General features: G+C 42.0%; 51 protein-coding genes and 1 other annotated feature (1 of these 52 running past the window's edge). Of the genes, 33 read left to right on the top strand and 18 right to left on the bottom strand.

What is annotated here, in order from left to right; translation table 11 throughout:
- The 6 genes in view from trpB to trpE are tightly spaced (at most 21 nt apart) and all read right to left on the bottom strand, a layout consistent with a single transcriptional unit that may run on beyond the window.
- A protein-coding gene (gene trpB, locus ACYQ0H_RS10415) for a tryptophan synthase subunit beta (RefSeq protein WP_459812774.1) crosses the window boundary here: on the bottom strand, window positions 1-658 show its 5' portion. Its footprint begins 533 nt before the window's first position; the window shows 658 of its 1,191 coding nt (coding positions 1-658); it begins with the start codon at window positions 656-658; its stop codon lies off the left edge, out of view.
- Entirely contained in the window at window positions 659-1,291 is a 633-nt protein-coding gene (locus ACYQ0H_RS10410; protein WP_459812773.1) for a phosphoribosylanthranilate isomerase, read from the bottom strand.
- The gene (gene trpC / locus ACYQ0H_RS10405; protein ID WP_459812772.1) at window positions 1,292-2,071 is read right to left on the bottom strand and encodes an indole-3-glycerol phosphate synthase TrpC; all 780 of its coding nucleotides are present in this window, start codon (window positions 2,069-2,071) and stop codon (window positions 1,292-1,294) included.
- Between the two features lie 16 nt (window positions 2,072-2,087).
- Window positions 2,088-3,725 (bottom strand): bifunctional anthranilate synthase component II/anthranilate phosphoribosyltransferase, encoded by a 1,638-nt coding sequence (locus ACYQ0H_RS10400; protein ID WP_459812771.1) that lies wholly within the window; start codon window positions 3,723-3,725, stop codon window positions 2,088-2,090.
- 21 nt (window positions 3,726-3,746) lie between these two features.
- A complete protein-coding gene (gene trpS / locus ACYQ0H_RS10395; protein WP_459812770.1) occupies window positions 3,747-4,823 on the bottom strand; it encodes a tryptophan--tRNA ligase in 1,077 nt (358 codons plus the stop codon).
- Between the two features lie 15 nt (window positions 4,824-4,838).
- Window positions 4,839-6,311: an anthranilate synthase component I gene (trpE, locus tag ACYQ0H_RS10390; protein ID WP_459812769.1), complete on the bottom strand. Its 1,473-nt coding sequence runs from the start codon at window positions 6,309-6,311 to the stop codon at window positions 4,839-4,841.
- Between the two features lie 111 nt (window positions 6,312-6,422).
- Window positions 6,423-6,686 (bottom strand) — a binding site (T-box leader).
- A gap of 198 nt (window positions 6,687-6,884) precedes the next feature.
- Here trpE and ACYQ0H_RS10385 point away from each other — a divergent pair.
- Window positions 6,885-8,186: an AI-2E family transporter gene (locus ACYQ0H_RS10385; protein ID WP_459812768.1), complete on the top strand. Its 1,302-nt coding sequence runs from the start codon at window positions 6,885-6,887 to the stop codon at window positions 8,184-8,186.
- Window positions 8,187-8,231: 45 nt separating this feature from the next.
- Here ACYQ0H_RS10385 and ACYQ0H_RS10380 read toward each other — a convergent pair whose 3' ends face one another.
- Window positions 8,232-9,635, bottom strand: coding sequence for a D-alanyl-D-alanine carboxypeptidase family protein (locus ACYQ0H_RS10380; protein WP_459812767.1), 1,404 nt, complete (start codon window positions 9,633-9,635; stop codon window positions 8,232-8,234).
- Window positions 9,636-9,690: 55 nt separating this feature from the next.
- Complete coding sequence (locus tag ACYQ0H_RS10375) at window positions 9,691-10,479, bottom strand: DUF8091 domain-containing protein (protein WP_459812766.1); 789 nt, start codon at window positions 10,477-10,479, stop codon at window positions 9,691-9,693.
- A 212-nt stretch (window positions 10,480-10,691) separates the two neighbouring features.
- On the opposite strand from ACYQ0H_RS10375, the gene ACYQ0H_RS10370 reads away from it, so the two are divergent.
- The 7 genes from ACYQ0H_RS10370 (at window position 10,692) to ACYQ0H_RS10340 (ending at window position 19,398) form a co-directional block, all read left to right on the top strand.
- Window positions 10,692-11,777, top strand: coding sequence for a metallophosphoesterase (locus ACYQ0H_RS10370; protein WP_459812765.1), 1,086 nt, complete (start codon window positions 10,692-10,694; stop codon window positions 11,775-11,777).
- Between the two features lie 349 nt (window positions 11,778-12,126).
- Window positions 12,127-12,426: a homing endonuclease associated repeat-containing protein gene (locus ACYQ0H_RS10365; protein WP_459812764.1), complete on the top strand. Its 300-nt coding sequence runs from the start codon at window positions 12,127-12,129 to the stop codon at window positions 12,424-12,426.
- Window positions 12,423-14,456, top strand: a complete 2,034-nt coding sequence (locus tag ACYQ0H_RS10360) for a DUF4430 domain-containing protein (protein WP_459812763.1) — start codon at window positions 12,423-12,425, stop codon at window positions 14,454-14,456. The genes ACYQ0H_RS10365 and ACYQ0H_RS10360 overlap by 4 nt, the downstream gene beginning before the upstream one ends.
- Before the next feature lie 15 nt (window positions 14,457-14,471).
- Window positions 14,472-15,299 carry a DUF4430 domain-containing protein gene (locus ACYQ0H_RS10355; RefSeq protein ID WP_459812762.1) on the top strand — a complete coding sequence of 276 codons (828 nt, stop codon included), beginning with the start codon at window positions 14,472-14,474 and terminating at the stop codon, window positions 15,297-15,299.
- Window positions 15,300-15,317: 18 nt separating this feature from the next.
- Window positions 15,318-16,205: an energy-coupling factor transporter transmembrane component T gene (locus tag ACYQ0H_RS10350; protein WP_459812761.1), complete on the top strand. Its 888-nt coding sequence runs from the start codon at window positions 15,318-15,320 to the stop codon at window positions 16,203-16,205.
- Complete coding sequence (locus ACYQ0H_RS10345) at window positions 16,178-18,832, top strand: ATP-binding cassette domain-containing protein (RefSeq protein WP_459812760.1); 2,655 nt, start codon at window positions 16,178-16,180, stop codon at window positions 18,830-18,832. The genes ACYQ0H_RS10350 and ACYQ0H_RS10345 overlap by 28 nt, the downstream gene beginning before the upstream one ends.
- 128 nt (window positions 18,833-18,960) lie before the next feature.
- The gene (locus tag ACYQ0H_RS10340) at window positions 18,961-19,398 is read left to right on the top strand and encodes a putative ABC transporter permease (RefSeq protein WP_459812759.1); all 438 of its coding nucleotides are present in this window, start codon (window positions 18,961-18,963) and stop codon (window positions 19,396-19,398) included.
- 16 nt (window positions 19,399-19,414) lie between these two features.
- Here ACYQ0H_RS10340 and ACYQ0H_RS10335 read toward each other — a convergent pair whose 3' ends face one another.
- Both ACYQ0H_RS10335 and ACYQ0H_RS10330 read right to left on the bottom strand, forming a co-directional pair.
- On the bottom strand, window positions 19,415-20,110 hold the full coding sequence (locus tag ACYQ0H_RS10335) for an IspD/TarI family cytidylyltransferase (protein ID WP_459812758.1): 696 nt from the start codon (window positions 20,108-20,110) through the stop codon (window positions 19,415-19,417).
- A 66-nt stretch (window positions 20,111-20,176) separates the two neighbouring features.
- Complete coding sequence (locus ACYQ0H_RS10330; protein WP_459812756.1) at window positions 20,177-21,325, bottom strand: ribose-phosphate pyrophosphokinase; 1,149 nt, start codon at window positions 21,323-21,325, stop codon at window positions 20,177-20,179.
- Window positions 21,326-21,660: 335 nt separating this feature from the next.
- Between ACYQ0H_RS10330 and murD the strand changes: the two genes are divergently transcribed.
- The 20 genes from murD (at window position 21,661) to ACYQ0H_RS10230 (ending at window position 44,800) form a co-directional block, all read left to right on the top strand.
- On the top strand, window positions 21,661-23,052 hold the full coding sequence (murD, locus tag ACYQ0H_RS10325; protein WP_459812755.1) for a UDP-N-acetylmuramoyl-L-alanine--D-glutamate ligase: 1,392 nt from the start codon (window positions 21,661-21,663) through the stop codon (window positions 23,050-23,052).
- Between the two features lie 19 nt (window positions 23,053-23,071).
- Complete coding sequence (locus ACYQ0H_RS10320; RefSeq protein WP_459812754.1) at window positions 23,072-24,091, top strand: M42 family metallopeptidase; 1,020 nt, start codon at window positions 23,072-23,074, stop codon at window positions 24,089-24,091.
- On the top strand, window positions 24,084-25,103 hold the full coding sequence (locus ACYQ0H_RS10315; RefSeq protein WP_459812753.1) for a M42 family metallopeptidase: 1,020 nt from the start codon (window positions 24,084-24,086) through the stop codon (window positions 25,101-25,103). Before ACYQ0H_RS10320 ends, ACYQ0H_RS10315 begins: the two co-directional genes overlap by 8 nt.
- Window positions 25,100-25,873, top strand: coding sequence for a hypothetical protein (locus ACYQ0H_RS10310; RefSeq protein WP_459812752.1), 774 nt, complete (start codon window positions 25,100-25,102; stop codon window positions 25,871-25,873). The genes ACYQ0H_RS10315 and ACYQ0H_RS10310 overlap by 4 nt, the downstream gene beginning before the upstream one ends.
- Window positions 25,873-27,144, top strand: a complete 1,272-nt coding sequence (locus tag ACYQ0H_RS10305) for a methionine gamma-lyase family protein (RefSeq protein WP_459812751.1) — start codon at window positions 25,873-25,875, stop codon at window positions 27,142-27,144. Before ACYQ0H_RS10310 ends, ACYQ0H_RS10305 begins: the two co-directional genes overlap by 1 nt.
- A 26-nt stretch (window positions 27,145-27,170) precedes the next feature.
- Window positions 27,171-28,130 (top strand): HPr(Ser) kinase/phosphatase, encoded by a 960-nt coding sequence (hprK, locus tag ACYQ0H_RS10300; RefSeq protein ID WP_459812750.1) that lies wholly within the window; start codon window positions 27,171-27,173, stop codon window positions 28,128-28,130.
- Between the two features lie 31 nt (window positions 28,131-28,161).
- The gene (locus ACYQ0H_RS10295; protein ID WP_459812749.1) at window positions 28,162-28,884 is read left to right on the top strand and encodes a phosphatase; all 723 of its coding nucleotides are present in this window, start codon (window positions 28,162-28,164) and stop codon (window positions 28,882-28,884) included.
- Window positions 28,885-28,990: 106 nt separating this feature from the next.
- Entirely contained in the window at window positions 28,991-29,914 is a 924-nt protein-coding gene (gene murB / locus ACYQ0H_RS10290) for a UDP-N-acetylmuramate dehydrogenase (RefSeq protein ID WP_459812748.1), read from the top strand.
- Between the two features lie 16 nt (window positions 29,915-29,930).
- Entirely contained in the window at window positions 29,931-30,791 is an 861-nt protein-coding gene (gene rapZ, locus ACYQ0H_RS10285; protein WP_459812747.1) for an RNase adapter RapZ, read from the top strand.
- A gap of 18 nt (window positions 30,792-30,809) precedes the next feature.
- Window positions 30,810-31,739 (top strand): DNA-binding protein WhiA, encoded by a 930-nt coding sequence (gene whiA, locus ACYQ0H_RS10280; RefSeq protein ID WP_459812746.1) that lies wholly within the window; start codon window positions 30,810-30,812, stop codon window positions 31,737-31,739.
- Between the two features lie 21 nt (window positions 31,740-31,760).
- Window positions 31,761-35,204, top strand: coding sequence for a DNA polymerase III subunit alpha (locus ACYQ0H_RS10275; RefSeq protein ID WP_459812745.1), 3,444 nt, complete (start codon window positions 31,761-31,763; stop codon window positions 35,202-35,204).
- Between the two features lie 23 nt (window positions 35,205-35,227).
- Window positions 35,228-35,395 carry a hypothetical protein gene (locus ACYQ0H_RS10270; protein WP_459812744.1) on the top strand — a complete coding sequence of 56 codons (168 nt, stop codon included), beginning with the start codon at window positions 35,228-35,230 and terminating at the stop codon, window positions 35,393-35,395.
- A gap of 121 nt (window positions 35,396-35,516) precedes the next feature.
- The gene (gene yfmF / locus ACYQ0H_RS10265) at window positions 35,517-36,803 is read left to right on the top strand and encodes an EF-P 5-aminopentanol modification-associated protein YfmF (RefSeq protein ID WP_459812743.1); all 1,287 of its coding nucleotides are present in this window, start codon (window positions 35,517-35,519) and stop codon (window positions 36,801-36,803) included.
- Window positions 36,800-38,086, top strand: coding sequence for an EF-P 5-aminopentanol modification-associated protein YfmH (gene yfmH / locus ACYQ0H_RS10260; protein WP_459812742.1), 1,287 nt, complete (start codon window positions 36,800-36,802; stop codon window positions 38,084-38,086). Before yfmF ends, yfmH begins: the two co-directional genes overlap by 4 nt.
- An 82-nt stretch (window positions 38,087-38,168) precedes the next feature.
- Window positions 38,169-39,437 (top strand): prolipoprotein diacylglyceryl transferase, encoded by a 1,269-nt coding sequence (lgt, locus tag ACYQ0H_RS10255; RefSeq protein WP_459812805.1) that lies wholly within the window; start codon window positions 38,169-38,171, stop codon window positions 39,435-39,437.
- On the top strand, window positions 39,430-40,287 hold the full coding sequence (gene folD / locus ACYQ0H_RS10250; protein ID WP_459812741.1) for a bifunctional methylenetetrahydrofolate dehydrogenase/methenyltetrahydrofolate cyclohydrolase FolD: 858 nt from the start codon (window positions 39,430-39,432) through the stop codon (window positions 40,285-40,287). Before lgt ends, folD begins: the two co-directional genes overlap by 8 nt.
- 171 nt (window positions 40,288-40,458) lie before the next feature.
- Complete coding sequence (rpsO, locus tag ACYQ0H_RS10245) at window positions 40,459-40,725, top strand: 30S ribosomal protein S15 (protein WP_459812740.1); 267 nt, start codon at window positions 40,459-40,461, stop codon at window positions 40,723-40,725.
- A 188-nt stretch (window positions 40,726-40,913) separates the two neighbouring features.
- The gene (locus ACYQ0H_RS10240) at window positions 40,914-43,028 is read left to right on the top strand and encodes a polyribonucleotide nucleotidyltransferase (RefSeq protein ID WP_459812739.1); all 2,115 of its coding nucleotides are present in this window, start codon (window positions 40,914-40,916) and stop codon (window positions 43,026-43,028) included.
- Window positions 43,029-43,076: 48 nt separating this feature from the next.
- The gene (locus tag ACYQ0H_RS10235; RefSeq protein WP_459812738.1) at window positions 43,077-43,784 is read left to right on the top strand and encodes a zinc-ribbon domain-containing protein; all 708 of its coding nucleotides are present in this window, start codon (window positions 43,077-43,079) and stop codon (window positions 43,782-43,784) included.
- 317 nt (window positions 43,785-44,101) lie between these two features.
- Complete coding sequence (locus tag ACYQ0H_RS10230) at window positions 44,102-44,800, top strand: hypothetical protein (RefSeq protein WP_459812737.1); 699 nt, start codon at window positions 44,102-44,104, stop codon at window positions 44,798-44,800.
- A 70-nt stretch (window positions 44,801-44,870) separates the two neighbouring features.
- On the opposite strand, the gene ACYQ0H_RS10225 is transcribed toward ACYQ0H_RS10230, so the two are convergent.
- Window positions 44,871-45,386 (bottom strand): spore maturation protein, encoded by a 516-nt coding sequence (locus ACYQ0H_RS10225; protein WP_459812736.1) that lies wholly within the window; start codon window positions 45,384-45,386, stop codon window positions 44,871-44,873.
- 15 nt (window positions 45,387-45,401) lie between these two features.
- Window positions 45,402-46,040, bottom strand: coding sequence for a nucleoside recognition domain-containing protein (locus tag ACYQ0H_RS10220; protein WP_459812735.1), 639 nt, complete (start codon window positions 46,038-46,040; stop codon window positions 45,402-45,404).
- 171 nt (window positions 46,041-46,211) lie between these two features.
- Between ACYQ0H_RS10220 and ACYQ0H_RS10215 the strand changes: the two genes are divergently transcribed.
- A complete protein-coding gene (locus tag ACYQ0H_RS10215; RefSeq protein ID WP_459812734.1) occupies window positions 46,212-46,457 on the top strand; it encodes an AbrB/MazE/SpoVT family DNA-binding domain-containing protein in 246 nt (81 codons plus the stop codon).
- A gap of 121 nt (window positions 46,458-46,578) precedes the next feature.
- Here the strand turns inward: ACYQ0H_RS10215 and ACYQ0H_RS10210 are convergent, their stop codons facing one another.
- The 6 genes from ACYQ0H_RS10210 to ACYQ0H_RS10185 form a co-directional block, all read right to left on the bottom strand.
- Window positions 46,579-47,196 carry a response regulator gene (locus ACYQ0H_RS10210; protein ID WP_459812733.1) on the bottom strand — a complete coding sequence of 206 codons (618 nt, stop codon included), beginning with the start codon at window positions 47,194-47,196 and terminating at the stop codon, window positions 46,579-46,581.
- On the bottom strand, window positions 47,193-48,317 hold the full coding sequence (locus tag ACYQ0H_RS10205; RefSeq protein WP_459812732.1) for a sensor histidine kinase: 1,125 nt from the start codon (window positions 48,315-48,317) through the stop codon (window positions 47,193-47,195). The genes ACYQ0H_RS10210 and ACYQ0H_RS10205 overlap by 4 nt, the downstream gene beginning before the upstream one ends.
- Window positions 48,318-48,348: 31 nt before the next feature.
- A complete protein-coding gene (locus ACYQ0H_RS10200; RefSeq protein ID WP_459812731.1) occupies window positions 48,349-49,500 on the bottom strand; it encodes an ABC transporter permease in 1,152 nt (383 codons plus the stop codon).
- A complete protein-coding gene (locus tag ACYQ0H_RS10195; protein ID WP_459812730.1) occupies window positions 49,500-50,597 on the bottom strand; it encodes an ABC transporter permease in 1,098 nt (365 codons plus the stop codon). Before ACYQ0H_RS10195 ends, ACYQ0H_RS10200 begins: the two co-directional genes overlap by 1 nt.
- Window positions 50,598-50,609: 12 nt before the next feature.
- A complete protein-coding gene (locus ACYQ0H_RS10190; protein ID WP_459812729.1) occupies window positions 50,610-51,557 on the bottom strand; it encodes an ABC transporter ATP-binding protein in 948 nt (315 codons plus the stop codon).
- Between the two features lie 213 nt (window positions 51,558-51,770).
- A complete protein-coding gene (locus tag ACYQ0H_RS10185; protein ID WP_459812728.1) occupies window positions 51,771-52,370 on the bottom strand; it encodes an HD domain-containing protein in 600 nt (199 codons plus the stop codon).
- A 470-nt stretch (window positions 52,371-52,840) separates the two neighbouring features.
- Here ACYQ0H_RS10185 and glmS point away from each other — a divergent pair, with 470 nt between their 5' ends.
- The 4 genes from glmS to ACYQ0H_RS10165 all read left to right on the top strand — a co-directional run.
- Window positions 52,841-54,664, top strand: a complete 1,824-nt coding sequence (glmS, locus tag ACYQ0H_RS10180; RefSeq protein WP_459812727.1) for a glutamine--fructose-6-phosphate transaminase (isomerizing) — start codon at window positions 52,841-52,843, stop codon at window positions 54,662-54,664.
- Window positions 54,665-54,754: 90 nt separating this feature from the next.
- Complete coding sequence (locus ACYQ0H_RS10175; RefSeq protein WP_459812726.1) at window positions 54,755-56,449, top strand: sensor domain-containing diguanylate cyclase; 1,695 nt, start codon at window positions 54,755-54,757, stop codon at window positions 56,447-56,449.
- Between the two features lie 55 nt (window positions 56,450-56,504).
- Window positions 56,505-57,164: an HAD family hydrolase gene (locus ACYQ0H_RS10170; protein WP_459812725.1), complete on the top strand. Its 660-nt coding sequence runs from the start codon at window positions 56,505-56,507 to the stop codon at window positions 57,162-57,164.
- A 113-nt stretch (window positions 57,165-57,277) separates the two neighbouring features.
- Window positions 57,278-57,671, top strand: a 394-nt coding sequence (locus ACYQ0H_RS10165) for a YicC/YloC family endoribonuclease (protein WP_459812724.1), incomplete at its 3' end; no start/stop codon positions are given.

Genomic DNA, 57,671 nt, shown 5'->3' with positions numbered 1-57,671 from the left:
CTTCCTTTTCGGTTATCTGAGCTTTGATCTCTTCAGAAATGATCTTCTGAAAATCCCTTACCATTTCAGGGTATGGATGAGGTCCCATTACCGAGCCTATACAGTAAAAGGTGGTTTCAACGTTTGTACACCAATCTCTGAAAGCTTCGTTTATGGCGTCCTTCAATGTTGCCGTACCGCTGTCTACAGCATGGACCTTTGCCCCCAGCAGATTCATTCTGTAAACATTGAGCGACTGACGCCTTGTATCCTCAGAGCCCATATAGATCTCACATTCTAGTCCGAATAAAGCGCAGACGGTTGCCGTTGCAACGCCGTGCTGTCCTGCTCCGGTTTCTGCAATAATACGCTTTTTACCCATCTTTTTGGCAAGCAGGATCTGTCCCAAAACATTGTTTATTTTATGAGAGCCGGTGTGGTTCAGATCCTCCCGCTTTATATAAATTTTTGCTCCTCCAAGATCCCTTGTCATCTTGTCGGCATAATACAGCATAGACGGCCTGCCGGCATAATCTCTGTAAAGCGTTTTAAGCTCCCTGATAAATTCCGGGTCGTTTTTGTATTTGCTGTAGGCGGCTTCCAGTTCGTGTACGGCGTTCATAACGGTTTCCGGTACATACTGTCCTCCGTATTCGCCGAATCTTCCGATCTTACTCATTTATATCCCTCTTTCATTTAATTTTTTAAGCTGTTCAAATATCTTTTTTATTTTTTCTTCGTCTTTATATCCGTCAGTTTCTACGGAGCTTGAAAAATCTACTCCGTAAGGCTGAATATCGTCAACAGCCTGAATAATATTTTTCGGGCTAAGACCTCCGGCTAGAAAGAACGGCTTTGTGATTTTCGCATTCTTGATAATTTCAGCATCCACACGTTGTCCTGTTCCTCCGTAAGCTGACTGTGAGTAGCTGTCTATTACCAGCTTGCATACGGGAAGCTCGCAGGCGGCTTCAATTTCAGCTGATGTCCGCACTCTTACCGCTTTCCATATCTCGCAGCTACAGCTTTCGGAAAGCTTTGAAATATATGAGCGGTCCTCGTCACCGTGAAGCTGTATAATATCAAGCATATCTGAGTAATATTTCAATATATTTTCAGGCGGTTCATTAACAAAAACGCCTACACGCTTTATATCCCGATCAAGACAGCTTTCAAGTTTACAGAATGCACCAAATTCTACTGTTCTTTTAAAGCCGTCTGAAAGAATGAAGCCTGCGTAATCGGGACGGTATCTGTTGATATAATGTATATCATCAGCCCTGCGCATACCGCAGACTTTGATTTTTACCATTTAAACGCCCTCCCTCAGAGAAGTCAGGGTCTTGCTTATATTACCGCTTCGCATAAGCGTTTCTCCTACAAGAACGGCGTCCGCACCAAGAGAGCGTACAAGCTTCATATCGGAATTGGTTTTTATTCCGCTTTCCGAAACAAGTATTTTTTCAGATGAGACCTTTTCTTTAAGTCTTTCTGTAGTATTTAAATCAACCTTAAAAGTTTTCAGATTTCTGTTGTTTATTCCAATAATATTGATATTCATGCAGGAAATTTTATCAAGCTCCTCCTCGTTATGAACCTCTGCTAGACATTCAAGGCCAAGTGATAAAGCAAGCTTATTAAGATAGTCGATCTCAGCTGATGAGAGGACTGCGGCAATAAGCAGTACAGCGTTCGCTCCTATATATTTCGCCTCGTATATCTGGTAGCTGTCGAATATGAAATCCTTACGCAGGATCGGCAGCTTTACTGTGCTGCGTATTTTACTCAGATATTCAGACGAGCCTTTGAAGTAGGATTCCTCTGTAAGACATGAGATAGCGTCAGCTCCCGCTTTTTCATATTCCGCAGCTGTATATACCGGATCAAAATCAGATTTTATGATACCTTTTGAGGGACTTGCTTTCTTCACTTCGCATATAACCGCCAGTCTGTCTTTTTTTAATGCTTTTGAAAACGAGATAACAGGCATTTCCGAGCGTTCGGCAAGTTTTTTCATCTCGTCGGGGGAAATTCTGCTTTTTTCTTGCTCAAGCTGTATTTTTCTTTTTATAATTATATCGTCGAGTATCATTATCGGCTCCTTCCGTTCAGGCTCGGTTTGTAAACGCTGCAAGCTCGTGCAGTTTATCAAGCGCCCTTCCGCTTTCAACAGATTCTCTGGATTTTTCGATTCCTTCTCCGATCGTTTCGGCAGCTCCGCAGACATAGAGCGCAGCTCCTGCGTTGAGGAGAACTATATCTCTTCTTGAATCCTTGATCGCTCCGCTTAGTATTCCAAGGGTGATTTTGGCGTTTTCCATTGCGTTTCCGCCTACTATCGAAGCTTTGCTGCCGATCCTTAGACCGAAGTCTGTAGGAGATATTTCATATTTTATGATTTTTCCTTCCTTTACTTCGCATACGGTAGTTGGGGCGGAAATTGAAAATTCATCAAGATTGTCATTTCCGTAAATAAGCAACGCACGTTTTATTCCCAAATTCATCAGAACCTTTGCCATTGTTTCAAGCAGTGAAGGGTCGTATACTCCCAGAACCATGTAATCTGCTTTTGCCGGATTTGCAAGAGGTCCAAGTATATTGAATACCGTTCTTACTCCTATCTGTCCTCTTACAGGCCCTACGAAACGCATTGCAGAATGGTAGCTCTGAGCGAAAAGAAACGACAAGCCTACTTCGTTCAGACAGGCTTCGGCTTTGGCTGGAGTAGACGTTATTTTTACTCCGAGCGCTTCGAGAACGTCTGCGGCTCCGCTTTTTGAGGAAACGCTTCTGTTGCCGTGTTTAGCTACCTTCTGTCCTGCTCCTGCTATTACAAAGGAAGCAGTTGTAGAAATATTGAAGCTGTTTGAAAGATCTCCTCCTGTTCCTACGATGTCCAATACAGGAGTATCGGGGCTGACTACCGCCATTTTCTGACGCATTACCTTTGCAAAGCCGGTGATTTCCTCTATAGTTTCCCCTCTCATACGCATTGCCGTAAGAAGAGTAGCTATCTGCGCTTCGGTTGCCCGGTCGCTCATAATTATATCCATAGCCTTGTAAGCCTCGTCTTCGGTAAGCGATTGTCCGTCAACGACCTTTTTCAGACAGTCTTTAAGCTCGGTTCTTTTAGCCGCAGGTATTGAGGGCGCTTTTGATAAATTTGTCTTTATTCCGGCAATATTATTTAGAAAGTTTGAGATAATGCTTTCACCGGCATCTGTTAAAATAGACTCAGGATGAAACTGAACTCCGTAGGTAGGATGATCCCTATGCCGCAGCGCCATTATCTGCGAATTATCATCGGCGGCTATGACCGAAAGACAGGAGGGAAGAGTTACGCTGTCTACGATAAGCGAATGGTATCTTGCGGCTGTGATCTCCTCCGGTAGCCCTGTAAACAGTGGGGCGGAGGTATTGATCTTTATATCAGTCTGCTTGCCGTGGAGAGGTTCTTTTGCATGAATGATTTTTCCTCCGAAGGCTTCAGCTATAGCCTGATGTCCAAGACAAACGCCTAAGATCGGGATCTTTCCGCTGAATTTCCTGATTGCTTTTACTGAGATACCTGCCTGAGCCGGATAGCATGGGCCGGGGGAAATAATTATAGCCTGCGGATCCATTTGCTCAATTTCACTTAATGTTATTTCATCGTTACGCACTACTTTTATATCATGATATAATACGCCGACTGCCTGATATAGATTGTAGGTAAAGCTGTCGTAGTTGTCAATTAATAAGATCATTGCTGCGTCCTCCTGTTTATTTTATTTTACAAATTTATCGGTAAAGGATTTGTCGGTGAAATAGTCAATACCGATTGCGGCTCTTATTTCCGAAACAGTCCGGCTCGAAATCTCAATTGCGTGATCTGTACCTTTTTTAAGAATTTCCAGCAGATATGTTTTATTCTTTTCATAATCCTGCCTTCGTTTTCTGATAGGAGCTAGAAATTCCTGCATTACATTATTAAGGAGTTTCTTGCATTTTATATCGCCGAGACCTCCGCGGCGGTAATGTTCCTTCATTTCAGAAAGATTCTGATATTCGGGCATATACTCTGCGAAAACCTCATCTGTGCAGAAAGCGTCCAGGTAGCTGAATACGGGATTATTTTCAGTGTGTCCCGGATCGTTTACGCCTATATGCAAAGGATCTGTATACATATCCATGATTTTTTGACTAACAGTGTTTTCATCATCTTTAAGAAAAATACAATTGCCAAGTGATTTACTCATTTTTGTATTTCCGTCAGTACCGGGCAGTCTGCTGCAGCTTTCGCTGTCCGGAAGAACCGCTTCAGGTTCTACCAGAACATCACATTTATAAATTCTGTTAAAGCTTGAAACAATTTCTCTTGTCTGCTCCAGCATAGGAAGCTGATCGTCTCCTACAGGAACGTATTTTGCCTTAAAAGCGGTAATGTCCGCAGCTTGGCTGATAGGATAGGTCATAAAGCCGACGGGAAGATCTCTTTCAAAATTTCTCAGCTTTATTTCATTCTTTATAGTAGGGTTTCTTTCAAGTCTGGCTAATGTAACAAGATTTGAATAGTACATGGGCAGCTCGTAGAGGGCAGGGACATGAGATTGAACAAAAATAGCTGTAACAGCCGGATCAAGACCGACTGCAAGATAATCAAGCGTTACCTCAAGAATGTTCTGTCTGATTTTTTCAGGATTATCAGCGTTGTCGGTAAGCGCCTGCAAGTCGGCTATCATTACAAAAGGCTGATAATTTCCGGTATTCTGCATTTGGATTCGTTTTTTTAGCGAGCCTACGTAATGCCCTAGGTGAAGCGCTCCTGTCGGTCTGTCGCCTGTTAAAATAATTTCTTTATTCATACTAGAAATATCTCATCATAATTTTGCTGCTTCTTCAATGGCGTTTATAACGGCTTTCGCTTTATTGACTGACTCTTCATATTCATTTTCCGATATGCTGTCTGCAACTACTCCTCCTCCTGCCTGAACATAAGCTTTTCCGTTTCTGAAAAGTACGGTTCTTATTGCAATACAGGTATCAATACTGCCGTCGAACGCAAGATATCCTACCGTTCCTCCGTAAAGTCCGCGCCTTACTGTTTCCAGCTCGTCGATAATTTCCATAGCTCTTACCTTAGGAGCACCTGAAAGCGTTCCTGCGGGAAGCAGAGCCATAAGAGCGTCCAGTGGTTTTTTGTCTTTCCTGAGCGTTCCCTTTACGTTTGAAACAAGATGCATTACTTTTGAATACCGCTCTACTATCATATAATCCGTTACATTTACTGAACCGAACTCTGAAACCTTACCAATGTCGTTTCGTCCGAGATCTACCAGCATCGTGTGTTCAGCGCGTTCCTTTGGATCGCTGATGAGTGCGGCTTCATTTCTGATGTCTTCTTCCATTGTTTCACCGCGTTTTATCGTTCCGGCAATGGGACGGGTTATTACTGTTCTGTCGTTGACAGAAACAAGCATTTCCGGTGACGCTCCTGCAATCGAGTACTCCTTGCTGCTGAAATAGTAAAGATACGGAGACGGATTGGTGGAACGAAGCATTCTGTATACGTCAAAGCTGTCGGGAGGGTTGTCAATTTCAAAACGCTGAGACGGAACTATCTGAAAAATGTCTCCGTTTCTGATATATTCTTTGGATCTTTCAACGTTTTTTAGATAAACTTCTTTTGAAATATTTGATCTGATATTGATATTTACATTATCCGAACTGATACTGACGGGCTTCGGCTGAAAGCTGTGCAGAACCCCGATAATTTCATCTTTGCGCCTTTCGCATGATGCATACTTTTCTTCAAGATCATCGGAAGCGTTTATATTCAGTATAATAACAGCTTTATTGCTTAGATGGTCATAAGCGACAAGCTCATCGAACAAATGCATATCGGCATCGGGCATATTCAGATCATCAGCAGGCGGTTCAGCCAGTGTTTTTTCAAAATATCTCACCATATCATAAGCGAAGTATCCTATAAGTCCTCCGGTCAGCTTAGGTCTGCCGTTGAATTTAGGAGCTTTATGCTGTTCTATAATATCTGAAAAGAAACTGATAGGGTCGTCAGTGCTTATGCTTACAGGTTCTTTTCCCTGCTCTTTGATAACAGCTGTATGGTCTTTAAGCGTATACCGCACTTTGGGATTGATTCCGATATATGAATATCTTCCCCATTGATCCTTGCTGTCAACCGATTCAAGAATAAAACAGTTTTCATAGCTTTCGTGCAGACAATTGAAAAGCTGAACGGGAGTAAAGGAATCTACGAGAAGCTCATAAAAAACCGGTACTGTTTTGTAGTCTTTTAATAAATCTTTTACCTGTTCAATTGACGGATACATAATAAAAACCTCCTGAAAATTTATTTGTGACGAATGATAGGGAAGATTATCAGTTTTATTCTGCCCGAAAAAATGCAATAAAAAAAGTCCTGCCGTCACAATAGCTTAACGCTATGGGACGATAGAACCGTGGTGCCACCCAATTTCCCGACGATTATAAACGCCGGCTCACAAGTACGCATTCTCGGCAATAAGCCTGGAAATCAATACCCAGTCACACTAACGCAGGAACACGCGGCGAGTGATACTTTCTGTAAAGATTTCACACTGCTCCTCACAAACCCATTCACCTGAATTTCATGTACTGATTCACACCATACATCAGCTCTCTGAAACATTCCATACAAGCTACTTACTTTTGCTCAACGGATTTAAGATATTAACTTTAAATTACTATATATTATATTCTTCCGGAAAAGATTTGTCAATAGCTGAATATTAAAAAAGTGTAAACAATAATTCCTAGGCAGTTTTTTAATTTTTAAGGTTAAAAAGCTGTTGCAATGTTAATGCTTATAGTGTATAATATTTTTATAGAAATTAATATGAAATTATTTATGAAAGGAAATATTTATGAAGCTTTATACCAATAAAAGGTATAACACAATCGCGCTGTACGCTATACTGGTCATAGCGGTGAATGTACTGATCGTTGTTGCAATTTTTAAGTTCGGCACTATTCTGAGAATTCTTTCGGCGCTTGTCGGAGTTCTTATGCCCTTGATATGGGGACTTGTTATAGCATTTCTTATGAATCCTATAATGGTAAGGCTTGAGAAGCTGTTTAATAAAAAGATAATCAAGAATCCTTCAAGAAAAAAACCGCTGCGCTGTTTGTCTATTACCGTTTCTTCGATCGTTTTTCTCGGGATCGTTGCAGGAATTATAGCGGTTATTGTACCGGAATTTATCAATAGCTTTAATGAGATCGTCAATAATTTTTCGGGATTTGTAACAAATACTCAGAAATGGATAAATAAGCTTCTGAAAAATTATCCCGAGGTTGAAAGCTTTATTTCCAATAAGCTTGTCGAATTCGGTACTGATCTAACTAAAATACAGCCTATGCTTGAAAATATTCTATCCGGAGCATGGGGCTTCGTAACGCTTGTGAAAAATTTTCTGCTTGGCTTTATTGTATCGGTTTATCTATTGTTTTCAAAGGAAACGCTTATTGCTCAGACCAAGAAGCTGTTGTTTGCGGTATTTAAAAAGCCATTCTGTGAAAAGACGCTCAGACTTGGTTCTCAGGCAAACGATGTTTTTTCCGGCTTTCTCAGCGGAAAGATAATAGATTCGCTTATCATCGGAATACTTTGCTTTATAGGACTTACTATTATAGATATGCCTTATAACGTTCTTATCAGCGTTATTGTCGGGGTAACAAATATAATACCGTTTTTCGGACCTTTTATAGGAGCGATACCGTCGGGCCTGCTTATTCTGCTTGTAGAACCGAGAAAAACCATATGGCTGCTGCTGTTTATCTTTATTCTTCAGCAATTTGACGGAAATATTCTAGGTCCAAAGATACTAGGCGATTCAACGGGACTTCCTGCGTTCTGGGTAATGATCTCGCTGTTTGTGGGAGGAGGCTTGTTCGGTTTTGTAGGAATGATAATGGCAGTACCTACCTTTGCTCTTATATACAGTCTTACAAGAGTAAGTGTTGAATCAAGGCTAAAGAAAAAGAAAATGCCTGTTTCTACTGATTATTATATTGAAAATCCCGATAAGCTGTACTCGCCTAAGCATGAAAAGAAAACTCCTCTGACTCCAGAACAGCTTGAAAAGATCATTATACCGTCAGCCGATGAGGTAAACGAGGCGGCTTCGGAAGCTGAGTATTTAGAGAGAAATGACAAGACTGAATAATAAAAACAGGCTGCTGCGTTTTTATGCGCAGAGCAGCCTGTTTTTTTATTTTTTCATGTATTTAAACTGTATGCAGATAAAATAGCCTATTGTGTAAACTACAAAAAGCATAATGACTGCATATACGGCATACTTGAACTCTGAGGACTTAGGAAAAGCTTTAGCTATTTCAAGCTTCTCTGCGGAGGCGGAACGTTCAACTTTAGATGTCGCTACAAGATCAATAGACGCTATTTCTTCACCGTTGTATATAAGCTTCATTTCGCCGAGAATATCGCCGGGCTCTACCGGAGCTACTATGTTGCTCTTAACGATAACCTTCCTTTCTACATCATCGGTAGAAATGCCTTTCGGCCATAGCTGAGTATATCCTGCGGCAGGCTTTAGGTTGACATAATCAGCATTGTCTCCGAACTCGACCGTGGCCTCGGTAACTTCGCTGTTAGGGTTTATAAAATCGGTTGAAGCGAGAGAGTTAAAAGCCCATTCGTACAGTGCAGAATGATCCAGCATATTGTAATAAATAACGTCGTCCGCATAAAAAGATTCAGGATCTTTATCGCCTTTTTTTATGTCGGCTTCAAGCTTTTCCATTGGAGCGCCCATAGTAACGGTTAGATAATTGTATCCGTCATAGCTTGCATATGAAGCAAGGCAGCGTCCTGCGGCGTCAAGAGATCCGGTTTTTATTCCTTTTACATACGGGTAGTAATAATCAGATGTAGATGAAAGCATATAGTTTGTATTAACGATAGTCGAGCCGACGGAATGATATTTTGTGGATTCCATCTGATAGCTTGGCATTGCAACAATATCCTTAAAAACATCATATTTGTCAAGAAGGTATTTGCATAGTGATGCAATATCCTTGCAGCTTGAGTAGTTCTGAGCTACGAAAAGTCCGTGTGCGTTTGAAAAGTGAGTATTTTTCAGTCCCAGCTTTTCAGCCTTCTGATTCATAAGATCGCAGAAGCCGCTTATGGAGCCTCCCAGGTTTATAGCTATAATATTTGCCGCCTCACAAGACGAAGGTATCATCAATGCAGCTAGAAGGTCGTAATAATTTACTTTTTCATTAGGCTGAATATCAGCGGTAGAGGCTCCCGTTCCGTAAAGCTCATCAAAGGCTTCGCTTCCGGCAGAAACGTAAGACGCTTTCATTTTTTTCTCACTGCCCTTGAATTCGTCAAGCAGAACAGCGGCGGTCATTATTTTTGTAAGTGAGGCGGGAGCACGTTCTTCTTCTCCGTTTATATCAACTATAACATCGCCTGTGTCCAGATTTATCATATATACCGATTCGGAATATAAAGACAAAGGTACCGGATCGCCTTTTTCGTCTACACCGGAGGTGGGAGTGAAATTAAATGCCGATACCGAATACGGAGAAAGAACGCTTATCATTAACATAAGCGCCGTTAAGAAACATATTTTATTTTTTTGCTTCATTTATATCAGAATCCTTTCGGAACAGTTTTCATAATACTTAATTATAACTCATATCTTAGGGAGTTGTAAAGCTTTCAAATGTAAATTTTGAATAATAGCTGTCATTTCTTTTGTATATAATATTATTGCCGGATTTTCCGCAGCGTTCTACTATATTCAGGTATGTAAAAATATTAAGAGCAGTCTGAGCAGCAGAACGGCTTATTCCGGCGTTATCCGCTAGGTCGTATGAAGTAAAATCCTGCGGCAGCGTTTCGGGAAGAAATATCCCGTAGTCATAAGGACTGCGTATATATATTTCATCGGTGATCCTCAGCGGGATCCTGTCGCAGCGTGACGAACCCTTTTTCCTGTCCTTTGACCAGCCGTTGAGGTATCTTATCTCTTCAACTTCAAGCAAACACAGGCAAAGGTTCATTCGCGGATTGTCGAGAGTATATTTTATCCTGTATAGCTCAGGAATTACATCGTATATCCCGCCTTTTTTGGGGGATTTTCTTCTGCCGCAGATCTCTCCGGTTTCAGTGTCGAGCCATGAAAGGTATTTAACGGCAGTGATAGGATAAACAACAGTTACATTGCAGAATTCCAGAAACCGCTCCAGCTTTTTTGTAAGCTTTGAAAAATTTCGGGTCTGTATTTCTATAACTCCGTTTTCACCTACAATATCCGCAACAAAGCCTCCTATTTTTATTTCATGGTTCTCGGTATGCGGTTCATAGTAGTTTTTAAGAACGGCGTGCAAAGTTTTTTCTCCGAGAGTACCTATACCGTTTCTGTTTCTTTCAGAATTTATGACCTTTCTGAGCGCCGTTTCAAATTTTTCACTGTCCGTAAAAGTCACCTCCGCTTATGCAGTAAATAAATTATAGCAGAGCAGAGGTTCAAAGTCAATCGGTTTAGTTTTCTGCAATGGTTATTATTCACAAAATATTTTGTATATCAGTTGATTTGTATTTCTTCTTATGATATAATATTGATACTTGATTTTTAAATTGAGGTGTTTGCTTGTTTTTGTTTATATTTGCAGCAGTACTTTTTCTTGTGCTGTACTCTATGTTTAAATATCGTGTTTTATGGGAAAAAACAAAGCTTCCATCGGCGTTTTACTGGCTGATACAGCTTGCCCTTACCGCTGTTCTTATGTATTGTATGCTGGGGAATTATGATAGGATAAGCTATCCCTTTCCTGCTGTACCTATGCTTTTTGCTTCAGCTGCTGTATTTATTATTCTAAGTTATTCGGCGGTTCTGTTTATTGTAAGAGATATATTTCTGATCTCTGCAAAGCTTCTTAAACGTTCGGAATGCAGGGCGGCAAGGATGTTAAAGAGCCGGAAATGTACAGCAGCAATACTCATATCAACATTTGTTCTCTCGATTATCGGATACGTTAATATGGGCATTGTAAGGGTTACTGAATATTCAGTTGATATAGCTAAGCCATCTGTTAACGATAAGCTTGAGATAGTAATGCTTTCAGACGCTCATATAGGAACTGCGGTCGATAAAAACGGAATTGATGAAATCGTGGCAAAAATAAACGATATGAAACCGGACGCAGTATTTCTGGCAGGAGATCTTTTTGATGAAAACACTTCTGAGGAAAACCGTCTGTATATGACTGAAAGATTTTCTGATATTAAATCAAAATACGGCGTGTATTTTTCATATGGAAATCATGAGGGCTACTTGGGTGAGGACATCAGCGGTTATTTTAAACAAGCCGGAATTACCGTTCTGGAAGATGAAGCGGTAACTATAGCCGGAGATATTTCCGTAATAGGAAGAAAGGATCTGTCCGCTGAACCGGAGGATTTGGAAAGTCTTATGAAAAGGTATTCAATTAATACAGAAAGCCCTGTCATAGTCTTAAATCATCAGCCCTCCGAACTTAAAGAAATTTCCGACTCAGGAGCAGATCTTACCCTCTGCGGACATACACACGGAGAGCAGTTTCCCTTAACCGAAGCTTTGGTTTCGTTAGCCAACGATATGGTATACGGCGTTGAGAAATTTGACTCAATGACCGCTGTAACTTCATCAGGCATAGGCGGCTGGGGAGTGCATTTTAAATTTCCCGCAAAGAGCGAGCTTGTTAAAATAACTTTAAACTTTAATAATCAGCTTGACAGAAAATAAAGAAATATGCTATAATAATTAAAATCAAATATTTTCAGGGACACGGTCTGAAAAGTTGTCAGCCTAGTAAGTAATTGGGAATCTGGTTAGAATCCGGAACAACCGTCATTACTGTGTTTGGCATTTATTTGCCATAAGTCAGAATACTCCCGTGTTCCCTAAGCGGTATCGCCGTCTTGGACGAAGAAGAAGCGCAGCCGGCTTTTACGGAGAGATTCCGTCAAAAGGACGTTTTTATTTTCGCTTATTACGGGATAGCTGCGTCTTGTTCTAAAAGTCAGTTGTGCTTTCTTTGCTTTCGGCATTGAAAGCATTTTTTATTTTGTATTTAATAGAAAGGGATCCCGAAATGAATAAGGATAATAAGACGGAATATGCATTGAATATGCTTAAAAGCAAATACTCGGAGCTTGGCAGGATTCCTATCAGGAGCGATTTTGAAAGCAGTGACGTGTGCTTTATAAAACAGAAGCTGGGACCCTGGCCCAGAGCGCTGGAGAGAGCAGGACTAAAAGAGAGCCTTAAACCTTCCGCCGCCGACAAGAGCCGGGAAAAGAGAAAACGCGCAAAGGAAAAAAGAAGAGTATTAAAATCAAACGTACAAGAATCTGATCGTTTGAAAATTGAAAAAACGGAGGAAAAACTATGAAAATAACTGCCAGAATAATATCAGCCGCAGCCGCAGCAGTAATGGCGGTATGTTCGGTATCGCTGAATGCTTTTGCTTCTGAAAAAGCCGGTAGGATCAGGATATCAGCTGTAAACAATAACTTTTCCGTATCAGACGGAGCGGCGTGGGACGGAACTCTATTTGATATATGGATAGATATAGACGGCGAAGAACCGCTGTCCGACGCAGTAATGCGGGGATTTAAAGCAAGCGGCTATTCCGTTTCGGGACTTGATGCAGGCTATGTTACGGATATAAACGGAGTCGGAACTGCAACTGCTTCAGATATGGGCGGCTGGATGTTTACTTTAAACGACTGGTTCACAAACGAAAGCCCCTCGGCTTATACGCTTTCCGACGGTGATGAGATATGTTATATGTATTCATGCAATTGGGGAGCGGATATAGGCAGCGACTGGTCAGGCAGCAGTACGTTGCTGAAGGATGTTGTTTTCAGCACAGGAACGCTCGATAAGGATTTCCTTCCAGAAACGGATAAATACACTCTTACAGTAACGGATTCAGACAGTATAAGGGTAACTCCGTCTGCCGAAAATAAAAATTTTCAGGTCAGGATATATAAAAACAACTATACTCCTGAAGTAGACGGAAGCGAGTATAAAAGAAGCGAATATATTCCCGTTGCCGACGGAGATGTACTTTATATAGGAGTAGGAGATCCGTCATGGCCCAGTATGAATGGCGGACAGACTGAAACGGTATATAAATTCAGCATTGTTTCAGCCGATACCAAGCCCTCTGACGACCAAAAGGCTGCCGACGCCGTAGATGCTCTCATTGCCCGGATAGGAGAGGTAACTTCTGAAAGCAGGGAAGCAATTAAAAAGGCGAGAGCGGCTTATGAAAGGCTTACAGCTCAACAGAAGGCGCTATGCAGTAATTACAGTATTCTGGCTGCGGCAGAGGAAGCTTATTCAAGGCTGTCAGAGCAGAAGCTGGCTTCATTCGACGAGCTGTACAGCAGCGTTGCAGATTATCTGCTAAAAAGCGGAATCCCGGGTATCGGTTCAGTGGGCGGCGAGTGGACTGTTATAGGTCTTGCAAGAAGCGGTAGGATAACTGAAGAATTTTCAAAGGGCTATTATGAGAACGCTGTTAAATATATTAGGTCAGCCGGCTCGGCAAAGCTGAGCAATACAAGGTCTACGGAAAACTCCAGAATGATACTTGCATTGACGTCGCTTGGCTATGATGCCGCCGACGTCGGCGGATATAATCTTTTTGAGCCTCTGGCTGATTTTGATTATGTTGTAAAGCAGGGCATAAACGGCGCAGCGTATGCATTGATCGCTCTTGATTCAAGAAATTACGATATACCTGAAACTGATTCTGAAAATACTGTTACAAGAAAAAAGCTTATAGATTATATTTTAGCTACGCAGCTTACTGACGGCGGATGGTCGCTGAACGGAGAAAATGCAGATATTGATATTTCTTCAATGGTTCTTACGGCGCTTGCTCCGTATTACGATGAGAAAAATGTAAGATCGGCGGTAAATAAGGCGCTGGATATGCTTTCGGCAGCTCAGAACCCGGACGGTACGTTTTCTTCAACGGGTGAGGGAGTCTGCGAAAGCACGTCGCAGGCAGTAATTGCTCTTGCAAGCCTTGGTATTGATCCTTCATCAGATGAGAGATTTGTAAAAAACGGAGTTTCCGCAGCAGACGCACTGAAGCTGTTTTACGCAGACGGAGGTTTCAGCCATATTGTCAAAAGCGGCTCGGCTGACCGAATGGCTTCTGAACAGGGATTCTGTGCGCTTGCGGCATATTACAGGCTTATGAACGGCGGTAATTCTCTTTTTGATATGATTGATGTTCCCGAGAGTGAAAATCCGGCGGTCAGCGATAAAAATAATGTTTCTTCAAAGTCAGATCCTTCTGCCGATAAGCTTCCCGCCACCGGCAACTGCTCAAAGGCAATAGTTCTTATGCTTGCGGCGGTATCCATAGGAGCGGCGGTTACTGTAAAAAGAAAATCAATTTAAGGAGAGCGTCTGCTTATGTCTGAATGGCTGAAAAAATACAGGTTCCGAATTGCCGTAATCACTGTTATTGCAGCTGTGCTTGCAGCGGCTTATTGGTACGGCGGAGCTTCTCCCGGATCTCATGGGTGGGCAGTTTCCGATTCAAAGGCGCTGCTTTCAGAAGCTGCGACGGCTTCTTCGTATACATGGAGTCCTGCGCTTATTGAGGGGAACAGTCTTGCAGAGTTGTCGGAAAAAGCTGAGGAAAGCTTGTCTGAAGCTGAAGCTTCTGAAAATACGCCGACATCGGAAAAGGAGTCAGAAGCGTCTGTTTATGAAGTCAGCTCGTCAGGAAATGATCATGTGGAAAGTACGGCTGACGATCCGTCTGCTCAGCCTAACAGTGAGAACTTGTCCGGGTCGGGATCTGAAGCAGCTGAGGAATATGAGCTGAAATGTACGATTTCAATCTCCTGCGGTACGGTTCTTGACAATATGGATAAGCTTGATAAAAATAAGCATGAGCTTGTTCCGTCGGACGGCTGGCTGTTTTCGGAAACCGAGGTGGTTTTCAGCGACGGAGAAAGCGCTTTTGATCTGCTTCTTAGAGTATGCAGGGATAACGGCATACACTTTGAAAGCGCACATACTCCGCTTTCTGATAACGCTTATATAGAGGGTATAGGAAATATTTATGAGTTTGACTGCGGAAGTCTTTCGGGCTGGATGTATAATGTAGACGGTGAATTTCCCAATTACAGCTGCTCGGATTATATTATTCAAAATAATGACAAAATCAATTTTGTCTATACCTGCGATCTCGGCAAGGATGTAGGAGGAGATTATTATGGTCAGAACAGATAGCTGTTTCGGAGGAAAGCTATGAAGGACGCTTTTTCACGTTTTCACCCTTTGGCAAGCTTCGGTTATTTTACTGCGGTGCTGCTGTTTTCAATGTTTGTGATGAATCCATTTTTCTCTGCTATATCACTGATAAATGCCGTTGTATATTCGGTATATCTGAACGGGCGCAGGAGCGTACGCTTTGGGTTACTGTATCTTATTCCCGCAATGCTTATGCTGATAATTATAAATCCTTTGTTCAATCATGAGGGGATGACTGCTGCCGCATATCTTCCCAGCGGTAATCCTATTACTGTGGAGTCAATTATTTACGGCTGTGCCGCAGCTTTGCTTATGGCAGGCGTTGTTATGTGGTTTTCCTGCTTTAATACAATAATTACTTCAGATAAGCTTATGTATCTTTTCGGCAGAATAGTTCCGCATTTAAGTCTTATGCTGTCTATGAGCCTGAGGTTTATTCCAAGATTCAGGGACCAGTTCACAAGGGTCAGAGAGGCACAGCGCTGTATTGGAAGGGATATATCCGGAGGAATTATAAAACGCCTTAAAAACGCTGTTAAGATATTTTCAATAATGGTCACATGGTCACTTGAAAATTCTGTTGAAACCGCTGATTCAATGAAAAGCCGAGGATACGGAACTTCAAAAAGAACATCTTATTCGGTTTATAAATTTGAAAAGCGCGACGCCTTAGTTCTTCTTATAACGGCGCTGCTCAGCGTGTTTATTATTTACGGCTGCGCGTCAGGATATGTTAATTTCAGGTATTTTCCTACAGTAAAAGGATCAGGGGCCACACCTTTGGCGCTGGGAGTATATACTGCATATTTTTTATTGTGCGCAATGCCTATGGCAATAAATTTAAAGGAGGAAACGGCATGGAGATGTTCAAGGTCAAGGATCTGAGCTTTACATATCCCAAGAGCATAAGCGGCGCTTTGGAGAACATCTCTTTTTCTGTATCCTCCGGTGAATTCATTACCATCTGCGGTCCGTCAGGCTGCGGAAAAAGCACTTTGCTTAGACATTTTAAAACTGTTCTTACTCCTCATGGATTGAAAAGCGGAGAAGTTCTTTTCTGCGGAAAGCCGCTGAATGATGTGGCGTCAGATATTCAAAGCAGGGAAATAGGTTTTGTAGGACAGTCGCCCGATAATCAGATAGTAACAGATAAGGTCTGGCATGAGCTTGCTTTCGGTCTTGAAAGCATAGGCGCAGACAACAATACGATAAGAAGAAAAACCGCTGAAACAGCGGCGTTTTTCGGTATGCAGAACTGGTTTGAAAAAAGCGTAAGTCAGCTTTCAGGAGGTCAGAAGCAGCTTCTGAATCTTGCGTCTGTACTTATAATGAATCCGTCGGTACTGATACTTGATGAACCGACTTCTCAGCTTGATCCCATTGCGGCGTCAGAATTCATAGGTATGCTTGCAAAAATTAACCGTGAGCTTGGTATTACAGTAATTATTACTGAGCACAGACCGGAAGAGTTAATTCCGTTAAGCGGCAGGTTAATAGCTATGGAAAAGGGCAGAATAATATGCGATGATACACCGAGAAGGACTGCTGATATTTTAAAGCGTAAGGGTATGTATGCAGCTATGCCTGCGCCGGTACGCATTTGGTCTGCTTTGTCTTATGTCGGCGAATGTCCGCTGAATGTTGCCGAGGGAAGAAGCTGGCTTGAAAATTATTCACTTACTCATGAGCAAAAGCCTGTCCGAAAAAAAGCTGTATCCGCAGGAGAAACGGTACTGGAGGCTGAGAAGATCTGGTTCAGGTATGAAAAGAACGGTGAAGATATTCTCAAAGGCATATCTTTTAAGGCAGGAAAGGGTGAATTGTTAGCGATCACAGGAGGAAACGGAGCAGGAAAGAGCACTTTGCTTTCGGTTCTTACAGGCGCGAGAAAACCGTACAGAGGAAAGGTTCTTATAAAAGGTAAAAACCTGGAGAGCATAAAAAACCTATTCAGCGGAACTGTTGGAGCTGTTCCTCAGGATCCTCAGTCTATTTTTGTTAAAAAAACGGTATATGAGGATCTATTCGAGGTGTTTGACGGCAAAAAAATGTCAGATCAGGAGAAAAGAAAAGCTGTAGAATCGATAATGAGGCTCTGCGGAATCTCACAGTTGTCTTGGCGTCACCCCTATGATCTGTCGGGCGGTGAACAGCAGAAAGCCGCGCTTGCAAAGGTTTTGCTGACTGAGCCTGAAATTCTTCTGCTGGACGAACCTACCAAGGGACTTGACGCAGATTTCAAAAAAACCTTTGCGGCAATTCTTAAAGCTGTATGCTTAAAAGGCACCTCGGTAATAATGGTCAGTCACGATATTGAATTCTGTGCTGATAATGCAGACAGATGTGTTATGCTTTTTAACGGAGCAGCAGCAGCTGAGGGAGAACCGAGGGAGTTTTTTTCGGGAAATATGTTTTATACGACCTCTGCCTGTCGTATGTCAAGCGGAATAGTTGACGGAGCAGTTACCGTAAACGACGTTATAGAAGCATTCGGCGGCAGCACGGAAAATACCGAGCCGATAAATACAGACTTTTCTGGCGGTTACATTATAGATAATACAGCTGAGCTTTATGAGAGATCCGATAGTGAAAAAATGCCGCTTTGCAAAAGAATTATCGGGTACGTTGGTTTAGCTATGCTTGCGGCAGGCTTACTGCTGAGTTTCGGTTTCCTGAATTTTCATTCATCAGTATTTGACTTAGTAAAGCCGGAATATATTATGCTTATTTTGTCACTTATTTGTTTTGCACTCGCCTTTTGGAAAAGATCTGACTGCAAAAAACAAGGTTTCTTTGAACCGCCTGAAAAAAGCAGACTGAAAAAAAGTACGGCTGCCGCTGCTGCTGCGGTTTTTGCGGCAGTACCTGCTACGGTTCTTTTCGGTGTATATTTTCTGGACAATAAAAAATATCTGTTTATCTCACTGCTGGTAATGCTGGAATGTATGCTGCCTTTTTTCATGGCTTTTGAGGGAAGAAAGCCTCAGGCTCGTGAGATCGTTATTATAGCGGTTCTCTGTGCTTTGGGAGTAGCCGGAAGAGCGGCTTTTTATATGCTGCCTCAGTTTAAGCCTGTTCTGGCTCTGGTTATTATTTCGGGCGCCGCGTTTGGAGGGGAAACAGGATTTCTGGTAGGATCAGTAACAATGCTGGTATCAAATATGCTCTTTCAGCAGGGACCATGGACTCCGTGGCAGATGTTTGCAATGGGAATCATAGGATTTATATCGGGTTTACTGTTTGGCAGCGGATTTCTCAGCCGCAGCAGGTTATCACTCTGTATCTTCGGTTTTTTTAGTGCGGTAGTTATATACGGAGGAATAATGAACCCGTCATCGGCGTTGATAGCCGGTATAGGTCTAAGCAGATCAGTTCTTATCTCTTATTATACGGTAGGGCTTCCTATGGATTTAGTGCATGGCATAGCTACTGCGTTGTTCCTTTATGCAGGAGCAGCGCCAATGCTTGAAAAGCTTGAAAGGGTAAAAATCAAGTATGGAATTTCAGTATAAAAATATATAATGATTTTCGGAAATTTCAAACAGTTGATTTTTCAAGAAATTTCTTTTTTATTTAAGTTTTAAAATCTCATTTTCGGTGCAAATTATAATTAAGGATTAAATGCACGGGAGGTGTGGAATTGCAGAGCAAAGCAATGAAGATATTTACATTATTTGCAGTCGGTGCGCTGATATACGGTATGATAGAAATATCAGTAAGAGGATTCACCCATATAACAATGGGACTTCTGGGCGGACTGGCAATGGTAATGATCCATCTGCTCAACGACGAGCGCCGAAGAGGAATGAATTATTTTTTACAGCTGTTGATCGCGGCATCGTTTATAACCGCTATAGAATTTTTTGCCGGAGAAATATTAAATAGGCGGCTGCAGATGAATATCTGGGATTATTCTGATATACCGTTGAATTTTGACGGACAGATTTGTCTGCCATTTGTTTTTCTGTGGATAATACTTGCAGCGATTGGAACGGCTCTGGATGATCTTATACGTTGGAAAATGTTTAAAGAACCGCGTAATTTCAGCTATATAAAAAACAAACGGACCGCATTTTGAAATGCAGTCCGTTTTATCATTTTATAAGAGCTTCGGCTATTTTCAGATCAAAGGGTGTAGTTATCTTTATATTTGTCATATCTCCCTTTACTATTGATACGGGTGTGCCTGCTCCTGTAAAAACTCCGCAGGTGTCCGTTAGTTCGATTTTTTGTTCATCTGTCAATTTACCGTATGCGTCTAGAAATGCTTTTATCCTGAAGCTTTGAGGAGTTTGCGCATGATAAAGCCTTTTTCTTTGAAGGGTTTGATCTATGACTGAGCCGTTTTCACTGCAAAGTATCGTATCCACTGCACTGACTGCTGTTGTACATGGCTTGCCTGATAGGGCGGAATCTATATTATTATTAATAATATCGCGGGTTACAAAAGGCCTTACTGCGTCGTGAGTAAGAATAATATCGTTATCGTTCAGCCTGTAACTATTGGTTATATTTTCAATTATCCTGAGTATTGTAGAATTTCTGTCTGAGCCGCCGCATATAACGCATATCCGCCCTTTTTCGGAAATATGCTTTTCGATCAGCTTTTCGGTATATTCAATCCAGTTTCGGTTTACTCCGATATATATTTTTTCTATTCGTTTTTCCTGTATAAACTTTTCTGCGGTCCTAATAATTATCGGCTTCTCTTTCAGCTCTATAAATTGCTTTGGGATATCCGCTCCCATTCTGCTGCCGTTTCCTCCTGCGGCAATACCTGCAAATATCATAATCTGTACCTCCGACGCCGTTATATTAAGATAAAATTTAAGGGCGGATCAACCGCCCCTGATTTGTTATCTGCTGTATTTATCCAGCAGCGCCTGTATTTTCTGATGTGGATCTATAATGTTTGAAATGGAAAGATCATGGTTGAGGGAAGCGATAAAATAAGAAATATATTTAGCGCAGTCCACCTCATGAAACCATGTTCTTTTGAGAAGCTGAGGCGTGCGGTAGGTAAGATTCGTTCCGAAAACTCCGTCTATTATACCGTCTGCGTAAGCCTTGTCAAATGTTTCAAGACCGTTAGTGAAGATAGCGTAGGTAGCGTATGCGAAAATTCTTTTTGCCTTGCGTTTTTTCAGTTCAACTGCTACCTCCAGCATTGATTCGCCTGAGGAAATAATATCATCGGCAATAAAAACGTCCTTGTCCTTAATATCGTTTCCTAAATATTCATGAGCAACTATCGGGTTCCTGCCGTTTACTACAACAGAATAGTCCCGGCGCTTGTAGAACATTCCAAGATCTACTCCGAGGACCGAGGCGTAGTACATATTCCTGTTTATAGCGCCCTCGTCCGGGGAAACTATCATAAAGTGATCCTTGTCGATAATAAAATTGTCAATGCTCTTGAACATTGCTTTAAGAACCTGATAAGACGGAATTATATTATCAAAGCCCATCAGAGGAACAGCGTTCTGAACTCTAGGATCGTGAGCGTCAAAGGTTAGGATATTTTCTACTCCCATAGCTTCCAGCTCCTGAAGTGCAACGGCGCAGTCAAGCGATTCGCGGTAGTTTCTTCTGTGCTGGCGTCCGCCGTAAAGCGACGGCATTATAACATTTATTCTGTGAGCTTTACCGCTGGCTGCCTGGATTATCCTTTTAAGATCCTGATAGTGATCGTCAGGCGACATGGCGTTTTCCATTCCGAAATAATTGTAGGTACAGCTGTAATTGCCGACATCACAGAGAATAAATAGATCATTGCCTCTTACGGTAGATTTTATAAGACCTTTTCCGTCACCGGAAGAAAATCTGGGACAGTCCGTTTCGATCAGATAGCTGTCGTTTTCCATTCCGTGGTCTTTTCCCCATTTTACAAGATAGTCGTTGATCTTATTGCCAAGCTCCTGCGTTCCGTTCATGGCAATTAAGCCGAGCGGCGCGACTCTTGTCTGTGTATCAAACAATATTTTCTTAGTATTCGAGCTTTCCATTCCCAGTCCTCCGATTAAAAATTAATTTATTTAAGAACACGAATATATTTATATTATACTGTATCCGTTACGTTTTTACAATACCTTTTGCGAATTTTTATAATTATTTATATTATTACACAAAATTACGCCCATATTTTGCAGGGCTTTTATACAACTGTGTTTAAGTAAACGTTTCCCATTATTACCTCGGCGTATTTCTTCGGCTTCGGGTAAATTCGCCGTAAAACCTCTTGCGTTTTCTGTGAAGATGATATATAATAAAATAGTATGATTATACGTTTAGTGTATTTATTATAGATCAAATTATTTACAGACGGTTAGGAGATAAGCTTATGACGAAGGCTCAGAGATTTTTTGCATCTGTTAAGGATAAAAGAATAGCTTTTATAGGCGTGGGAGTAAGCCATACCGAGCTTATAAAACTATTTCTTTCAAAGGGAATAAACGTTGTAGTATGCGATAAAAAAGATGAGGATAATTTTGATCCGGATCTGTATGAGGAATTATCTGCGAGAGGAGCAGAGTTTTCTTTGGGTGAAAACTATCTTGACGAGATATTTAACTGCGATATTGTTTTCAGAACACCGGGAATGTACTTTAACGACAATACTCTTACGGCAGCTAGAAAGGCCGGAGCTGTAATTACCTCGGAGATGGAGGTGTTCTTTGACCTCTGTCCATGTAAGATATACGGAGTTACCGGCTCCGACGGAAAGACTACTACAACAACCCTGATAAGCGAGTTTCTCAAAGCTGAGGGAAGACGGGTTCATCTAGGGGGCAATATCGGCAAGGCTCTGCTCCCTATAGTTGAAACTATTGCCGAATCGGATGCTGCGGTAGTTGAGCTTTCAAGCTTTCAGCTCATATCAATGAGAGAGTCCCCCGACGTTGCGGCAATAACAAATATTACACCGAATCATCTTAATGTTCACGGAACAATGGAAGAATATATTGACGCTAAATGCAATCTGATAAGACATCAGAACGCATTTTCAAAAACGGTTCTGAGCTTTGACAATAAAACCGCCAGAGATCTCAGCGGTCTTGTTAGAGGCGAGCTTTCGTATTTCAGCAGACGTGAAAAGGTAGAGAACGGCAGCTTTCTTGATGAAAATGGAATGCTTTGCTATAACGATCACGGAAATATAACCGAAATTGTCGATATGAGGGATATAAGAATTCCGGGAATGCATAACGTTGAAAACTATCTGACAGCAATAGCGGCTACTTGGGGAGAGGTAAGCGCTGAAAATATCAGAAAGGTCGCAAAGGAATTTAATGGCGTGGAGCACCGTATAGAGTTTGTGAGGGAGCTTGACGGAGTTAAGTATTACAACAATTCTATAGCTTCAAGTCCTACGAGAGTGCTTGCCTGTCTTGCTTCCTTTGATCAGAAGCAGATACTTATTCAGGGCGGCTCAGACAAGGGAATATCCTTTGAGCCTATGGCTGATGAAATATGCAGAAAGTGTAAAGTTCTTATACTGATGGGAGAAACCGCTCAGAAGATTCAGGACGCTGTTACATCTTCTCCGCTCTATAAGAACAGCGGACTCAGAATAGTAAGAGTAAGCAATATGCAGGAAGCTGTCAGCGCCGCAAGAGATTATTCGGAAAGCGGAGATATAGTTTCTCTTTCTCCTGCCTGTGCAAGCTTTGATATGTACCGTATGTTTGAGGAAAGAGGAAATCATTTTAAAAAGCTTGTAAACGAACTTTGATCAAAAGGATATGTTTAGAATGGATACGATTAGTATTTTAACGCAGCTGACATCGGTTTGCGGAGTTTCGGGAGCTGAGGAAAGCGCAGCAAAGACGGTTTCACAGCTGCTTTCGCCCTACGGAAAGACTCAGATCGATTCACTTGGTAACGTGCTTTTTACAGACGAAGGCGGTAACGGACCGCTGCTTCTGCTTGACGCTCATATTGACGAGATCGGAATGATAGTTACCTATATTACAGACGACGGATTTCTTAAAGTTTCGGCCTGCGGAGGAATTGACAGCAGAGTCCTGCTCGGACAGCGTGTTACGGTTTACGGCTTGAACAGACTTACAGGTATTATCGCTTCAACTCCACCTCATCTGGAAACGGACAGCAGCGCCGCTGTATCAGCGGAGGAAATTTATATTGATATAGGTCTGTCAAAGGACGAGGCTGAAAGGCTTGTAAGCCCCGGAGACAGGGTAATTATTGAAAACAGGCTTTGTCCTCTTGCCGGGGGAAGAGTTACCTCAAAGGCTCTGGACAACAGGGCAGGGGCGGCGGCGGTAATACTTGCTATAGCGATGCTTCATAGCAAAAAAACGGCTTGCCGTATTGCCGCATTGTTTTCGGTTCAGGAGGAAACAGGCTGTGCCGGCGCAAGGACCGGAGCGTACAGTATTGCTCCGGACATGGCTGTAGCCGTAGACGTTTCCTTTGCAAAAACTCACGGTGAAACTGAGGAAAGCTGCGGATTTCTGGGTAAGGGCCCTATGATAGGGATCGCTCCGTCTTTGAGCAGAAAGATGTCCGATACTCTTATAAAGCTTGCAGAGGAAAATAATATTCCCTATCAGCTTGAAGTTATGAGCGGGAAAACCGGGACAAATGCCGACGCTATAGGTATAGCACGGGGAGGAACTGCCGCTGTTACCTTGTCGATCCCCGAAAAGCATATGCATACTCCTGCGGAAATTGCCGATTTAAACGATATTGAAAATACAGCAAGACTTATAGCCTTGTATGCGGAAAGGGCGGCTGAAATATTTGATTAACGAATTAAAAGTCCTTTGCGGCATAAACGGAATTTCAGGTGATGAAGAAGCAGTCGCTCGATATATATGCAGCAGGCTTGACGGCTTTGCGGAATACAAGCTTGATAAGCTGGGAAATATAATCGCTTTTAAGAAGGGTAAAAGATCCTCCGGTAAAAGAGTTATGGTTTCCGCCCATATGGACGAAGTAGGAATGATAGTTAACTATATCAATTCGGACGGAACTATAAAAGTATCTCCCGTCGGAGGAGTAGATCCGAGAGTTGTTTTCGGCAGACGGGTAGAGATCGGCAGAAGCAGGATCTGCGGAGCGGCAGGAGGAAAAGCAGTTCACAATCTTACTGCGGAGGAACGCAGGAGATCCGTTCCATTTGATAAAATGACTATTGATATCGGAACAGAAAGCCGTGAGGAAACACAGAAGCTGGTTTCTCTCGGAGACAGCGTGTGCTTTCAATCAGAGTTTACTGAATTCGGTAACGGACTTATAACAGGAAAGGCTATTGACGACCGTGCAGGGTGCGCAATAATGCTGAGGCTGATACGTCAGGAGCTTGAATACGATACCTATTTTACCTTTACGGTTCAGGAGGAGATCGGTCTGAGAGGCTCGTCATGTGCGGCATATACTGTAGATCCGGATTTTGCCGTAGTGCTTGAAGCTACGACAGCCGCCGATGTTCCGACAGCTTCGGCGGAAAAAAGAGTCTGCACGCTTAAAGGCGGGCCGGTAGTTTCTTTTATGGACAGGCATACCATTTATGATAAGGAGCTTTATACTCTTGCTTTTAAAACGGCTGAGGAAATAGGCATACCCTGTCAGACGAAAACAATGGTCGCAGGAGGAAATGACGCTGGCGCTATCCATATATCGCGCTCCGGAGTAAGAACGGCGGCAATATCACTGCCATGCAGATATCTTCATTCGCCGTACTGCGTGATAGCAAGAGAAGATTTTGAAAACGCATATCTGCTTGCCGGAAATTTAATTGACAGGATTCATAACAAATGATAAATCAGACATACAGTATCGATTCGGCGCTTCTTGAAAAGCTGAAATCAAATCACTATACCAGAAGAATAAGATCACATTATCAGGCTTACGGAACAAAATACGGCTTTCTTCGTTTCTTTGAAATTCTTTCGGACGGAAATAAGACAGGACTTATATGTATTTTTAATTCCTCTATGCTTATATCTACCTTTGAAAACTCTGAGCCTGACGATACGGCGGCGGAGGAGATAGCTCGTTTTATAGAAATAAACAGACCTCTCTCAGTAGAGCTTGAGCCTTGCCTTTTTAATAAGGTTATCGGATTTATGACTGACGGGTATTACACCGATAAGCGTACGGAGTTTCAGTTCGTATCGAAACATACTCTGCCGGATATGCAGGTTAACGAGCTGCCTGCGCTTGACGATGTATTTGAAATTTTAAGTCAGAGCTTTCCGGAACTTGCGGATTCTTATGAGCTGTGGCTGACCGATACGTCTCATAGGGTAAGGCGCGGCCTGTCACAGTCGTTTCTGTTAGGAAATTATACTACGGCGACGATCCAGTATATAATTAACGGCATTGCTCTTATCGGCCATGTTGCAACGATCCCGTCGGAGAGAGGAAAGCTTCATGCAAGAAGTCTGCTTTACTGGATAGGCGAAAGGCTTGCTGCGGACGGCTTTTCGGTACGGCTTTTCGCCCGTCCTCACAGGGTAAGCTATTATGAGGAAATAGGCTTCAGAGAAGCCGGAACAGATTATGTTTTAGAGAGGAAAATCAGATAATGACAGAAAGCTTTTTTGATATAGACCGTAAGATAATCGAGATCGCAGAAACGGCGCAGAACGAATGCGGTGAAATGTTTGCTGAAATTGACAAAACTGCTGAATACAACGGTCAGAAGGTTTTATCAGCATTTATAAAGAACAGGGTAAGCGAGGGCTGTCTTAAAGGCACTACCGGCTACGGCTACGGAGATATGGGCAGGGATACGCTGGATAAGGTATTTGCCGATGCTTTCGGAGGAGAGGACGCAATAGTCAGGCACACCTTTGTAAACGGAACTCATGCTCTTTCAACTGCACTTTTCGGAGTTCTTCGGACAGGTGATACAATGCTCGCGGCAACTGGAAAGCCTTATGATACTCTTGAAGAGATAATAGGTATCAGGGGCGAAAAAGGCAGCGGTTCATTAAAGGATTTCGGTATCGGCTATATTCAGTCAGATCTGATAGACGAGAAATATCCTGATTATGATGAGATAGCCAGGCTTGCTCCTAAAGCAAAGGTGGCATATATTCAGCGTTCAAGGGGATATTCACTTCGCCCGTCATTGACTGTGGACATTATAGGTAAAATAGCCGAGACAGCAAAAAAGGCTAATCCTGAAATTATAGTTATGGTTGATAACTGCTACGGCGAATTTGTTGAAAAGCGAGAGCCGCTTTCTGCCGGAGCTGATCTTATTATCGGATCGCTTATAAAAAACCCCGGCGGCGGAATAGCTTCAACGGGCGGTTATATCTGCGGCAGGACCGATCTGGTCGAAAGGTGTGCAGACCGCCTTACCTGCGTTGGAATGGGCAAAGAGGTCGGCTGCTCTCTGGGACAGAACAGGGATATGTTCATGGGATTCTTCCTTGCTCCCCAGACCGTTGCTGCGGCTCTTAAAACTTCGGTTTTTGCCTGCCGCTTTTTTGAGAAGCTAGGATACAGAACTCTTCCGTCAAGCGGTGAGAAAAGAACGGATATAATTGCATCTGTTCTGCTTGAAAATGAGGAAAATCTCACGGCGTTCTGTCAGGGTATCCAGAAAGGCTCTCCTGTAGACAGCTATGTAACGCCTGAGGCATGGGATATGCCGGGCTACGACAGCAAGGTCATAATGGCGGCGGGAGCGTTTACAATGGGCGCTTCTATCGAGCTTTCCGCTGACGCTCCTATAAGAGAACCGTACGCAGCATGGCTTCAGGGGGGAATTACCTATCCTTCCGGGAAAACGGGAGTTATGCTTGCCGCTCAGGAAATGTTTAAAAAAGGACTTATAAACATATAATAAAAATACTGAAAGGAATGAAGAATATGGCAGAGATATTTACCGTTTCAATAGCAGAGATCGCAGACGAGCTGAAGCTTGAGATCGTGTATACTCCTAAAGAACTCTCAGAGCTTCTTATATCAGATAACGACTGCAACCGTCCCGGACTGCAGCTTATGGGATTTTATGAGTATTTTAATGCAGAGCGTATTCAAATATGCGGAAATATGGAGTTTGCGTATCTGGCCTCCCTTGATGAGAAAACCCGTTATCAGCGCATAGACGCACTGTTTGCAACTAAGATACCGATGTTTGTAGTAGCCAGGGGACATGAGCTTTATCCGGAAATGCTGGAGATAGCCGAAAAATATGAGGTGCCTGTAGCCAGAACGAACGACAGCACTACTGCTTTTATCGCTGCTCTTATCGGTTTTCTCAATGTTAAGCTTGCGCCTAGGATAACCCGTCACGGAGTGCTGATAGAGGTTTACGGTGAGGGAATACTTATAGTCGGTGAAAGCGGAGTGGGAAAATCCGAGACTGCTATAGAGCTTGTAAAACGAGGACACCGCCTTGTTGCCGACGACGCAGTTGAGATACGCAGGGTTTCAAGCTACAGCCTTGTCGGTTCTTCTCCTGACAATATCCGTCATTTTCTGGAGCTGCGAGGAATAGGAATTATTAATACAAGACGCTTATTCGGTATGGGCGCTGTTAAGGTAACTGAAAAAATTGACCTTATAGTCGAGCTTGAACCTTGGGACAGCGAGAAAATATACGATAGAATGGGCGTAGACAACGAATATACAACGATCCTTGGCGTAAAGGTTCCAAGCCTTACTATACCTATAAAGCCGGGACGTAACCTGGCTGTAATTCTAGAGGTTGCGGCAATGAATAACCGTCAGAAGAAAATGGGATACAATGCGGCTCAGGAACTGCTTAATAATCTCGGACTTCAGATGGACAATAAGGATACTGTTAAAAATTGGGATACTGTCTGACAGTAAATTTAATTATTGGAGCGAAAACCAAATGAAAATTCAAGCGGATCTTCATACTCATACTATTGCGTCGACCCACGCTTACTCTACTATCTCAGAAAACTGCATATGGGCGGAGAAATACGGTCTTAAAGCTGTCGCGATGACGGATCATGCTATGAAAATGCCCGATTCTCCTCATGTATGGCATTTTGAAAATCTAAAGGCTTTGCCGAGAAAAATAAGTAATGTAATTGTTTTGAAAGGGATAGAAGCGAATATAATTGACAGCTGCGGAAATCTTGACGTTGATGAAAATCTGCTTTCAAGACTTGAATGGGTCGTTGCTTCAATGCATAAATGGACGTTTGAACCCGTTTCCGCAGAAAATAATACAAAGGCGTATCTGGCTCTCTGCGAAAACCCTTACGTCGATGTTATAGGTCACTGTACAACTGATATGTTCCCGTTTGATATGGAGCGCTGCGTAAAGAAGTTCAGGGAGTACGGGAAGCTGGTTGAAATAAACGAAAGCTCTATAAACAATAAAAAAGGCTCGCGCCGCAATAGCTATGAACTTCTGAGACTCTGTAAAAAGTATGAAGTTCCCGTTACCGTAGACTCCGACTGTCATTTTTGTCAGTATGCAGGTCAGATACCGTCGGCTTCCTTGATCTTGGAAGAGATTGATTTTCCGAAGGATCTGATAATAAACGCCGACTGGGAAAGGGTAAGGGAGTATATAACGGCTAAGCGCGGAGATATAGGACTATAATGCGTGAAATACGCCTTCTTTTCAGTAACCTTGATACTTTTTTAATTTAGAAAATCATTTTGGGGATACGCTGTATCTGCAAAAACAGAAGGGTTTGGTCAATTAAATGAATACGGAACAGCTCTGTGAGCTTGCCGAAAAGCTGGGCTGCACAATATACCGCAATAAAAGACTGAAGGATCTTACTACTTTTAAGGTAGGCGGCGAATGTCCTGCTGTAATAGAGATTAATTCTGAAACGGCTCTGGCTCAGCTTATAAAATTCAGCAGTGATAATAAGCTCCGTACTATGGTTATAGGAAAAGGCTCAAATATGCTTTGCGACGACAAGGGCTTTGACGGAGCGGTTTTCTTAATGGGCGGCGGTTTTTCGGAAGTCAAGCTTGTTGACGAAAAAACCGTTGAAGCCGAGGCGGGCTGTCCGCTTATAAAGCTTTGTCTTTTTGCGCTTGAACATTCACTTAGCGGACTTGAGTTTGCTTACGGAATACCGGGAACTGTAGGAGGTGCGGTATTTATGAACGCCGGCGCTTACGGCGGAGAAATAAAGGACGTTATAATTTCGGCACAAGCTGTAGATACTAACGGAAGTATATCCGAATATCTGATAGATAAAATGGAGCTTGGATACAGAACCAGCATCTTTCAGCAAAGCGGCAGTGTAATAACAAAAGCTGTATTCAGGCTACATAAGGCTGAAAAGTCTGCAATTGAGGCAAGAATGAACGAGCTTATGTCACGCCGCAGGGAAAAGCAGCCGCTTGAATATCCTAACGCCGGCTCTACTTTCAAGCGTCCTGAGGGACAGTTTGCAGGGAAGCTTATACAGGACTGCGGACTAAAAGGGCTGCGCATAGGGGGAGCTGAGGTCTCTGAAAAACACAGCGGTTTTGTTATCAATACAGGCTGTGCTACTTCTGAGGATATAAAGCAGCTTATTGAAAAGGTTCAGAAAACGGTTTTGGAGAAAACGGGATATTTTCTGGAATGTGAAGTCAGGATTATCCCATACAGTGAAGATGATAAGTAGACGGGAGGAGTAATGTATGCAGTTTGTTATCATAACCGGTCTTTCAGGCTCCGGAAAATCAAGTGCGGTAAATATTCTTGAGGATATAGGCTACTATTGTATTGATAATATGCCTCCTGAGCTTATTACAAAGTTTGCAGATATATGTTCCCAGTCTGACGGCAAGATCGAAAAGGTAGCGTTTGTCGTGGATATAAGGGGCGGAGATCTGTTCCTGAAGCTGAGCGATACTATAACTCAGCTTAAAGCGGCTCATGTAAATCTTAAGATACTATTTCTTGATTCAGCCGACGATGTTATCGTAAGGAGATATAAGGAAACAAGAAGAAAGCACCCACTTGACGAGGTTTCATACGGCAATATAAGAAAGGCTATCGAAACTGAACGCGAGATCCTTGTACCTGTAAAAGCAAAGGCTGATTATTATATTGATACATCTTCTACTTCTCTTGCTGAATTCAAGGAAAGAATGTATTCAATGTTTCTTGAGTCCGGACAGGATTATATGAGAATAGATGTACGCTCCTTCGGCTTTAAGTTCGGAGCGTTCAGCGAGGGGGATCTGATATTTGACGTAAGATGTCTGCCGAACCCATATTACATACCCGAGCTGAGAGATAAGACCGGACTTTCGGCTGAGGTTTCGGGTTATGTTATGAAGTTTGATGAAGCAAAGCAGCTTTATTCCAAGCTGACGGAGCTTGTGGATTTTCTTATCCCCCTTTATGAGAGGGAGGGTAAATCACAGCTTGTTATAGCATTTGGCTGTACGGGAGGAAAGCACAGAAGCGTAACCTTTGCCGAGGCGCTTGCGGGTCATCTGAAGAACAGCGGACATAAGGTCAGGATTTCACACAGAGATATTGATAAACATTAAGGCGGTAAAATCTGAACAATGGAAAAGCAGTCCTTTTCGTATCATGCAAAGGAAGAAATACTTGAAAAAATAAATACAAAGGCAAAGGCTGACGTTTGTCTTATGGGGATACTCGTTTTCTGCAATATACTGAGCGACCGTGAGATCGTTTTTCTTACCGAGCATAGCTCTGTAGCGGATTTTTTTGCGTCCAACTGCAGAAGAATATGCGGAAATGAAAACGCCGTGGATATTTCTCAGATCGGAAAGAAAAACGAAGTAACTCTTTACCGGCTTGAGATATGCGGCGAAGAAAGCAGGCTTGAGCTGCTTGAGTATTTCAGAATGGATTCCTCAAGACGTCTGACACAGGACAATCTTCCGAAAAAGAAATATTATCCTCAGCTTATTGCGGGAATATTTCTTGCCTGCGGTTCGGTAAACAATCCTGAAAAAAAGTATCATATGGAGTTTGTTATGCCGGATATTCAGCTTTGCAACGATTTCGGACTGCTGCTTCTGGATAATTACGGTATACTTGCAAAGCAGACGGAGCGCAAAAATTCTCAGATCGTATACATAAAGGAATCGGAGAATATCATTGATCTGCTTACGCTTATGGGTGCGACAAACGCTTCGCTGGAGCTTATGAATGTAAAAATAATGAAGGATATGAGAAACCGGATCAACCGAGCCGTCAACTGCGATAACGCAAATATCGAAAAATCGCTGAGAGCCGCTGAAAAGCAGATAGCTGATATAGAACTTATAGATGAAACTCTGGGACTAGGTTCTCTGCCAGAAAGCCTTCAGGAGATCGCTCAGGTAAGATATGAAAATCCTGATTATAACCTGAACGAGCTGGGCCAGGCGCTGGATCCGCCTATATCACGTTCCGGAGCAAATCACAGACTTGCCAGAATAGCGCGTATCGCACAGGATATACGAGAGGGAAAGACAGTAAACTGATTGTTAAAGGAGGCAGCCGAAATGGAGGAGTTCGTTCATCTTCACGTTCACAGCGAATATTCGCTTCTTGACGGCGCCTGCCGTATAAAGGAACTTGTATCCAGAGTAAAAGAGCTTGGACAGACCGCCTGCGCCGTAACAGATCACGGAAATATGTTTGCGGCAGTGGAGTTTTACAATGAGTGTACCGCTCAGGGTATAAAGCCTATAATCGGCTGCGAGGTCTACGTTGCGCCCAGGACCCGTTTTGATAAGCTTCCCAAAATAGATACTTCTCCTTATCATCTTGTTTTGCTGTGCGAGAATAATACAGGATACCAGAATCTTATAAAGCTGGTTTCAAAAGGCTATACTGAAGGCTTTTACAGCCGTCCTAGAGTTGATCTGGAGCTGCTTGAGAAGTATCATGAGGGACTGATATGCCTGTCCGCCTGCCTTGCCGGAGAAATCCCAAGGAAGCTTTCTGACGGCAATTACAGCGGGGCTGTTGAAACAGCATTGAGATACAGGGATATTTTCGGAAAAGATAACTATTTTATAGAGATCCAGAATCATAAATTTCCGGAGCAGGAAAGGATAATACCGTATCTTATAAAGCTTTCGCAAGAAACGGGTATTCCGCTTGCAGCAACTAACGACGCACATTATATAAGAAAAGACGACGCGTATTCGCAGCGTATACTGATGTGCATATCAACGGCGACAACGATAAACGAGCCGTCAAAGCTTGAATTTCCGACCGAGGAATTCTATATTAAATCACAGGCCGAAATGGCGGAGCTTTTCCCATTTCAGCCTCAGGCAGTCGCAAATACGGCAAAAATTGCGGAGCGCTGTAATGTAAGCTTTGAGTTCGGCAAAACAAAGCTGCCTTATTTTCATATTGAGGGAGTAGAGGACAACGAAGGATTTCTTCGGGATATGTGCCGCAAAGGCTTGTACGAAAGATACGGTACCCCATCTGATGAGGCTGTTGAAAGACTTGAATACGAGCTGTCTGTTATTACCCAGATGGGCTATACGGATTATTACCTTATCGTATGGGATTTTATTCATTATGCCAGAACTCAGAAAATACCTGTAGGCTGCGGCAGAGGCTCGGGGGCGGGAAGCCTTTGCGCATACTGTATCGGTATAACCGGTATAGATCCATTGAAATATAACCTGTTGTTTGAGCGTTTTCTTAACCCTGAGAGAGTGTCAATGCCGGACTTTGATATTGACTTCTGCATGGAAGGCAGACAGCGGGTCATTGATTATGTAGTTGATAAATACGGCTCGGATCATGTAGCTCAGATAGTTACTTTCGGAACGCTGGCTTCAAAGGCGGCGGTGCGGGACGTTGCCCGAGCAATGGGGCTTTCTTATCAGACTGGTGATATTGTTGCAAAAGCCATTCCAAGAGGAATGTCGCTGACTGACGCTGTCAGAGATGTTCCCGAGGTTTCAAAAATGTACAAAGACGACGAGAAGATACGCTCATTGCTTGATACAGCCGTTAAGGTAGAGGGTATGCCGAGAAATGTTTCTACTCATGCTGCGGGAGTAGTTATAACAAAAGAGCCTGCAGACTGTTACGTTCCGCTTTATGCCCGTGACGGACAGATCTCCACTCAGTATACGATGACGGTACTTGAAAGTCTGGGACTTCTTAAAATAGATTTTCTTGGGCTCAGGAACCTTACGACAATAAATCACTGTCAGCTGGCGGTGAGAAATAAAATACCTGATTTTGACGCGGAAAAAATCCCTCTTGACGATAAGGGCGTTTATGATATGCTTTCCCAGGGCAGAACGGAGGGAGTATTTCAGTTTGAAAGCGCAGGAATGACATCTACAATAATGAAGCTTCGGCCTGACGGAATTGAGGATCTTATTGCTGTGATTTCGCTTTACCGCCCCGGCCCTATGGATTCAATACCGATTTATATCCGTAACCGTCATAACCCTTCTCTTGTAACATATAAGCACCCTCTTTTGAAAAAAATACTTGAAGTTACTTATGGCTGTATCGTGTATCAGGAGCAGGTAATGCAGATATTCAGGGAGCTTGCCGGTTATTCCTACGGCAGAGCCGATATTGTGCGCCGAGCGATGGCAAAGAAAAAGCACAGCGTTCTTGAAAACGAGCGAAAAGCGTTTATATGGGGCGAGGAGGGTCAGTGCGACGGCTGTGTCAAGCGCGGAGTTCCAGAAAAGACTGCAAATGAGATTTTTGACGAGATGACTTCGTTCGCTTCTTATGCCTTTAACAAATCTCATGCAGCCGCCTACGCTACTATTGCCTATCAGACAGCCTATTTGAAATATCATTTTTATAAGGAATATATGGCGGCGTTAATGACTGTTACCCTGCTTGAAAGTACAGAAAAGCTTAACAGCTATGTAAGCGATTGTATAAAAAACGGGGTAAAGATACTTCCTGTCGATATAAACAAAAGCTCAAGAGGCTTTACTGCGGAGCAGGATGGAATACGCTTTGCTTTGATAGCGGTAAAAAGTCTGGGTGAAGGAGCAATAGCTTCTATAATAAGAGAACGTGAAGAGAACGGCGTATTCAGAAGCCTGCAAAATTTCTGCACCCGTATGACCGGAAGGGAAGTAACCTCCAAAGGCGTTGAACAGCTGATAAAAAGCGGAGCAATGGACTGCTTTCCAAACAACCGCCGTGAAATGATCAATTCCTATGAAGCGCTTATACAGTCGGCTGCTCAGGAGAGCAAAGCAAATCTTGCGGGACAGCTGGACTTTTTCGGAATGGGGATAAGCGAGCCGCCGGAAAAGGTTATCGAGCCGGCAGAGGAATATTCACATGAAGCTCTGCTTGAATTTGAGCATGAAGCGCTTGGAATGTATATTTCAGGTCATCCGCTTGACGAATATATGCCTGCCGCATATGCTTCCTGCTGTACCGAAATTTCCCGTCTTTATCAGTGTGCGTCTGAAAACGTAAAAGGCTTCTGCGACGGGGACAGCGCTGATATTGTTGCAATGATAACCCATATAAAGACCCTTAAAACAAAAAAGGGCGATATAATGTGCTTTGTTCAGGCGGAGGACAGGACTGGCGCTGCTGAAATTATAGTGTTCCCAAATGTCTATCAGATATCTTCATCAGTTCTGAAAAACGGTGCTGTTGTTCATGTAAAAGGTAGAATTTCCGTCAAGGAGGACGAAAATCCTAAGCTTATATGCGAGCTTGCCGAAACAGTTCAGCGTTTTGAGGAGCAGGCTATGAAAAAAGGGGTTTGCGTGAGAGCGCTTTCAGGCGATAAAGCGCTGATTGAAAGAATCAGAAAAACAGCCGCTTCGGCAGGCGAGGGAAGAAATAGGCTTACCTTATATTTCGCCGACCTGAATAAAACCACCGCATTCAGGTCTTTGCCGTCTGTCGCCCTTACAAAGAAGCTTCTTATAGAGCTTCAGCAGGCGGCGGGAGAAAAAAATGTTCTGTTTATGCAGTAGCAGGAAAGCGAGGTAAATCATATATGGAGCCGAAGGATTATATAGTAGTCAGGATAGACGGAGATTACGCTCATCTGAAAAATATTTCAAACGGTGAAACAATGCTAATTGCCCGTGCGCTGATCCCGGAAGAGGCCGATGAGAACACAGTTCTGCATTGGGAAAACTTTGTCTATACGGTTGGGGAATAGAAGAGTACGGCGGATCTTTCTGAAATTCTTGTGAAAAGTGTGGTAATTTTTAAAATAATGTGCTATAATATAATTTGTTTATGACTGCGGCTTGCAGAATGAAAATTAAGGAGATTAACTTATGTCAGAATTATTTGAGCATAAGAGCTGCGGAAACGGAATAACGGTCTCAAAAATAAAGGATGAGAAATTTAAATCAAGCTGCATCGTTATCCGTTTTATATTCCCGCTGAGTGAAAAAACTGCGTCCTGCTGCTCTTTGCTGGTTGATTTGCTTGCGACCTCAAATAGTAAGTGTCCCTCTAGGGAGCAGCTTACGGAAAGGACCGCAGAGCTTTATGGTTCAGCGATAAACGCTTTTTCTTACAGGGTCGGTGATTATCAGACCGCGGGACTTTCAATTAATTATATAGGAGACGCATATACGATAGGCGGTGAAACTATTTCGGATACTGCGGCGGAGATCCTGCTTGACTGTATATTTTCTCCTCACCTTGAAAACGGAAGATTCAGTGAAAAATACTTTCAGCTCCGCAGACAGGAGCTTATAGACCTGATCGAAAACTCGGTCAACAACAAACGTCAGTATGCGGTATGGAGAGCCGGTCAAATAATATTTGAAAATGAACCATGTGCATATTCGGCAATGGGAACTGTTGAAACGGCAAAGAGTATAACTCATGACGATTTGTCAGCCGCATATGAAATGCTTCTAACTAAGGCGGCGGTAGATATAACGTTCTGCGGAGGACAGGATACCGAAAAGCAGGAAAGCTATGTTTTGAAAGCGTTTTCAAAGCTCAGAAGAGAATGTCCGGACAAGCCTGTATTCAATTCTCCATCTCCGTTAAAAAAGCAGCCTGTTTTTACGGAAGAAGCTTTGGATATTTCCCAGGCGAAAATGGTAATGGCTTTCAAGACCGGAAATACCGTCAGAAATATCTACGCTGATAAGGTAATGTGCGCTATGTTCGGAGGTTCGCCGACATCAAAGCTTTTTCTGAATGTTAGAGAAAAGCTGTCGCTCTGTTATTACTGTGCTGCGGGAATTATAGAGGGAAAAAATACTATGCTTGTGGACAGCGGAGTTGATACAGATAAAATACCCGTTGCCCGCGAGGAGATAATAAAACAGCTTGATGCGATCAAAAGCGGAGATTTCAGTGACGAAGAGCTTTACAATACAAAGCTTTATATCTCTGGGGCTTTTCGTTCAAATTACGATTCTGTCGGAGATATGAACGCCTGGTATTTCTATCAGTTTGTAAGAAATACAGGATATTCGCCCGATGACGCAGCAGAGATCATAATGTCTGTAACCAGAGAGGATATAATTAATTCTGCCAAAGCGTTCAGTCTTGATACGGTCTATGTATTGAAGCCGTCTGAAGGAGGTGCGGATAATTGAGCTTTACAAAAGAAGTAATTACCTGCGAAAGAACAGGAGATAAATATTCGCTGATCCGTCATTCATCGGGTCTTGATGTTCTTGTATGGAAAATGGAAGGCTTTACAACTACTGAAGCGCTTTTCGGAACAAAATACGGTTCGGTAAACAATAAGTTCAGGACTGTAGATACAGGTGATTATATCGAAGTTCCTGATGGTATCGCACATTATCTGGAGCATAAGCTGTTTGAGAACGAGGACTGCGACGTTTTTGAGCTTTATGCAAAAACCGGAGCGTCTGCAAATGCATTTACGTCTTTCTGCGAAACGGCGTATACCTTCAGCTGCTCGGAAAATTATGAGAAATCTCTGGAGATACTTCTGAGCTTTGTGCAGAAGCCTTATTTTACAGAGGAAAACGTTGAAAAAGAACGCGGAATAATAGCTCAGGAAATAAAAATGAGCAGCGATTCGCCTGACAGAGCCTGCTTTTTCAATCTTCTCGGTGCATTGTATCATTATCATCCAGTAAAAATAGATATTGCCGGAACAGTTGAGTCTATTCAGAAGATAACTCCGGAGCTGCTTTATAAATGCTATAATACTTTTTATAATCTTCATAATATGGTGCTTTGTATTGCCGGAAACGTAGATGAGGAAAAAGTCATCGGGATATGCGATAAATTTCTGCTGCCTGCTGAGGATAAAAGACTTGAGGTTGCTTTCCCGTATGAGCCTGCCGATATAGTCAAGAGAAAAGTAAGCGCTGAATATACCGTTGGAACGCCTTTGTTTTCTGTCGGCTTCAAATGTCCGGTATTCAAGGGTACTGAAATGGTAAAAATGGAGGTATGCGCAGGCATACTGCTTCAAATGCTTTTCGGCTCTATGTCAAGGTGGTATAAGGAGCTTTTTGAGGAAGGACTTATAAACTCGTCTTTCTCTTTTGAGGTATTCAATGCAGAGGAAGGTTTTTTCAGCTGTATATGCAGCGGAGAATCTCATGCACCCGATGAAGTTTTCAAACGCTGTCTGGCTGAGATCGAAAGGGCGAAAGCGGAAGGGCTTGACAGGCGTTTATTCGAGATAATCAGAAAGTCACGATACGGTTCAATGATAAGAGGCTTCAATAACGTTGAGAACTGCGCTGAAATGATGTTTGAAAATCATCTTCAGGGTACCGGCGCATTTACGGCGGCCGATATGCTTGCAAAGCTGGACTTTGAGGATATTCTTGCGGCGTTTGATACGCTTTTTGACGCTTCTAAGGCGGCGCTTTCAGTAATTGAAAACCATACCTGATAATAAACCGGAACAGTATAAAATAATAATATGAATGGAGGCAAGCCCATTAAGCTTTGACCGCAGGCGTCGGCTCTTGGCAATGGGCGTACTTATGACGCAGCTTTTTCAGCTTCTCGCTAAGGACGTAAGCGAGGAAATGCAGCAGAAGATACTTGAAAATCCTGACAAAGTATTCTTTCCCAATCTGGGAAACGGCGACAGTATTTTCAAGGAGGGATTTTCTATTGACAGGGTATTGTTCAAAATACCCGGAACGGATTTCTCGATTTATTGGTACGGATTTCTGATCGCGCTAGGTATCCTTCTTGCGATGATCTACGGATTCAGAAAAATGAAGTCGGTCGGAATAGATCCGGACAGAGCGACAGACGCAGTTATCGGCGGACTTATCGGAGCAATTTTCGGAGCAAGGCTTTATTATATTCTCTTTAATTCCGAAATGTCTATAAGTCAGTTCTTTAACTTCCGTGACGGCGGACTGGCAATTTACGGCGGAGTTATTGGCGCTGTCTTGGTGGGCGGAATAATCGCAAAACTCAGAAAGCTTAAGCTTTCCGCACTTCTAGATGTTGTCGCTCCCTGCTTTCTTATAGGTCAGGCAGTAGGCAGATGGGGAAATTTCTTCAATCAGGAGGCTTTTGGCGGCAATACCGATCTCCCGTGGGGAATGATGAGCAGCAGTACCATGCATTATATCGCCGATCATTACGACGATCTCGGAGGAACGGTATCTTCCTATGCACCCGTTCATCCCTGTTTTCTCTATGAATCTATCTGGTGCATAATAGGCTTTGTACTTCTTCATCTTTATATGAAGCACCGTAAATTTGACGGCGAAGTATTCCTGATGTATATCGGCTGGTACGGATTAGGCAGATTTTTTATAGAGGCAACAAGAACCGATTCGCTTTATCTTGCCAATATCAAGGTCTCTCAGCTGGTAGCCGGAACCTGTGTGCTTGCCTCGGTCGTACTTATAATAGTGCTTAGAAGTATTTTTAAAAGACGTGATGACTATAGGCTTTTCTGCGATACAGAGATTTCAAAGGCACAGTTGTCTCAGTATGAAAACTACGATGAGATACGCAAGGGCAAAAAAGAGCTTAAAGCAAAGATAAAAGAAGCAAAGGCTAAAGGTGAAAGCTTTGCAGAGCTTCAGAAGGAATATGATGAGAAATACGGCAAAAAGGCAGAACCGTCTATAAAGAAGCTCGGAGAAAATGAAAAGCCCGACAGCGGCTATAAATCTATTCTTGCCGATGACGATGAAGCTCAGAATGTAAGCGACGAATCAGAAAAAACTGACGATAATACAAATACCGAAGCGGAGGAAGACGAGAATGAGTAAAATAATTGACGGAAAAGCAGTATCGGCTCAGGTTAAGGAGCGTATCAAGGCTGAGACCGCCGAGCTTAAAAAGCAGGGAATAGAGGTAGGGCTTGCAGTTGTTATTGTAGGCGAAGACCCCGCTTCAAAGGTTTATGTAAGAAATAAGAAACGTGCCTGCGAGGAGGTAGGCTTTAATTCCTACGAGTTTGCGCTGCCTGAGGATACTACAGAAGAGCAGCTGCTTGAACTGGTTCAGAAGCTGAACGCCGACGATAAAGTAAACGGAATACTTGTACAGCTTCCGCTTCCTGCACATCTTGACGATAAAGTTATTATCAACAATATCCTTCCGGAAAAGGATGTAGACGCTTTTCATCCTGTAAATGTCGGAAAAATAATGATAGGCGACTATAGCTTTCTGCCTTGCACTCCTGCCGGAGTAATGGAGCTGATCGCGTCTTCAGGCACTGAAATTGCCGGAAAAGAGTGCGTTGTTATAGGACGCAGCAATATAGTAGGAAAACCTCAGGCAATGCTGCTTCTGCATAAGAGCGGAACAGTTACTGTTTGTCATTCCAAGACAAAAAACCTTAAAGAGGTCTGTCAGAGAGCCGATATTCTTGTAGCGGCGGTAGGAAAGGCAAAAATGATAACCGCCGATTATATCAAAGAGGGCGCAGTAGTTATTGACGTTGGAATGAACCGTGATGAAAACGGTAAGCTGTGCGGAGACGTTGATTTTGAGGATTGTAAGGAAAAGGCAGGCTTTATCACACCTGTTCCGGGAGGAGTAGGCCCGATGACTATAGCTATGCTTATGCAGAATACCCTGACGGCGGCTAAGGTTAAAAACGGGATTATAGATTAAATTGTAAAATATTTATTAATACTATTTACAATTCAGCTGAGCTGATGTATAATAACTATTGTTGTGTTTTGCACAGCGTTATCCATGCGACAGAATATGGGTTAAGCCCGTAAGGGAGCGTTACCCGCCATATTCTTTTACATCGGAAATATTTTGAAAGAGGTACGGAAAATGCTTAGAAAAGATGAAAAGACTGCGGTTATCGAAGCCAACAGAACACATGAGAGCGATACAGGTTCTCCCGAGGTTCAGATCGCTATTCTTACAAAAAGGATCAACGATCTGACTGAACATCTGAAAGTTCACAAGAAGGATCATCACTCAAGAAGAGGACTTCTGAAAATGGTTGGTAAGAGAAGAAATCTTCTCAACTATCTTAAAAAGAAGGATATCGAGAGATACAGAGCTACTATTGAAAAGCTTGGGATCCGTAAGTAATTTTAAGAACAGCACTAAGGCAGAGGCAATTTTTGTCACTGCCTTTTGGTGTTTATTTTAGTATTAAATGGATATTGGAAAGGTGAAAGTATTTTAGCATTAAACAGAATTCACGAGCTTTCGCGGGGTCTGTTTATTGCTAATGCTTCGCCTGTCAATATATATTATTGTTTGGAGGAAGTATTTAAATGTTTGAAAACTACAGAAAATTTGAAACCACATATGCTGGACGCACTTTTATAGTTGAAACGGGAAAGACCTGTCAGCTTTCCAACGGCTCCTGCTGGGTAAGATACGGAGAGACCGTTGTAATGGCTAACGTTACGGCTTCTGAAAAGCCAAGAGACGGGATCGACTTTTTCCCTCTTTCAGTTGATTACGAGGAAAGGCTTTATTCGGTAGGAAAGATACCTGGCTCTTTTATGAAGAGAGAGGGAAAGCCGACTGAAAAGGCGATCCTTACTTCAAGAATGGTTGATCGTCCTATCAGACCTCTTTTCCCTAAGGATATGAGAAACGACGTTTCGGTTGTCATGACTGTTCTTGCGGTAGATCCTGACTGTTCGCCTGAAATTGCGGGTATGGTTGCGGCTTCTATAGCAATTTCGATCTCAGACATTCCGTGGGCAGGCCCTATCGCAGGAATAAGCGTTGGACTTGTTGACGGAGAGATCGTGCTTAACCCTACTCTTGCTCAGAGAGAGGTTAATCATTTAAATCTTACGGTAGCCGGTTCTATGGATAAAATAGTAATGATCGAAGCGGGAGCTGATGAGGTTCCGGACGATCTTATGCTTGAAGCTATTCTCAAAGGACATGAGGAAATCAAGAAAATGGTTGCCTTTATCAATGAGATAACTGCGGAGATAGGCAAGCCTAAGTTTGAATTCGAGTCAATGGAGCTTGACCACGATATGCTGGACGAGATAATGGCTTCTGTCGGAGATAAGATAAAATTTGCGCTTGATACGGATGATAAGAACGTAAGAGATGCAAGAATGCAGCCTGTTACCGATGAGATCGTTGAAGTATTCAGTGAAAAGTATCCTCAGCTTCCTGAGATAATCGGAGAGGTAGTTTATAAGCTTCAGAAAACTATTGTAAGAGATTGGCTCTACGAGGGCAAGCGTGTAGACGGAAGAGGAATAGACGATATAAGACCGCTTGCAGCAGAAGTAGGAATGCTCCCAAGAGTACACGGCTCAGGTTTGTTTACAAGAGGTCAGACTCAGGTCATGACTATATGTACTCTCGGTCCTGTAAGCGACGCTCAAAGACTTGACGGTCTTGACGAGGAGGACAGCAAGAGATATATTCATCACTATAATTTCCCGTCCTATTCAGTAGGAGAAACAAGGCCTTCAAGAGGTCCGGGAAGACGTGAGATAGGTCACGGCGCACTTGCTGAAAAGGCTCTCGTTCCTGTTATTCCAAGCGTTGAAGAGTTCCCGTATGCTATTCGTATGGTTTCAGAGGTTCTTTCCTCCAACGGTTCGACCTCTCAGGGTTCGATATGCGGTTCAACGCTTGCACTTATGGACGCAGGAGTTCCTATCAAGGCTCCGGTTGCGGGTATTTCCTGCGGTCTTATCACCAAGGAGGACGGAAGCTGGATGACTATGGTAGACATTCAGGGCCTTGAGGACTTCTACGGAGATATGGACTTTAAGGTAGGCGGAACAAAGAACGGTATTACGGCTATTCAGGTCGACATCAAGGTTGACGGACTTACACCTGATATTATAAAGGAAGCGTTTGCAAAGACTCACAAGGCAAGGGATTATATACTTGACGAGGTTATGCTCAAGGCTATTCCAGAGCCGAGAGCAGAAGTAAATCAGTGGGCGCCTAAAATGCTTACAACAAAGGTTCCTGTTGATAAAATACGCGAAGTAATCGGTTCAGGCGGAAAGGTTATTCAGAAGATCTCCGCTGAGTGCGATGTTAAGATCGATATTGAAGAGGACGGAAACGTTTTTGTTTCAGGACTTGATAAGGCTAAGGCAGAGCAGGCTATCTCTATTATAAACACTATTGCAAACGATCCTGAGGTAGGTGCTATTTACAAGGGCAAGGTCGTACGCATTATGAATTTCGGTGCGTTTGTTGAGATCGCTCCCGGAAAAGACGGTCTTGTTCATATTTCCAAGCTTGATAAATCAAGGGTAGAAAAGGTTGAGGACATTGTTTCGATCGGCGACGAGATCGTTGTTAAGGTAATGGAGATAGATCAGCAGGGAAGAATAAATCTCTCCAGAAAAGACGCTTTGGCTGATATTGAAGCAAAGAAAAAGGCTGACTGAAAATAAGCTTACCTTTAAGCGCTGAATTTTATAGGGGGGTAATTTAATATGAAGTGTACTGTATGCGGAACTGAATTAGGTATAAATGAACAATTCTGTTCAAATTGCGGAACAAGAAAAGTAGAAATGCCCGGAATATCCAGCAGCGGATTGGTTTTTGGCTCAAATCCGAATGCTGTAAACGAAGCTGTTCCTGCAGTCAGAACTGTAAAAAAGAGTCATAAAACGCTTGTATCTGTAATTATCATCCTAGCAATTATTTTAGGTTCGGCAGGATATTTCTACGTCAGATATTTTGTTTCCAAGACATATAAGCTTGACGGTTTTACGGTAAAGCTGCCAATTTCTATGGAAGAAACCGATGAAGGTAATGCATTTTCAAAACTTATGAATACCAACAGTCTGTTTGATGCAAAAGCTGAAGGTTATGGCAACGGCTATGTAGGCTTTGCTTATGTAATTATTGACTATAAAGACGTAGACGGACTTTCGGCAGTTACTGAAGAAATTTTTATTTCTCTTATGGATTCTGTATTTGATCAGCAAGGTCAAGAATATAAGAAGGAAAGTCTGGACGGAAATGTTTTGAAGTATACAATAGTTAATTCAAAGGGGAAGAAAGTATATAATTATATGACCTGCGTAAAGAAAGATGCAAAATATTATTTACTTGATTTCCAGTGTCTTGAAAAGTACAAATCAATTTTTGCTTCCAAGATCGACGAATGGGTCGGTACTGTAAGCTTTGATGATTAAGCTCAGAAATATACCGTGAAAACTGCCGTAAATGCGGCTGAGGTAATATGAAAAACTGCCGCAGAGAAGTATTTTCTCTGCGGCAGTTTTGTATTTATATTCTGTTGTTTTCGGAAAATAAAAAATGTTCCACGTGGAACATAAGTTTAAATTGAATCAGAGCTGTTAATATTTTATTAAAAGGCCGATTTTGTCAGTTATCATATGTTATGAAACTCAAATAAATATATTAAAAATTATTTACTTAAACTATTGACTTTTTAACATATTCGATGTATAATTATTTTATTATTTAATAATTTATAGGGGGTTATCTCTTGAAATGCAAATATTGTGGAAATGATGTGCCTGAAGGCGAAATTTATTGTTCCTGCGGAAATCCTGTTACATACGAAAATTCTTCTGAGAGCGGTTTGAACGGAGGAATTTCGGAAAGTCTTAATGATTCTCCTGTAGTTTCGCCTGTCGCTGCTGTTTCAAAGAAAAAGGGACTGCCGAGGGCGCTTGTCAGCATAATTATAATCGTTGTTATCGCAGCAGTTGGTTTTGGGTATCAATATTATAAAAACGTTTTTAGCCTTACTCATTCCGGAACTTATAAGGAAGTATCTGGTTCTGGCTTTACAATGAATATACCTCGTACGCTTAAGAAGGAATCCAGCAGCGATAAGGACATTGTAGCGTTTTATACCAGTGAGAAGGCAGCCGTTAATATATCAAAGCTCAATTACAGTGATAATCCTGGTATTGAATCGGTTTCGATAGACGAATATGCGTCATTGGCTGAAGCCGGAGGCTTTGACGGCGAGTTCAAAAAGGACGGCGATCTTGTATACGCCTGCTACTATGATTCAGCTATCGGAACGCTGAAGGAAAAGCAGAAATGTTATGTTATCGAAGGTCTTATAAAGGGCGATGACGCTATTTGGAGCGTTAACGCATATTGCTTATCTTCGGATAAGGAAAAATACGAGGACGCTTTGCTTGAGTGGGTAAAATCGTTTGAATTAAAATAACCTATGAAATGAAAATAATTAAGCGGACGGTTGAAATTACCGTCCGCTTTGTTGTTTTCTAAAGTGTATTCTAATAAAATAGTCTGACAATAAGCGCTGAAAATACAAATCCCGCAAAATCTGCTGTAAGTGAAGAGATAAAAACCGGGATCTCTGCTTTAAGTCGTACCGCAGAATAGTATACAGCTATTGTGTAGAATGTAGTTTCAGTAGAGCCCATTAAAACTGCGGCAACTCTGCCTGCAAAGCTGTCTGCTCCCGAAAGCGACAGAATATTATCAAGTACGGCAAGTGAGCCGCTTCCGGATACAGGTCGGATCAGCGCCAGAGGAAGCACCTCGGAGGGGAAGCCGAGCTTGCCTAAGAACGGAGATAAAAGCTCCGCAAAAGCGTTGAGCGCCCCTGAAGCCGAAAGCATTCCGACCGCAGTCATCAGAAGGATAAGAGCCGGCAGAATATTTACGGCTACCTTTAAATTTTCCATTGCGCCTTCTGTAAAAACACTGAAAATATCGACTTTCTTTATTGCTCCGTAAAGAAGCACGGCAAGTATTAGAACGGGCGCTGCAAGATTTGATATAAGCATCTATTTTATATGCACCTAAGGAGCATATCCTCCTTTCTTAAAATAAGTCTGCTTAGGAATTTTAAGAGTTCTTCTTATTCTGCTTCTTTTTCCGAAGAGGATATATACTGCCGCAGCACCGAAGGCCAATGATATAAGGGAATTTAGCAGAATAGGGGCGATACAGTCCCACGGGGCGGAGGAATTATATTTCAGCCTTATCGTACTTATAGTTACGGGAAGCAGCTGAATAGAAGCAGTATTAAGCAGGATAAGCATTGCCGTGCTTCGTGTGGTATAGCCTGCTTTTTCTTCATGCAGAATTTCCTTCATTGCTTTTATCCCGAGAGGAGTAGCTGCGTTTCCTATTCCGAGCAGATTTGCAGTAACATTCATTGTTACCGCCTGCATAGCCTTTCCGTTTTTGTCAAGGCTCCTGAAAAACGGTCTTAATAATGTGCCTATAACTTTGTTTATTTTTAATGTAAGTCCGCTTTTTTCCGCTACCGCCATAATTCCACCCCACAGCGCCATCGAGCCGGCAAGCTGAATTACCAGTTCTACTGCGCCGACTGAGGAATTCAGTGCCGAGTTTGAAACCTCAGATATATTTCCGGAAAAGACAGAGAAAATTACAGCTATTATAATGAAAAGAATAATCGTACAGTTAAGCAAATATTTCACCTCTCAGGTATAAATAAACATATATATTTATTAAGCTTTTCTTAATTCTAGCATTTTTCAAGATATTTTTCCAAAATAGGTATTGACAATAATCGACATACATTGTATAATAAACTTACACTAGTTGGCATGGTGTAATTTATTAAAAAGGAGAATGTTACAATGAAATCTACCGGTATTGTAAGAAGAGTTGACGAACTCGGAAGAATTGTATTGCCAATTGAACTTAGAAGAACATTTGATTTGGCTGTTAAGGACGCTATCGAGATCTACACAGATAACGATATGATCATCCTTAAGAAGTTCCAGCGTACTTGTGTATTCTGCAACAGCGCTGAAGATGTTGTTGAGTATAAGGGTAAGACTGTATGCTCAGAGTGCATGGCTGAGCTTAAAGGGGAAAAGTAATTTTACATAATTACTTCACTCAATAAACAGAGCGGATCAGTGATCTGCTCTGTTTTATTTATACGGGAATTTGTCCGTAAATATTACAAAGAACCGGCAGAATTAAACTCTGCCGGTTCAATTATTTTGTAAGATATTTTACTGCTATCTGAGTTCGGTGATCAAGTCCGGTCTTTTCAAGAATAACACTTATATAATTTCGTACTGTTCCGTTTGAAATATAAAGCTTATCGGCTATTTCCTGATTAGATAAACCTTTTGCTATTAATTTCACTATATCGTTTTCCCGTTCCGTCAAAAGCGTAAATATGCTGGACGCTCCGCTTCTTCCTACGCGTTCACGGACATATTTCAAAATATCGTCCTGAAATACCGTTCCGCCGGTACTGACAGTACGAATTGAATTAAATATCATTTCGGCGGGGCTGTTTTTCAGAATATATCCGCTCACTCCTGATTTCAGCGCTTTTATTATAAAATCTTCCTCGTCAAAGGTAGTAAGTAGCAAAGGGGAGCAGAGCGACTCTTTTATCATAAAGCCGGCCGCTTCGATACCGTCCATTACAGGCATTCGGATATCCAGCAAGGCAACGTCTGTCTTATAGCTGCGGCTGAGAGCGACTGCTTCTTTACCGTTTGCGGCTATTCCGATAATATTAAAATCGCTCTGGGATTCTATAAGCATTTTAAGCCCGTCCCGTATCAATGCGTCATCGTCTGCGATCAATATATTAATCATAGTTCTGACTCCCGAATAAAAATTGTTAATACGGAAAATCCGTTCTGACCGTTTCTGAATATACATCTGCCGCCACAGACAGCAGTGCGTTCTTCTATTGATTCAAGACCCATTCCTTTATCGAAGCTGCTTGACGATTTGCCGTTGTCCTTTAATTCAACTCGGATTATTTTACTGTAGGACTGGATACTCACTGAAAAGCTGTCGGCATCCGAGTGTTTAAGGGTATTGGTAAGAGCTTCGGTAAGGTTTTCCCGTATGCAAAGCCATACCTGAGGGGGTATATTATCAAGACGTTCGGATACGCTTATTTCGGTTTTTATATTATAGCTTATAGAAAACTGTTTCAGTAAAGTTTTAATACCGCTAAGCCCCAGAGTTTCTCTGTCGGGACGTTCCTCTCTGAGTGAAGCGCGGATACGGTCTACACCCTTTCTGAGATTTTCAACAGCTTTATCCAATATCTCTTCAGCTTTATCAGGAGCTGACCTGAGATTTATTTTTGCCGCTTCAAGCATTATGATACTGCCAGAAATACCATGCCCCAGCTCGTCATGTATTCGGGCGGCGAACCTGTTTCTTTCCTCAAGTGCAGAAGATCGCTTCAACGACGAAGCGTAGCTTTTCATATCTGCGATTTTCTGTTTTTGTTCTGCCAGCCGTGTTCTATAATCAGTTAATTCGTCCTGATAATTTAAAAGCTTTTCAACGGCTGATCTGCCGATGAAAAAGAAAACGGTGCAGATCAAAGCCGTAACTGCGGAAACAAGATCAGGAGTGAAGATCATAGTCATAAGAAGCAGTGCAACTCCCGAGATCGACCAGAACGAGGAGTTTGTTATAAGCGAGTCTGCTGTACACAGAAAAATAACGGCAAGCAGAGGGAAAAAGAACGATTTATCGGTATAAAGGCATATTACTGCGCTTACTGTAGAAATGATCAGGGAAGCTATTCTGCTGAATTTATATCTGTATAAAAAAGCGTCTGCGAAAAGTAAGCAGCACAATGAGAGAGAGGATATTACCGCTATGGCAGCGTCGCTTTCTCCCATAATACAATATGCAGCACAGGCGGCAAGTGCCGTCAGCTTAACGGTAAGGTAAAGTACAGCTTTATTCATAAAACAGTTGCTCCGTAATATTTCTAATCGATCAGCGGTTTTTCTTTTTTGTATATATCATTGCGGAGATCAGATACATCAGAACCGCAAAAAGCGCAAGTATAATAAGATTTGAAATGCAGCTGCTGTCAGGGTCGGCAGTTTTCCTTTTAATAATATCCATAAACCAATATTGCGGCATAATATATGAAAAGTTTTTAAGCGCTCCTACACTGTCAGTTATCGGAAACCATGCTCCGCCGAGAATACAGCCGATAGTGCCGAAGCCTATGACTATAGTGGTTATAGCCATTCTTGAAGCTTCCAGCATTGAAAGCATTAAAGCAAAACCTATTACAAAAAGAATATACAGCAGATACATAAGTACTGCAAGTCCGTAGCTTATACCGATATAGTAACCGCGTATAAAAATAGTTATCAGAGGAACAGCGCCAAGAAGTATACAAAGGGCGGCTCCGAATACCGCAGTACCGATTATATATTCGTAAGGCTTTACATTTGAGATCTGCATACGCTCATAGGTTTTTGTGGACTTATCGTCAAGCACTGTAAATGAAACTATTATGCATACTGACATTACGATCATAATGAAAAATCCGGAAGATATTTCAAATGCCGCCGCAGTAGTTTCATCCTTGTCGTATTCAACAGCATTCTCGGTTGTGAGCGTAACGTTCTCCTGTGATATATCGGAAAGAATATTTTGAAGTTTATTTCCGTTGCCTTCCGACGCCTGAACGGCTATGGACAGGCTTTGCATATAAATATCAATATATGACCGGATAAAGGCTGTATTTTCATAATCATTTGCTGTTGTAACGGTAAGAGGCATGACAGTTCCGCCGACTGCTTCCGAATCAAATCCCTGCGGTATTTCTATTATAGCAGAAATATCAGTATTAATCAATAGCCTTGACTGCTCATCAAAGGATAACCCTGTTTGTACGTCCATATTAAGATTTTCGGAAAGATAGTCTTTAAAATTATCCGAAAGAGGACTTTTATCATTATCTACAACGCCTACTGAGATCCTGTCGTTTCCGCTTTTAGACCCTAACATATCTTGTGCCATTGCGAAAGTTTCAAAGCATACGCAGAGCATTAATGCTCCCAGCAGTGCAATGAGAACAAACATACGGTTTCTCTTTACGGCGTTTTTCATGATTTTAATAATACTGCTCATTATACGCCCTCCTTTCTGCTGAATTTTAAAACTCCCAGAATCATAAGAGCAATAAATATTGCGGCGCTTACGGCGGTTACCTTAACAGCCGCCTCCTTATTTCCGAAAAGAGTAAGCTCAAAAGCCGCCTGTTGGATTATATAAGGCGGACAGATATTTGTAAATCCCTCTATATATATTTCTTTTGAAAATGAGCCGGAGAAGAACAGCATTATCCACGCCAGCGGCTGAAAAACTGCACCGGGGGAAATCTTTTTAAAAAACAATCCTGCAAACACACCGACAGACAGCGCTGCTAATGAAGCTGTAAACAGCATGAGAAACAGCAGCAGATTATTGACTGTTCCGTCAGCGTAATGAGCTCCGAAGAACACAATACTGACTACCATTATAACCGCTATCTGTATTATCGTCATAGGGAATGCGCCTAATATTTTAGCAAAAAACAGTTTAGCGCGGCTTATAGGCGATATGTACAGTCTATACATAGTATTATCCCTATATTCGCTGACAAAGCATTCACCGCCTGCGATCATAGAACACATAAATACTGTCATAACGACCATTGCGACTGCGTAATAATCTATCATTGAGCGTTCTATTCCAAGTCCTTTGGTTATTGTATATTCCTGATCGGAGGGCTGAAGCTGAGTAAGCGCAAGAGGATCGTCCGTATTTGCCGCACAGGCAGTATAGGTTTGGTTCATATAAAGAAAGCCTTTGGTCATAGCTTCTAAAGAACGGTTCTTGATACCGTCATCTCCTGTTAAAAGCATTATATTATTTTCTTTTGTCACGGCGCAGGCGGAAAGCTTTCCGGCTTTTACCTCAGCTTCTGCCTTCTCCATGGAATCAAAATGCTTTAAGGTGAGTATATCCTGTTCTTCAAGGTCTTTAAAATATTCTTCAGCTAAATCTGAACCGTCCTCAGAATAGTATCCTAAGGTTATTTTTCCTATCTCATAATCGGATATATCCAGATTTTCAAGCAGGTTTCCCAGAAGAAATACCATTAGCGAGGGGAAAAAGATACAGAAAAAAAGCTGGCTGCCCGCTCTGAAAAACCCTTTGATCTCTTTTATTATAACTGCAAGCATTATTTCGCACCCCTATCTCATTTCGTGACCCGTAAGCGTCAGGAATACGCTGTCAAGGTCGGGAATCTCGGATACAACGCTTATGATCGGCAGCCTGAGCTGTCTTATATGTTCAAGTATTTCAGAAAAATCAGAACATTCCAGGGTTGTTTCGATCTGTATTATATCACCGCTGACAGCAGCCGCATGAACGGAGGGGAGATTGACTATGTTTTTGATAAACTGTTTTTCGTCAAAGTCAGATGGTATTCTGGTTTTTAGCTTAAAGCATTTATAATCTGTAACCAATGATACAAGCTCTTGTTCAGTTCCGCAGGCTACAAGCTGTCCCTTGTCAATAATGGCTATCCTGTCGCATATCTGTTCTACCTCGTTCATATAATGTGATGTATAAATTACCGTAGCTCCCCGCTCTCTCAGAACTTTAATTGAATTGAGAATATGTTCTCTTGACTGCGCGTCAACACCTACTGTCGGTTCGTCCATAATAATAAGCTGCGGAGAATGGGCAATTCCGCAGGCAATATTCAGACGGCGTTTCATTCCTCCCGACATATGCTTCGGCTTCATTTTAGACTTATCGGCAAGTCCGACAAATCCAAGAGCTTCATTTGCTGCGTCATCAAGCTCTTTTCCCTTTATTCCATAAAGTGAAGCAAAGAACTTAACGTTCTCAGCAGCCGAAAGAAAGGGATATACGGCTATATCCTGAGGCACTAAGCCTATAAGCCTTTTAATTTCGTTCCTGTGCTTTTCAATATTCATTCCGGCGATTTCGACTGTACCTTTTGTGTAACCGTCCAGTGTTGTCATAATGTTTATTGCAGTTGATTTTCCTGCGCCGTTAGGTCCGAGCAGTCCGAATATCTCGCCTTTTTCGACTGAAAAGCTGAGATTGTCCAATGCGCAGAAATCTCCGTAGTTTTTTATAAGATTTTTTACCGATACAAACTCATTCATGTTGACACGTCCTTTCTATGGTTTAAGTATATCACAATAATTTAAGATCGGTAAGTTACATTTGACAGAATATCGTATTACATTTGTCATATTGCTGTATGATATAACTGCGCCGGCAGTCTAAAAGCCTGCCGGCGCAGTTTGTTTTTGTTTTATAATAAATAATATAAGTTCTGAATTTACCGAGTAAGAAGCCGCAGGCAGATATTCCGTTCAGAGCTTTCCGCCCTCCATTAAAAACGTAGCTTCCATATCTGCAATATGAACGGCGAGAGCAAGCGGAAACATTTCAAGAGCCTTGCCGATAGTATTTTTATTTTCTTCTCCGGAAAAACCCATATGCCATCTGATCGCAAAGGCTTCCTCTCTGGTAAGCCTCATAAAACCGGTAATTATGTAGACCGATTTTTCGCCGTGACCGTAGGGAAGCTGATCGTAAAAATCAAAATAGGGAACCTTTTCCCATACTCCGTCATCGTTTTTAGCATTTCGGTAGCTTATTCTGTAAAGGTTGACCTTGCATATATCGTGAAGCAGTGCTACAATAGCTATGCTTTCATCGGAAAAGTCTAGGCCGTACAGTTCTTTTACACGCTCTCGTTCGCAGTAATCCTTCAGACATTCGTAGACGTTTATCGAATGCTCGCACAGGCCGCCTTCATAGGCTCCATGATATCTGGTGGAAGCCGGAGCGGCAAAAAAATCGCTGCTTTCCGATAACAGCCATTCAAGAAGCCGTTCTGAACCGGGCCGGGTAATATGCTCTTTGTAAATGCTTATAAATCTGTCCTTTAAAGCTTTGATATTTTCCATTTAAATTCCTCCTCGGCAAATTGTTTTTACGAATTGTATTTTCGAGTTTATATCTTTGTTAAACTATTTATTTTGACTTAAACACTTATCTTTGAAGTATATGCCGGTCATGTCTAGAAAAAACCATATCAAAAGAATTATTTGTGCTATTATACAATATATTTTTTCATAATACACCTCTATCATATCAGTTTATTCTGCTAAACCTGAGAACTTAAATTGATGATATTTACACAAGCAATGCGTATTATTAAACAGCAGTAAAAATATAATTTATATAATTATAACATATTTTTTATTAAAAGAAAAGTAGTTTATAAAATTTTAATTACACTTGATTTTATTTGCTGTTTGTGATATTATAAATAAAGATTATAAGCGGATATGAGGGGATTTTGTTTTCATTCTGACTGAAATCCCATACAATACAGTATTGACTGCGTTAATGAACGCTGAAAGGAGTTTTGACTATGTGCGGTATAGTCGGTTATGTTGGAAAAGAGGATTGTACAAAGGTTTTGCTCGACGCTCTGAGCAAGTTGGAATACAGAGGTTACGATTCTGCCGGAATTGCAGTTTTTCAGGACGGTGAAATAAAGGTAAGCAAGACTAAAGGAAGAATTGCTGACCTGAAAGAAAAGATTTATAAGGACGGAGTTATTCACGGAGGTTCATGCGGTATAGGTCATACAAGATGGGCTACTCACGGAGAACCGTCGGATATTAATTCACACCCTCACGGTAACGCAAAGATATCTATTGTTCATAATGGAATAATAGAAAATTATCAGAAGATAAAAAGCTTTCTGCAAAAAAAAGGCTATGTTTTTGAAAGCCAGACTGATACGGAAACGGTTGCAAAGCTTCTTGATTATTATTATAACGGTAATCCGCTGGAAACTATACAGAAGGTTCTCGGCGATATTGAGGGTTCGTATGCTCTCGGGATCGTATTCAAGGATTTTCCTGAGTCGGTTTATGCGGTAAGAAAGGATTCTCCGTTGATTGTGGGAGTAGGAGAAGACGAGGCGTTTATCGCTTCTGACGTTCCGGCTATATTAAAATTTACAAGGAATTATTATCTGCTTGAAGCAGATGAGATAGCTGTCCTCAGCGGAGGAAAGGCTCAGATCTTTGATAAATACGGAACTCCTGCAGAGAAGCAGCTGATGGTTGCAGACTGGGATATGGAAGCAGCTGAAAAGGGCGGCTATGAGCATTTTATGCTAAAGGAAATAAATGAGCAGCCGAACGCAATAAAGCAGACCATCTCTCCCCGTATCAAAGACGGAATGCCTGATCTTGAGGAATGCGGATTGACTGCGGAAAAGTTGGCTTCATACAGCAGTATATTTGTAGTTGCCTGCGGAACAGCCATGCACGCAGGATTGGTGGGGAAATATGTTATTGAAAAGCTTGCAAGAGTGCCGGTTACCGTAGATGTAGCGTCTGAATTTCGCTACAGAGATCCTATAATCGGCAAGGGAGATCTTGTTATTGTAGTATCTCAGTCCGGAGAAACTGCGGATACGCTTGAGGCGCTGAAGCTTTCAAAGCGTCTTGGCGCACAGACTCTTGCTATAGTCAACGTTGTAGGCTCTTCAATCGCAAGAGAGGCTGATATGGTTATTTATACTCATGCCGGTCCTGAAATTTCCGTAGCGTCAACAAAGGCTTACAGCGTTCAGATCTCGGTGTTTTATCTGCTTGCTTTTTTGCTTTCCTATTCAAAGGGCACTATTTCCGAGGACGAATGCAGGCGTCTTACCTCTGTTCTTGAGGGCGTTCCCAATATGATAGACGTTATCTTAAAGCAGGAAAAGTCCTGTCAGTATGTAGCTTCACAGCTTATTAATGCTGAAAATCTGCTGTATATCGGAAGAGGGCTTGATTACGCTCTTTCGATGGAGGGCTCATTAAAGCTTAAGGAGATCTCATATATTCATTCCGAGTCCTATGCCGCCGGTGAGCTAAAGCACGGAACTATTTCGCTGGTTACCGAGAGTATGCCGCTTATTGCCGTTGCAACTCAGCGCGATCTGTTTGACAAAACCGTCAGCAACGCCAAAGAGGTAAAAGCAAGGGGAGGAAAGGTTATTTTCGTTACCCACAATTATATTAATGTTGACGACGATGTTGCGGATTATAAGATCGGTCTTCCAACGATAGACGATATTCTTATGCCAATGCTTACCGTTGTGCCGCTGCAGCTTATTGCGTATTATACGTCAGTTCTCAGAGGGAATGATGTTGACAAGCCTAGAAATCTTGCTAAATCAGTAACTGTTGAATAGCTTTTACAGATTTTCAGCGGCGCTCCGAGGTTTTTATCTGGCAGGCTCTTATGCGGTCGATTTCATCCTTCTATGAGAGGAGATAACATTTTGACGAAGTTGAAAGGCAAGATTTCTATCAGCGGAGGAAAAGCCGCAGCTGTAATTTTATTTGCGGCTCTGCTTTTTCTCATGGTATTTGTAGCTGCCGACGCCAGAAATCATACAGACGTTGAAAATATAAGTATAGATATTCCTGAAGCGGTTGATTTTAATTCAGGCTGGAAAAGCAATGGAGACCCCGTCGATATTCTAAGCGGTCATGAGTTTTATGATTCTATAGAAATAACAAATGTTTTGCCTGAAGATATACCGGCGTCCGGAGTCTTGTTCTTTGATTCTCATGGTCTGTCGTGCAGAATACTTGCAGATTCTGAAGAAATATATTCATACGGAGATGATCAGAGTCTTGATAAGTCCAAAGTTTTGTCAAATGTACATTGTTTTGTAAAACTTTTTGATAAATATGAGGGAAAAACGATAACCTGTATATTTACAGCGCCTTACGGAAAAGGAGTTCTGCCGTCTTTTAAATACGGGAGTGAGAGCGGAATAATCGGAGCTTTGATAAAGTCGGATTTTTTTACTGTTATTTTTGCAGGACTTCTGCTGTTTATATCCCTTTGTCTGATAGTTGTGTATTTTATATTTAAAGTTAAGAAAATTGCTTTCCGAAATAAATGCCTTTTTTATTTAGGCGCTTTCATTCTAACTTCAAATGTATGGATAATAACCGATACTCAGATACTGCAGTTTATTACCAATGAAGTTACTGTTGTTGCGTATATTTCATATTTTTCCTTTTCTCTTCTTCCGGTTATATTCCTGATGTTTATAAAGGATTTTTGTGTATACGGCAGAAAGTTTATATTAGGAATATGTATAGCGTATCTTACTGTTCTGATTGCTTTAAACATATCCTTCCTTTCAGGTGGCTTAGATATAATGAACAGCCTGTTTGTTATACATTTACTTATTCTGACCTCGTTCGCCGCTGTTGTCATCTGTATTGCTGTAAATATCAGAAAGAAGAAGGATGGGAAAACATGCAGGCGTCTGCTTCATGCTACGTTTGTCCTCGGCGCTTTTTCGGCGATTCAAATGGTTTCATATTATCTGAATCATGATAGTTCAAGAAATTCGGTTTGGTTTGAAACAGGTCTCCTTGTATTTATTATAATGCTGGCCAGAATAGCAATTTATAAGGCTATGGACTTTCTTGAGCTTAATGCCCAAAACAGTATATATAAAAAGCTTCTGTATACTGATTCCCTTACTCAGCTCGGAAGCAGAATGAGCTTTGATCAGTATATAGATAAGCTGGGAAAGAAGCTGTGCTGCGGAGATAAGATCGGATTTCTTGTAATGGATCTAAATAATCTTAAAGAAACAAATGATAATCTTGGACATATGAACGGAGATAAGCTGATAAAGGATATGGCTCAGTGTATAAATAATGCATTCGGTTCTGACGTTCAGTCGTTCAGGATAGGAGGAGATGAGTTCGTTTCGGTTTTCGTCAACAGCGAGCTGACTGCCGAAGGCGCAAGAAGAGAGCTTTTTTCTGTAATCGAAAGATTTAATCTTGCTTATCACAGCAGCGTTTCAGCCGCTGTAGGCTGCTATGAATCTAAAATTAAAGGCAGCTCTCCGAAAACTGATATTATGAACGTTTTTAAAATGGCAGATGATAATATGTATTCCATTAAGGCTGAAATGCATAAAATATCAGGAAAGATCAGATAGCTTTCAGGCAACCAAATAAAACGGTTGCCTGTTTTTATGAAAGGACTGTAGTTATATGGGAAAATACTCGGCTTATGTTTTTGATTTTGATTTGACGCTTGCGGATTCGTCTAAGGGTATACTTATATGTTTTAAGCATACCTTAAAAGAGTTCGGATATAAGATTCCGGATGACAATAAAATTTACAGAACGATAGGTCTTACGCTTACAGACGCATTCGACATTCTTACGGGAATAGAGAATAATCCTCAGAGAGAGGATATGCGCAGGGAATATGTTAAAATTGCGGACAAGGAAATGGTTAAAAACACATTTTTCTATAATGACGCAATTGCGGTATTACAGGTGCTTCAGCTCGCTGGACTTAAGGTCGGAATAGTTTCAACAAAGTACAGATACCGTATTGAAGATACCTTTAAAATTCAGGCAGGCTCTTTTCCTGTTGATATTATTGTCGGAGGAGAGGATGTTAAGCAGGCTAAGCCGGATCCTTCAGGTCTTAACTTAATAATCAAAAGATTTAATGAGCCTAAGGAAAATGTACTTTATATAGGTGACAGCTATATAGATGCTCAGACTGCAATGAATGCCGGAGTTGATTTTGCAGGCGTTACTACAGGTTCGACGTCAAGAGATGATTTTATGAAATACCCTCATATCTGCATAGGAGACAGTCTGTCAGCTATATTTACCGAAATTAACAATTGCAAGTAAAATAAATATTAAAATTGTATTAAAATTGCTTGCTATTTGGCATATGAAATGGTATAATATAAGTTGAATATTTATTGGCTGAACATATGCAAAGCAGCGGAAAGGACAGTTAAATGATAAAGAGCATGACAGGCTTCGGAAGGGAACGCCGTATTATCAACGGCAGAGAAATTTTGGTTGAAATACGATCTGTAAATCACAGATATTACGAATTTACCGCCAGAACTCCCAGAGCGTACGGCTATCTTGACGAAAAGCTTAAATCCTTTGTTAATAATGCAATTTCCAGAGGAAAGGTTGAGGTTTCCGTCTCTGTTTACAATCAGGAGGGAGCAAGCGCAAATATTGAGATAAACCGCGAGATCGCAAAAGGATATATAGGCGCTTTAAGAGGCTGTGCTCAGGAGCTTTCTCTTAACGATGATCTATCGCTTTCTAATATTATGCGCCTGCCGGATATTTTTACGGTCGTTAAGGTTACGGATGATGAAGAGGAGATATGGAACA

This window comes from Hominimerdicola intestinalis (assembly GCF_054655215.1).
This window is presented reverse-complemented; position numbering and strand designations above follow the sequence as displayed.

Bases quoted from the DNA above. Each gene is read 5' to 3' on its own strand.
- murD (WP_459812755.1), top strand. From the start codon at position 21,661: ATGACGAAGGCTCAGAGATTTTTTGCATCTGTTAAGGATAAAAGAATA.
- ACYQ0H_RS10330 (WP_459812756.1), bottom strand. From the start codon at position 21,325: ATGGAAAGCTCGAATACTAAGAAAATATTGTTTGATACACAGACAAGA.
- ACYQ0H_RS10320 (WP_459812754.1), top strand. From the start codon at position 23,072: ATGGATACGATTAGTATTTTAACGCAGCTGACATCGGTTTGCGGAGTT.
- ACYQ0H_RS10225 (WP_459812736.1), bottom strand. From the start codon at position 45,386: ATGCTTATATCAAATCTTGCAGCGCCCGTTCTAATACTTGCCGTGCTT.
- trpS (WP_459812770.1), bottom strand. From the start codon at position 4,823: ATGAATAAAGAAATTATTTTAACAGGCGACAGACCGACAGGAGCGCTT.
- ACYQ0H_RS10305 (WP_459812751.1), top strand. From the start codon at position 25,873: ATGACAGAAAGCTTTTTTGATATAGACCGTAAGATAATCGAGATCGCA.
- glmS (WP_459812727.1), top strand. From the start codon at position 52,841: ATGTGCGGTATAGTCGGTTATGTTGGAAAAGAGGATTGTACAAAGGTT.
- murB (WP_459812748.1), top strand. From the start codon at position 28,991: ATGAATACGGAACAGCTCTGTGAGCTTGCCGAAAAGCTGGGCTGCACA.
- yfmF (WP_459812743.1), top strand. From the start codon at position 35,517: ATGTCAGAATTATTTGAGCATAAGAGCTGCGGAAACGGAATAACGGTC.
- ACYQ0H_RS10215 (WP_459812734.1), top strand. From the start codon at position 46,212: ATGAAATCTACCGGTATTGTAAGAAGAGTTGACGAACTCGGAAGAATT.
- trpE (WP_459812769.1), bottom strand. From the start codon at position 6,311: ATGTATCCGTCAATTGAACAGGTAAAAGATTTATTAAAAGACTACAAA.
- rpsO (WP_459812740.1), top strand. From the start codon at position 40,459: ATGCTTAGAAAAGATGAAAAGACTGCGGTTATCGAAGCCAACAGAACA.
- ACYQ0H_RS10295 (WP_459812749.1), top strand. From the start codon at position 28,162: ATGAAAATTCAAGCGGATCTTCATACTCATACTATTGCGTCGACCCAC.
- ACYQ0H_RS10360 (WP_459812763.1), top strand. From the start codon at position 12,423: ATGAAAATAACTGCCAGAATAATATCAGCCGCAGCCGCAGCAGTAATG.
- ACYQ0H_RS10355 (WP_459812762.1), top strand. From the start codon at position 14,472: ATGTCTGAATGGCTGAAAAAATACAGGTTCCGAATTGCCGTAATCACT.
- ACYQ0H_RS10205 (WP_459812732.1), bottom strand. From the start codon at position 48,317: ATGAATAAAGCTGTACTTTACCTTACCGTTAAGCTGACGGCACTTGCC.
- ACYQ0H_RS10345 (WP_459812760.1), top strand. From the start codon at position 16,178: ATGGAGATGTTCAAGGTCAAGGATCTGAGCTTTACATATCCCAAGAGC.
- folD (WP_459812741.1), top strand. From the start codon at position 39,430: ATGAGTAAAATAATTGACGGAAAAGCAGTATCGGCTCAGGTTAAGGAG.
- ACYQ0H_RS10170 (WP_459812725.1), top strand. From the start codon at position 56,505: ATGGGAAAATACTCGGCTTATGTTTTTGATTTTGATTTGACGCTTGCG.
- ACYQ0H_RS10235 (WP_459812738.1), top strand. From the start codon at position 43,077: ATGAAGTGTACTGTATGCGGAACTGAATTAGGTATAAATGAACAATTC.
- ACYQ0H_RS10190 (WP_459812729.1), bottom strand. From the start codon at position 51,557: ATGAATGAGTTTGTATCGGTAAAAAATCTTATAAAAAACTACGGAGAT.
- ACYQ0H_RS10185 (WP_459812728.1), bottom strand. From the start codon at position 52,370: ATGGAAAATATCAAAGCTTTAAAGGACAGATTTATAAGCATTTACAAA.
- ACYQ0H_RS10370 (WP_459812765.1), top strand. From the start codon at position 10,692: ATGTTTAAATATCGTGTTTTATGGGAAAAAACAAAGCTTCCATCGGCG.
- ACYQ0H_RS10240 (WP_459812739.1), top strand. From the start codon at position 40,914: ATGTTTGAAAACTACAGAAAATTTGAAACCACATATGCTGGACGCACT.
- ACYQ0H_RS10200 (WP_459812731.1), bottom strand. From the start codon at position 49,500: ATGAGCAGTATTATTAAAATCATGAAAAACGCCGTAAAGAGAAACCGT.
- ACYQ0H_RS10335 (WP_459812758.1), bottom strand. From the start codon at position 20,110: ATGATATTTGCAGGTATTGCCGCAGGAGGAAACGGCAGCAGAATGGGA.
- ACYQ0H_RS10210 (WP_459812733.1), bottom strand. From the start codon at position 47,196: ATGATTAATATATTGATCGCAGACGATGACGCATTGATACGGGACGGG.
- ACYQ0H_RS10275 (WP_459812745.1), top strand. From the start codon at position 31,761: ATGGAGGAGTTCGTTCATCTTCACGTTCACAGCGAATATTCGCTTCTT.
- ACYQ0H_RS10195 (WP_459812730.1), bottom strand. From the start codon at position 50,597: ATGCTTGCAGTTATAATAAAAGAGATCAAAGGGTTTTTCAGAGCGGGC.
- trpC (WP_459812772.1), bottom strand. From the start codon at position 2,071: ATGATACTCGACGATATAATTATAAAAAGAAAAATACAGCTTGAGCAA.
- ACYQ0H_RS10270 (WP_459812744.1), top strand. From the start codon at position 35,228: ATGGAGCCGAAGGATTATATAGTAGTCAGGATAGACGGAGATTACGCT.
- ACYQ0H_RS10385 (WP_459812768.1), top strand. From the start codon at position 6,885: ATGAAGCTTTATACCAATAAAAGGTATAACACAATCGCGCTGTACGCT.
- rapZ (WP_459812747.1), top strand. From the start codon at position 29,931: ATGCAGTTTGTTATCATAACCGGTCTTTCAGGCTCCGGAAAATCAAGT.
- ACYQ0H_RS10350 (WP_459812761.1), top strand. From the start codon at position 15,318: ATGAAGGACGCTTTTTCACGTTTTCACCCTTTGGCAAGCTTCGGTTAT.
- whiA (WP_459812746.1), top strand. From the start codon at position 30,810: ATGGAAAAGCAGTCCTTTTCGTATCATGCAAAGGAAGAAATACTTGAA.
- lgt (WP_459812805.1), top strand. From the start codon at position 38,169: ATGGGCGTACTTATGACGCAGCTTTTTCAGCTTCTCGCTAAGGACGTA.
- ACYQ0H_RS10365 (WP_459812764.1), top strand. From the start codon at position 12,127: ATGAATAAGGATAATAAGACGGAATATGCATTGAATATGCTTAAAAGC.
- ACYQ0H_RS10310 (WP_459812752.1), top strand. From the start codon at position 25,100: ATGATAAATCAGACATACAGTATCGATTCGGCGCTTCTTGAAAAGCTG.
- ACYQ0H_RS10380 (WP_459812767.1), bottom strand. From the start codon at position 9,635: ATGAAGCAAAAAAATAAAATATGTTTCTTAACGGCGCTTATGTTAATG.
- ACYQ0H_RS10410 (WP_459812773.1), bottom strand. From the start codon at position 1,291: ATGGTAAAAATCAAAGTCTGCGGTATGCGCAGGGCTGATGATATACAT.
- ACYQ0H_RS10400 (WP_459812771.1), bottom strand. From the start codon at position 3,725: ATGATCTTATTAATTGACAACTACGACAGCTTTACCTACAATCTATAT.
- hprK (WP_459812750.1), top strand. From the start codon at position 27,171: ATGGCAGAGATATTTACCGTTTCAATAGCAGAGATCGCAGACGAGCTG.